General features: G+C 77.5%; 44 protein-coding genes, 1 tRNA gene and 1 rRNA gene. 11 read left to right on the forward strand and 35 right to left on the reverse strand.

The features are described from left to right. Window positions 1-230: 230 nt before the first annotated feature. Both D0Z06_RS22295 and D0Z06_RS22300 read left to right on the forward strand, forming a co-directional pair. On the forward strand, window positions 231-926 hold the full coding sequence (locus D0Z06_RS22295; protein WP_117379747.1) for a hemerythrin domain-containing protein: 696 nt from the start codon (window positions 231-233) through the stop codon (window positions 924-926). Between the two features lies 1 nt (window position 927). Continuing rightward, window positions 928-1,338, forward strand: a complete 411-nt coding sequence (locus tag D0Z06_RS22300; RefSeq protein WP_117379748.1) for a DUF3291 domain-containing protein — start codon at window positions 928-930, stop codon at window positions 1,336-1,338. A gap of 190 nt (window positions 1,339-1,528) precedes the next feature. Here the strand turns inward: D0Z06_RS22300 and D0Z06_RS22305 are convergent, their stop codons facing one another. From D0Z06_RS22305 to D0Z06_RS22320, 3 genes are all read right to left on the reverse strand, one after another. Further along, window positions 1,529-4,063, reverse strand: coding sequence for an ATP-binding protein (locus D0Z06_RS22305; protein ID WP_158580060.1), 2,535 nt, complete (start codon window positions 4,061-4,063; stop codon window positions 1,529-1,531). A gap of 203 nt (window positions 4,064-4,266) precedes the next feature. Further along, window positions 4,267-5,103 (reverse strand): MBL fold metallo-hydrolase, encoded by an 837-nt coding sequence (locus D0Z06_RS22310; RefSeq protein WP_117379786.1) that lies wholly within the window; start codon window positions 5,101-5,103, stop codon window positions 4,267-4,269. Between the two features lie 280 nt (window positions 5,104-5,383). Continuing rightward, window positions 5,384-6,775 carry an MFS transporter gene (locus D0Z06_RS22320; protein WP_199522476.1) on the reverse strand — a complete coding sequence of 464 codons (1,392 nt, stop codon included), beginning with the start codon at window positions 6,773-6,775 and terminating at the stop codon, window positions 5,384-5,386. 169 nt (window positions 6,776-6,944) lie between these two features. Here D0Z06_RS22320 and D0Z06_RS22325 point away from each other — a divergent pair, with 169 nt between their 5' ends. Continuing rightward, on the forward strand, window positions 6,945-7,388 hold the full coding sequence (locus tag D0Z06_RS22325) for a winged helix-turn-helix transcriptional regulator (RefSeq protein WP_117379751.1): 444 nt from the start codon (window positions 6,945-6,947) through the stop codon (window positions 7,386-7,388). A gap of 246 nt (window positions 7,389-7,634) precedes the next feature. Further along, window positions 7,635-8,102: a nitroreductase family deazaflavin-dependent oxidoreductase gene (locus tag D0Z06_RS22330; RefSeq protein WP_117379752.1), complete on the forward strand. Its 468-nt coding sequence runs from the start codon at window positions 7,635-7,637 to the stop codon at window positions 8,100-8,102. A gap of 260 nt (window positions 8,103-8,362) precedes the next feature. On the opposite strand, the gene D0Z06_RS22335 is transcribed toward D0Z06_RS22330, so the two are convergent. Both D0Z06_RS22335 and D0Z06_RS22340 read right to left on the reverse strand, forming a co-directional pair. Further along, window positions 8,363-8,436: transfer RNA gene (locus D0Z06_RS22335), tRNA-Pro, on the reverse strand. Between the two features lie 168 nt (window positions 8,437-8,604). Further along, complete coding sequence (locus D0Z06_RS22340; protein ID WP_117379753.1) at window positions 8,605-9,144, reverse strand: cupin domain-containing protein; 540 nt, start codon at window positions 9,142-9,144, stop codon at window positions 8,605-8,607. 202 nt (window positions 9,145-9,346) lie between these two features. Between D0Z06_RS22340 and D0Z06_RS22345 the strand changes: the two genes are divergently transcribed. Continuing rightward, window positions 9,347-11,260: a winged helix-turn-helix domain-containing protein gene (locus D0Z06_RS22345; RefSeq protein WP_158580061.1), complete on the forward strand. Its 1,914-nt coding sequence runs from the start codon at window positions 9,347-9,349 to the stop codon at window positions 11,258-11,260. 3 nt (window positions 11,261-11,263) lie between these two features. On the opposite strand, the gene der is transcribed toward D0Z06_RS22345, so the two are convergent. The 5 genes from der to xylA form a co-directional block, all read right to left on the reverse strand. Further along, the gene (der, locus tag D0Z06_RS22350; protein WP_117379755.1) at window positions 11,264-12,610 is read right to left on the reverse strand and encodes a ribosome biogenesis GTPase Der; all 1,347 of its coding nucleotides are present in this window, start codon (window positions 12,608-12,610) and stop codon (window positions 11,264-11,266) included. Continuing rightward, window positions 12,607-13,305, reverse strand: coding sequence for a (d)CMP kinase (cmk, locus tag D0Z06_RS22355; protein WP_117379787.1), 699 nt, complete (start codon window positions 13,303-13,305; stop codon window positions 12,607-12,609). The genes der and cmk overlap by 4 nt, the downstream gene beginning before the upstream one ends. A 17-nt stretch (window positions 13,306-13,322) precedes the next feature. Beyond that, on the reverse strand, window positions 13,323-13,685 hold the full coding sequence (aroH, locus tag D0Z06_RS22360) for a chorismate mutase (protein WP_117379756.1): 363 nt from the start codon (window positions 13,683-13,685) through the stop codon (window positions 13,323-13,325). Window positions 13,686-13,798: 113 nt separating this feature from the next. Further along, on the reverse strand, window positions 13,799-15,196 hold the full coding sequence (gene xylB, locus D0Z06_RS22365) for a xylulokinase (protein WP_117379757.1): 1,398 nt from the start codon (window positions 15,194-15,196) through the stop codon (window positions 13,799-13,801). Further along, window positions 15,196-16,401 carry a xylose isomerase gene (xylA, locus tag D0Z06_RS22370; RefSeq protein ID WP_117379758.1) on the reverse strand — a complete coding sequence of 402 codons (1,206 nt, stop codon included), beginning with the start codon at window positions 16,399-16,401 and terminating at the stop codon, window positions 15,196-15,198. The genes xylB and xylA overlap by 1 nt, the downstream gene beginning before the upstream one ends. Before the next feature lie 91 nt (window positions 16,402-16,492). Here xylA and D0Z06_RS22375 point away from each other — a divergent pair, with 91 nt between their 5' ends. Beyond that, on the forward strand, window positions 16,493-17,797 hold the full coding sequence (locus tag D0Z06_RS22375; protein WP_117379759.1) for an ROK family protein: 1,305 nt from the start codon (window positions 16,493-16,495) through the stop codon (window positions 17,795-17,797). Here the strand turns inward: D0Z06_RS22375 and D0Z06_RS22380 are convergent. From D0Z06_RS22380 to ald, 7 genes are all read right to left on the reverse strand, one after another. Further along, complete coding sequence (locus D0Z06_RS22380; protein WP_117379760.1) at window positions 17,688-18,524, reverse strand: pseudouridine synthase; 837 nt, start codon at window positions 18,522-18,524, stop codon at window positions 17,688-17,690. The genes D0Z06_RS22375 and D0Z06_RS22380 overlap by 110 nt on opposite strands. A gap of 263 nt (window positions 18,525-18,787) precedes the next feature. Then, on the reverse strand, window positions 18,788-19,636 hold the full coding sequence (gene scpB / locus D0Z06_RS22385; RefSeq protein ID WP_117379761.1) for an SMC-Scp complex subunit ScpB: 849 nt from the start codon (window positions 19,634-19,636) through the stop codon (window positions 18,788-18,790). Continuing rightward, a complete protein-coding gene (locus tag D0Z06_RS22390; protein WP_117379762.1) occupies window positions 19,633-20,454 on the reverse strand; it encodes a segregation and condensation protein A in 822 nt (273 codons plus the stop codon). Before D0Z06_RS22390 ends, scpB begins: the two co-directional genes overlap by 4 nt. Before the next feature lie 22 nt (window positions 20,455-20,476). After that, window positions 20,477-20,971, reverse strand: coding sequence for a hypothetical protein (locus D0Z06_RS22395; RefSeq protein WP_117379763.1), 495 nt, complete (start codon window positions 20,969-20,971; stop codon window positions 20,477-20,479). Next, entirely contained in the window at window positions 20,968-21,879 is a 912-nt protein-coding gene (locus D0Z06_RS22400) for a ParA family protein (RefSeq protein WP_117379764.1), read from the reverse strand. Before D0Z06_RS22400 ends, D0Z06_RS22395 begins: the two co-directional genes overlap by 4 nt. 215 nt (window positions 21,880-22,094) lie before the next feature. After that, window positions 22,095-23,057, reverse strand: coding sequence for a site-specific tyrosine recombinase XerD (locus tag D0Z06_RS22405; RefSeq protein ID WP_117379765.1), 963 nt, complete (start codon window positions 23,055-23,057; stop codon window positions 22,095-22,097). A 77-nt stretch (window positions 23,058-23,134) separates the two neighbouring features. Then, window positions 23,135-24,250: an alanine dehydrogenase gene (gene ald / locus D0Z06_RS22410; RefSeq protein ID WP_117379766.1), complete on the reverse strand. Its 1,116-nt coding sequence runs from the start codon at window positions 24,248-24,250 to the stop codon at window positions 23,135-23,137. 215 nt (window positions 24,251-24,465) lie between these two features. Here ald and D0Z06_RS22415 point away from each other — a divergent pair, with 215 nt between their 5' ends. Continuing rightward, window positions 24,466-25,089 carry a hypothetical protein gene (locus D0Z06_RS22415; protein WP_117379767.1) on the forward strand — a complete coding sequence of 208 codons (624 nt, stop codon included), beginning with the start codon at window positions 24,466-24,468 and terminating at the stop codon, window positions 25,087-25,089. Between the two features lie 157 nt (window positions 25,090-25,246). Continuing rightward, a complete protein-coding gene (locus D0Z06_RS22420) occupies window positions 25,247-25,855 on the forward strand; it encodes a hypothetical protein (protein WP_117379768.1) in 609 nt (202 codons plus the stop codon). An 18-nt stretch (window positions 25,856-25,873) separates the two neighbouring features. On the opposite strand, the gene D0Z06_RS22425 is transcribed toward D0Z06_RS22420, so the two are convergent. From D0Z06_RS22425 to steA, 8 genes are read right to left on the reverse strand one after another with little or no spacing between them, the layout of a single operon-like run. Then, window positions 25,874-26,500 (reverse strand): NUDIX domain-containing protein, encoded by a 627-nt coding sequence (locus tag D0Z06_RS22425; RefSeq protein WP_233517895.1) that lies wholly within the window; start codon window positions 26,498-26,500, stop codon window positions 25,874-25,876. 2 nt (window positions 26,501-26,502) lie between these two features. Next, window positions 26,503-28,257, reverse strand: a complete 1,755-nt coding sequence (locus tag D0Z06_RS22430) for a CTP synthase (protein WP_255419373.1) — start codon at window positions 28,255-28,257, stop codon at window positions 26,503-26,505. Then, the gene (locus D0Z06_RS22435; protein WP_117379769.1) at window positions 28,232-30,739 is read right to left on the reverse strand and encodes a hypothetical protein; all 2,508 of its coding nucleotides are present in this window, start codon (window positions 30,737-30,739) and stop codon (window positions 28,232-28,234) included. The genes D0Z06_RS22430 and D0Z06_RS22435 overlap by 26 nt, the downstream gene beginning before the upstream one ends. Further along, on the reverse strand, window positions 30,736-31,890 hold the full coding sequence (locus D0Z06_RS22440) for a glycosyltransferase family 4 protein (protein WP_117379770.1): 1,155 nt from the start codon (window positions 31,888-31,890) through the stop codon (window positions 30,736-30,738). Before D0Z06_RS22440 ends, D0Z06_RS22435 begins: the two co-directional genes overlap by 4 nt. Window positions 31,891-31,933: 43 nt before the next feature. Then, window positions 31,934-33,526 carry a murein biosynthesis integral membrane protein MurJ gene (gene murJ, locus D0Z06_RS22445; protein WP_117379771.1) on the reverse strand — a complete coding sequence of 531 codons (1,593 nt, stop codon included), beginning with the start codon at window positions 33,524-33,526 and terminating at the stop codon, window positions 31,934-31,936. Further along, the gene (locus D0Z06_RS22450; RefSeq protein ID WP_233517896.1) at window positions 33,523-34,383 is read right to left on the reverse strand and encodes a hypothetical protein; all 861 of its coding nucleotides are present in this window, start codon (window positions 34,381-34,383) and stop codon (window positions 33,523-33,525) included. The genes murJ and D0Z06_RS22450 overlap by 4 nt, the downstream gene beginning before the upstream one ends. Further along, a complete protein-coding gene (locus D0Z06_RS22455; protein WP_117379773.1) occupies window positions 34,380-35,378 on the reverse strand; it encodes a copper transporter in 999 nt (332 codons plus the stop codon). The genes D0Z06_RS22450 and D0Z06_RS22455 overlap by 4 nt, the downstream gene beginning before the upstream one ends. Beyond that, window positions 35,375-36,499: a putative cytokinetic ring protein SteA gene (steA, locus tag D0Z06_RS22460; RefSeq protein ID WP_233517897.1), complete on the reverse strand. Its 1,125-nt coding sequence runs from the start codon at window positions 36,497-36,499 to the stop codon at window positions 35,375-35,377. The genes D0Z06_RS22455 and steA overlap by 4 nt, the downstream gene beginning before the upstream one ends. Window positions 36,500-36,725: 226 nt before the next feature. On the opposite strand from steA, the gene D0Z06_RS22465 reads away from it, so the two are divergent. Beyond that, window positions 36,726-37,661 (forward strand): TetR/AcrR family transcriptional regulator, encoded by a 936-nt coding sequence (locus D0Z06_RS22465; protein WP_117379775.1) that lies wholly within the window; start codon window positions 36,726-36,728, stop codon window positions 37,659-37,661. A 4-nt stretch (window positions 37,662-37,665) separates the two neighbouring features. Here the strand turns inward: D0Z06_RS22465 and D0Z06_RS22470 are convergent, their stop codons facing one another. The 5 genes from D0Z06_RS22470 to D0Z06_RS22490 all read right to left on the reverse strand — a co-directional run bounded on the left by D0Z06_RS22470 (window position 37,666) and on the right by D0Z06_RS22490 (window position 42,481). Next, on the reverse strand, window positions 37,666-38,379 hold the full coding sequence (locus D0Z06_RS22470) for a class I SAM-dependent methyltransferase (protein WP_117379776.1): 714 nt from the start codon (window positions 38,377-38,379) through the stop codon (window positions 37,666-37,668). Window positions 38,380-38,514: 135 nt separating this feature from the next. Next, on the reverse strand, window positions 38,515-40,389 hold the full coding sequence (gene recN / locus D0Z06_RS22475) for a DNA repair protein RecN (protein WP_233517898.1): 1,875 nt from the start codon (window positions 40,387-40,389) through the stop codon (window positions 38,515-38,517). Continuing rightward, a complete protein-coding gene (locus D0Z06_RS22480) occupies window positions 40,373-41,437 on the reverse strand; it encodes an NAD kinase (protein WP_117379777.1) in 1,065 nt (354 codons plus the stop codon). Before D0Z06_RS22480 ends, recN begins: the two co-directional genes overlap by 17 nt. Before the next feature lie 25 nt (window positions 41,438-41,462). Then, a complete protein-coding gene (locus D0Z06_RS22485; protein WP_117379778.1) occupies window positions 41,463-42,260 on the reverse strand; it encodes a TlyA family RNA methyltransferase in 798 nt (265 codons plus the stop codon). Further along, on the reverse strand, window positions 42,260-42,481 hold the full coding sequence (locus tag D0Z06_RS22490) for a hypothetical protein (RefSeq protein WP_117379779.1): 222 nt from the start codon (window positions 42,479-42,481) through the stop codon (window positions 42,260-42,262). The genes D0Z06_RS22485 and D0Z06_RS22490 overlap by 1 nt, the downstream gene beginning before the upstream one ends. Window positions 42,482-42,667: 186 nt before the next feature. Between D0Z06_RS22490 and D0Z06_RS22495 the strand changes: the two genes are divergently transcribed. After that, on the forward strand, window positions 42,668-43,006 hold the full coding sequence (locus D0Z06_RS22495) for an alkyl sulfatase C-terminal domain-containing protein (RefSeq protein WP_117379780.1): 339 nt from the start codon (window positions 42,668-42,670) through the stop codon (window positions 43,004-43,006). Window positions 43,007-43,028: 22 nt separating this feature from the next. Here the strand turns inward: D0Z06_RS22495 and D0Z06_RS22500 are convergent, their stop codons facing one another. Together D0Z06_RS22500 and D0Z06_RS22505 are read right to left on the reverse strand one after the other, a co-directional pair. After that, window positions 43,029-44,126, reverse strand: a complete 1,098-nt coding sequence (locus D0Z06_RS22500) for an HAD-IIA family hydrolase (RefSeq protein WP_117379781.1) — start codon at window positions 44,124-44,126, stop codon at window positions 43,029-43,031. Beyond that, a complete protein-coding gene (locus D0Z06_RS22505; RefSeq protein ID WP_233517899.1) occupies window positions 44,123-44,521 on the reverse strand; it encodes a tetratricopeptide repeat protein in 399 nt (132 codons plus the stop codon). The genes D0Z06_RS22500 and D0Z06_RS22505 overlap by 4 nt, the downstream gene beginning before the upstream one ends. 213 nt (window positions 44,522-44,734) lie before the next feature. On the opposite strand from D0Z06_RS22505, the gene D0Z06_RS22510 reads away from it, so the two are divergent. Further along, a complete protein-coding gene (locus D0Z06_RS22510; protein ID WP_233517900.1) occupies window positions 44,735-45,925 on the forward strand; it encodes a DUF1015 domain-containing protein in 1,191 nt (396 codons plus the stop codon). Between the two features lie 52 nt (window positions 45,926-45,977). Here the strand turns inward: D0Z06_RS22510 and D0Z06_RS22515 are convergent, their stop codons facing one another. The 3 genes from D0Z06_RS22515 to rrf form a co-directional block, all read right to left on the reverse strand. Beyond that, complete coding sequence (locus tag D0Z06_RS22515) at window positions 45,978-46,319, reverse strand: single-stranded DNA-binding protein (protein ID WP_117379784.1); 342 nt, start codon at window positions 46,317-46,319, stop codon at window positions 45,978-45,980. A gap of 167 nt (window positions 46,320-46,486) precedes the next feature. After that, the gene (locus tag D0Z06_RS22520) at window positions 46,487-47,332 is read right to left on the reverse strand and encodes a tetratricopeptide repeat protein (RefSeq protein WP_117379785.1); all 846 of its coding nucleotides are present in this window, start codon (window positions 47,330-47,332) and stop codon (window positions 46,487-46,489) included. Window positions 47,333-48,332: 1,000 nt separating this feature from the next. Then, window positions 48,333-48,449, reverse strand: a 5S ribosomal RNA gene (rrf, locus tag D0Z06_RS22525). Window positions 48,450-48,451: the final 2 nt, after the last annotated feature.

Raw genomic sequence — 48,451 nt, forward strand, 5'->3', positions numbered from 1 at the left:
CCGGGCCCGACGGAGACCGACAGTGGAAGAGCCGGACAGACCGGCGGCTCACCCACGGCCACGCCAGCCAACCAAGATCAGATCAGGCGCTCGCGGACTCCACCAAGATCGACGGTGGATCGAGGCTGAGGTCGCGCCCGGCGACGGATCCCGGCATTTTCGCCGGTGCGTCCCCGCACCCCTCGGCCCTAGCGTCGATCCACCCGACGGAGCCGCTGCAAGGGGGCGCGATGACCACCCAGCTCGAACCCGACCTGCGCCCCAGCTACCTGGAGCACCGCGCCATGCGGGCCGACGCCGAGCGCCTGGGCCGGTTGGTCGCGGCCGCCCAGCCGTCCGACGGCGAGCGGCTGGAGGCGGTGGCCGCCTGGTACGCCCGCTACGAGGGCGCGATCCACGACCACCACACCGCGGAGGAGGCGGTGGTCTACCCGGCGCTGCTGGAACGGGACCCGTCCTTCGCCCGGGCCGACGGAGAGCTGGAGGGGCAGCACCGGATCCTGGCCGACCGCCTCACCGTCGCGCGGGAGAGCCTCGGTGGGCTGGCGTCGGCGGCCGGCGGTCCGTCCTGGGAGCGGGAGGCTGCCGAGGCCGTCCTCGCGGCCGCGGCGCTGCGGGAGATCATCGACACGCACACCCGCCACGAGGAGGACGTCGCGTTCTCCCGCTACCGGCGCGCCTTCACCGCGGAGGAGTTCACCGAGTTGGGCAGGGCGGCCTGGAAGGTGGTGGGCGCCCGCGCCGTGGTGTTCGCCGGCCCGTGGGTCCTCGACCACGCCACCCCCCAGGAGCGCGCCCGCCTGCTGGCCGCGCAACCACTCCTGCTGCGGCTGCTCCACCACCTGTGGCTCCGCCCGCGTTACCGGCGGATCTCCCGACCGCTCCAGCTCCCGTCTCCCCCCGCAGCACCTCGACCGGAGGCCTGACATGCCCACCATCCCGTGGCGCAGCGCCGCCACCCCGGAGCCCGCGACCGACTACGTCGTCCTGGCCAGCCGCCTGCCCCTGCGCTCGATCACGCGGGTCCCGTGGTTCATGGGACTGACCGTCTCGGTCGTCCGTCAGCTGGAGCGGACCGCCGGCCTGATGGGCTACAGCCTGCGCGCACAGCCGCTGGCCAAGACCTTCTGGACGCTGTCGGCCTGGGCGGACCACGACGCGCTGGGCGCCTTCGTCCGGGCGATGCCGCACCGGGCGGTGATGGGCAAGCTCCGTCCGCACATGGGCGCCACGCGCTTCGTGAGCTGGACGGTGCCCGGCAGCCAGCTGCCGATCTCGTGGGACGACGCCACCGCCCGCCTGGCCAGCGCGGCTGCGACCGGCCCGCGGAGGCGGTGAGACCGCGGGACGCGGCTGAGGACCGTCGCCGGCTCCCGGCCCCGGCTCCGGACCCGTGCCGCACCAGGCCCACGCCGACGGTCGGCACGCCGGCCACCAGGAGGACGGATCCGTACCGGCGGAACTGCCTGGCTGGTGCGGAGCGGGCGGGTGGCCCGCTCCGCTCGCTCCCACCGGTCGGTGGTCGCCGTCACCGGTCGGCGGAGAGCAGCTCCGCCACGGGGCGGCCGGCTTCCACCTCGATGCGGGCGGCAGCGCCCGCCTCGCCCCACCTGTTCTCGAGGGCGGCTCGTGTACGCGCCCAGACCGACCGGTCGGTGGGGAAGACGGCGGCCGCGATCGACCGGCGGATGCCTTCCGCAGCACCGGCGAGACGCGCAGCACCGTCCAGGTCCTCCGAGGCCACGGCGACGCTCGCCAGTCCCTCGAGCGCCCTGGCTGCGGTCTCCCGGCTGCCCACGCCGCGGCCGTGCCCGAACGCCTCGCGGAGGACCCGGGCTGCGCCGTCGAGATCCCCGCGCTCGGTGAGGGCGAGGCCGAGGTTGACCAGGGCATTGCCGAGGAAGACCTCCGTCCCGGTCCTCCGGGCCAGGGCGACGCTCTCCTCGAGCAGCGGCACCGCCTCCTCCGGCTCGTCCCGGAACAGCTTGGCCCCGCCGAGCGAGAGCAGGGCGAAGGCCAGCCCCCACGGCTCGTCGAGCTGCCGGAAGGCGGCGACGGCCGACGCGAGCAGCTCCTGACCGGCACCGGGGTCGGTGCCCGCCACCAGGAGACCCAGGGGGATCTGCGCGAGAGCAGAGGAGTGACGGTCGCCGAGGCCGCGGTACAGCTCGACCGCCGTCCGCAATGCCGGCAGCGCGCGACCACCGTCACCCAGACCGAAGGTCAGCATCCCGAGCACCAGCGATGCGTCGGCCTGCACGGGGGCCGCCAGCTCCGACCCGCGCGCCGACAACTCGTCCATCCAGCCGATGCCCCGGCGGAAGAGGCCGTGCAGCCACCAGAACTGCCACAGGCTCCGGCCGAGTGCGGCCGCCGCTGCCCGGTCCCGATCCAGCAGGGTGCGCATGGCCGCGTCGAAGTTCGCGGCGTCTGCCACGAAGTCCCCTGCTGTCGACGCGTGCAGGGACTCCCGTTCCCGGGACCTGATCCGGGACGCGAGGGCGCGGAAGAACTCGGCGTGCGCCGCGCGCACCCGCTCGGCCTCACCGCTGGCCACCAGCCGCTCCGAGGCGAACTCGCGAACGGTGTCCAGCAGCGCCAACCGTGGTTCTCCGGAGGCGGGGTGTTCGAGGCGGACGAGGCTCTTGTCGACGAGAGACCCCACCGTGTCGACCGGGTCGGGTACCCGCCGGTCCCCGCACACCGACTCCGCCGCCGACAAGGAGAAGCTCCCGGCGAAGACGGCCAGCCGGGCGAACAACACCTTCTCACCGTCGCCGAGCAGGTCGTGGCTCCACTCCAGCGTCCGGCGCATCGTGCGGTGGCGCTCCGGGAGGTCACGGGCCCCTCCGGTCAGGACGGCGAGGCGGGAGTCCAACCGCCGCAGCATCTCCGCCGGCTCCAGCAGCCGCACCCGCGCTGCTGCCAGCTCGATCGCCAGCGGCAACCCGTCGAGTCGTCGGCAGATGTCGACCACGGCCTGCAGCTGCGGCCCGTCCAGGTCCAGGTCGGCGCGGGCGGCCCGCGCCCGATCCAGGAACAGCCGCACGGCCTCACTCGCGACGGCCGCCTGGAGCGGTGCACCGGGATCGGCCGTCTGCAGCGCAGGCACGAGCACCACGCGCTCACCCGTGAGGTGGAGGACCTCTCGGCTGGTGGCCAGCACGGTGAGCCGCCCGGCTGCCGACAGGAGCTCCGTGATCAGTGGTGCCGCCCCGACGACCTGTTCCAGGTTGTCGAGCACCAGGAGCACGCGCCGCGGTCCGAGGAACACCGTCAGGGCTCGTTGCGGGGACGGCCCGCCCCCGTCCGCCAGGCCGAGTGCCGTCGCCACCGCGCCGGCCACGCGGTCCGGTGATCGCACGGCGTCGAGGGGTACGGCCGCGACCCCGTCGGGGAAGGCGCTCCGGACCTCCCCGGCGACGCGCAGCGCGAGCCGCGTCTTGCCGATGCCGCCCGGCCCGACGAGCGTCACCAGCCGGGTGGTCGGCCCGGTCAGCAGCTCGCGGAGCCGGGCGACCTCGTGCTCCCGGCCGATCAGCGAACTGACCGGAGCGGGTAGCTGCCAGTTGACGGCGGGCTCGCCGTCCGCGGGGGGTTCCGGGGCGTCGAACCGCTCGCTGAGCAGGACGGCGAGATCGTCGGCCACCAGCGCGGCGAGTTCGTCCGCCGTCGCGAAGCTGCGGTAGGACAGGCCGTCCGACCGGATCCGGTCGATCATCGCGGACAGTCGCGGATCCCGGTCGGGGGCCGGCGTCTTCAGGTAGACCAGCTTCGGCTTGCCCCCCGCCGCCAGGTACTCGTCCTCCAGACCGGAGAGCGCCTGACCTGGCGCCACCCACCCGTACTGCTGCCAGTAGACGGCGACGAACACGTGGCTCTGCTCCAGGTACGCGAGGTAGAGCTCACGCGGGGGATGCGGCCGCGCCCCCAGCTCGAAGAGCACCGGGGTCAGCCGCAGTCGCTCGACTGCAGCGCGCACGGCCACCCGTTCGGCGGCCAACTCCTGCATCGTCGAGCTGACGAAGACCCGGAGTCGCTGGTCCGGGGTCCGGATGGACACGGCAGTCCTCGCAACACGGCCCAACGGGGGGACTCGGCTCTGGCGAGCCCACGCTAGCGGCCGCGGCCACCCCCGCGGTCGCGCTCGGTCCTCCCCCCGGGGCTCGATGCCGATGCCGACGCTGCGCGGCGCCGCCGCCTCCCCGGCGGCGGCGCGGGCACACCCAGGCCGCGGCCCGGACCCTCCTCGGCGCCGGCCGATCGCTACCCCGGGATCCCGTCCTGCGCCCGCCGCCGGGCGAGGCTCCGGACCTGCCCGGCGTGCACGTCGCGCACCCATTCCCAACCGGGCTCGACGGAGGGACCGATCCGCGGGTCGTCGGGAGCCCGGCCGTCGCGCAGGGCACGCACGTACGCGCGGTCCTGCTCGATCCGGGCGCGTACCCGGGCCCCCCGGCCGACGGACCCGTGACCGGGGACGACGACGTCGACGTCGTCCGCCACGCCCTCGAGCACCTGCAGCCCGACGAGGTAGTCCTCGACCGGGTAACCGGTGTCGCCCGGGTCGTCGAGCATCGGGACCAGGACGTCGGAGAGCATGTCGCCGGCCACGAGGACGCCTCGTTCCTCGACCAGGAGGGCGGCGTGCCCCGGGGCATGGGCCGGGTGCTCGACGATCCGGACCCGGGGGCCGTCCCAGGGGACCCGCGCGGTTCCGGCGGGCAGACCGGTGACCAGGCCGAACAGGTCCAGCGGTACCTCCTCGGCGATCTCCGGCGGCAACCCCTCGGCGACGCGGGCCCGCCAGTCCGGGTCCGACCGCAGGTCGCGCAGGTACGCCGCGCAGCGGGCGGTGCCGTAGCGGGGCGCGTCACCGAGGTCGGCGTGCCAGAGCACGTGATCCCAGTCGGGGTGCGTCGCGAAGCCCGCCACGACGGGCCGGCCCAGCTCGGACAGGTCCCGTGCCAGGCAGGCCATCTCCTCGCCCCGGATCCCCGGGTCGACGAGCAGCACGCCGGCCCGCCCCTGCACGACGACGGCGTTGTTCCGGAGCAGCTCGCTCCGGTGGACCAGGACGCCCTCCGCCACCTGCATCAGCATGGGAACTCCTCCCGTTGGTGGTGTTCGACCGCTCGGTGGGACCGGCCGCCGACGTGCGACGCGGGACCGGGCAGGCCACCGGCGTGGGCGAGAGCCGCCGAGCGCGCCGGCAGGATGCCCGCCGATCGGTGCGGGGGGCAGCCGTCCGTCGATCATCGCCCGCAGGCAGTCGCGGCCGCTGAGACCGCGCATCGCCCGGGCGCCGACCACCGGGTCCCACCAGGTGACGGTCCGCGACCGCGGATCGTCCCAGGCGTCGGGTGTGGGCCTTCACCCGGTCTCAGGCCATCTCCTCCGGTCGGGGGTGGGACGCCGCAGCGGCCACCGCGGCCGGCCGGCCGCGCCGGGCCAGGACGGCGAGGCATACGGCCCCCGCCGCGACGAAGAAAGCGATGGTCAGGGAGATGCCGTGCCGGAACGCGGTGAGCGGATCGGGAGCGGGAACCTCGAGCGCCGCGACGAGCGCAGCCACGCCCAGCACCGTGCCGACCTGCCGAGCCATGTTCAGGATCCCGCTCCCGGTGCCCAGGTGCGCCGCGGGCAGTCCGGCGCTCCCGGCTCCCAGCAGCGAGGGGATGGCCAGCCCGACCCCGGCCCCCCCGAGCAACTGCGCCGGCAGCAGGTGCGTCGCGTAGGCCGGCTCGCTCTGGAGGAGCACCAGCCACAGCCCCTGCGCGGCCGCGCCCACCACGCAGCCCAGGGCGGCGACCCGCCCGACCCCGCCCAGCAGCGGGATGAGCCGGGGCGCGACCAGCCGTGCGAACGGCAGCACCATGAGCGGCCCCGGGGCGATGGCCAGGCCCGCCTCCAACGGCGTGTAGCGCCAGACCGAGGTGAGGAACTCGACGGTGTTGAGGAGGAAGGCACCGAAGGCCGCGTAGTACAGCACCGACGCCGCTCCGGCCCCGGAGAACGTGCGGGACCGGAACAGGCCCGGCTCCAACACCGGCGCCGGATGGCGCAGCGAGCGCACCACGACCGCTCCGGCGCACGAGGCCGCCGCCAGCAGCAGGCCCAGGACGCCGGCCGATGCCCAGCCCCGGTCCGCCGCCTCGACCAGCGCCCCGGCGACCAGGCCGACGGCCAGCGCGAGGAACAGCGCGCCGAGCAGGTCGGGGCGGCTACCCCGCGCCTCGTCCCGGCTCTCGGGCACCAGGCGCAGGGCGAGCAGCATCGCGACGACCCCCACCGGCAGGTTCACCCAGAAGACCCAGCGCCAGCCGATCTCGACCAGGCCACCACCGATCACCGGCCCCAGGGCCGCGCCCAGGGCGCCCATCGCCGACCAGGACCCGAGCGCGCGGGCGCGCTGCTGGTGCGGGATGACGGCCAGCAGCAGCGACAGCGATGCCGGCACCATCACACCGGCCCCCACCGCCTGCACCGTCCTGGCCGCCACCAGCCAGCCCACCCCCGGGGCCAGGCCGCACAGCAACGACCCGGTGGTGAACACGGCCAGGCCCGCGACCAGGGCGCGCCTGCGCCCGCCCCGGTCGGCCCAACGCCCGGCGGGGACCAGCACTGCCGCGAACACGATCGTGTAGGCGTTGAGGACCCACGACAGCGAGCCCAGCTCCGCCCCCGGGTACTCCCGTCCGATCGAGGGGAACGCCAGGTTGACGATGAACAGGTCCAGGCTGGACATGAACACCGCGATGGCCAGCACCGCCACGACCCCCGCCGTCCCACCGCTCGACCGGGGTTCGGGTGCAGCGGATGAGGACGACCTCGTGCCAAGCCTCATGGAGGGCCCCTCCGGGTCGGTCCGAATTCTGGACGCACGCTAGCCCGACCGGAGGGAGTCCGTCCAGATGTCAGACTTCACGCGATAGCCTTGCAGGATGGCGGCACCCGCGGACCCGCGCGTCTGCTCCATCGCTCGCGCGCTCGAGGTGGTGGGCGAGAAGTGGGCACTGCTGGCCGTGCGCGAGGTCTTCCTGGGCAACCGCCGCTTCGACGAGATGATCCGGCGCACCGGTGCACCGCGGGACACGCTGACAGCCCGGCTCCGCACACTGGTCGCGGCCGGCATCCTGCAGCGTCACCGGTACAGCGACCACCCGCAGCGCTTCGAGTACCACCTCACGACCGCCGGGAGGGACCTCTACCCGGTCATCCTGACCCTGCTGCGCTGGGGCGACGAGCACCTGGCCGGCCCGGAGGGTCCCCCGCTGGTGCTCGAGCACACCTGCGGGCACCTCCTGGTCCCGGAGGTCACCTGCCAGGCCTGCGGGGAGGTCGTCGATCCCGCGGAGACGACGAGGCGGTCCCCCACCGGCTCCTGATCCCACGGGTGCGCGCCGCTCCCGTCCTCCCCATGGGACGCGGAGGTTGCCATGACGCACCGGAGACGACTGGGAGCGACGGTGGCCCAGGCGGCGGGCACCGCGGCGGCGGCCGGCCTGGCGGCGCTGGCCGGACGGTATGCACGAGCGCGGGCCGCAGCCGACCGCGACCGGACCCGTCCGCTGGAGGCGAGGCTGACGTCGAGGGCAGAAGGACGTACTGGTGGCCGAGTTCCGGGCGGCGGGATGACGCAGCAGGTCGCCGCCCGGGTGGCCGGCCGGCTCCTGCGCACCCGCCGGCTGGTGCGCGCGCCGATCCTCCTGTACCGGCTGCGCCTGGGGTGGCTGCTCGGCCCCCGGTTCCTGCTGCTGGAGCACGTCGGCCGGACGTCCGGCCGCAGGCGGCACGTCCTCGTGGAGGTCCTGTCCCGCCCGGACGCCGACCACGTCGTCGTGGCCTCCGGCTTCGGCCGGCGAGCACAGTGGTACTGCAACCTGGAGGCGAACCCGGCCGTCCGGGTCAGCACCGGCCGGATCCGCGACCGGCCCGCCCGGGCGGAGCTGCTCGGCGAGGAGGATGCCGCCTCGCTCCTGCGCGACTACGCCCGCGAGCACGGCAGGGCCCTGCGCCGGCTCACCGACGCCCTGGCCACCGCAGCCCCTGGCGGTGAGGTGGACATCCGCCTGGTCCGCCTGCGGCTACTGCCGGGCTGACGTCTGATGACCGGTGCCGCTGCCCGCGCCGACGCCCGGTCCGATGCCGGGCGGCCAGCCGGTCGCAGCGCGGCGGCCGGAGGGGTGCCCCGGCCCGGAGCGGCACACGTGCTCCCCCACCCGCCGAGACCCGGATGGACGTCGTGCGCCCACTCATGCGTGACCTGGTGGTGGCCACACCGGTGGTCGACCTGCCTCGATAGCGGTCAGGGGCCGTCCCGGACATCTCCGGATACGACCCCTGACCTGCGGTTTCGCTGTCGGGCTGACAGGATTTGAACCTGCGACCCCTTGACCCCCAGTCAAGTGCGCTACCAAGCTGCGCTACAGCCCGAGCGCGGCGCGGTGTCACCGTGCGCGCTGCCTGAGCAGACTACCGCACCGCCGGGGGCCGGCCGGACCCCGGCCCACGGTCCGCATCCCCGCGCGGGCGCCGGCTCACGGCCGTCCCCCCTGAGCGGGCCGGGAGGCAGCCTGCCCCCCGGCCCGCCGGCGTGCGGCCTCAGCAGCCGTGCGGCGGGTCGGCCGGGATCGGCGCCGGGCTCGCCCCCTCGGGGACGAAGTAGACGATGGAGAAGACCAGCGGCTCCGGGCCGTCGTTGGCGAAGGTGTGCGTGCTCGACGGGTGGGCGAACGCGGTCCCCGACGCGAAGGTCTCCTCGGAGCAGCCGTGCCCGTCCCCGTGCTGGGGGGCGACCATGCGCAGCGTGCCGCTGTTCACCACCACCACCGACGGCCCGGCGTGCCGGTGCCAGCCGGTGGAGCTCTCCGGCGGCAGCGTGGCCCGGACCAGCACCACGTCCGTCGGTTCGGTCGCCGCCACGCGGACCCCCGTCTCCCGGTCCTGGATGGCGAACTCGCCCGCGGCCCCCCGGGCCAGCGGCTCGGAGGCCACCGCCGCGACCGGCGGGATGGGCGCGGGCCGCATCCAGTCGCTGTGGTCGGGATCGGCGTGGGCGGTGCCCGGCACCAGGGCGCAGGTGAGCACCGCGCCGGCACCGACGGCGACGACCCTCGGCCGCACCGCGTTCCCGTGTCCCATCTCAGCCTCCCTGGTGCTCGAGGTCCCCGCGGCGGGCGGGCACGGGCGACGCTAGGGCGGCGCCGGGCGGGACCGATGACCGGTCGATGAGAGGTCGATGAGATCCGCGGTAGCGCCCCGGGGCGCCCGGGGCGCCCGGGGCGTCGGCCGGACAGGGACCTCCGGATCTTGCCGTCCCCGCGCCCGGTGGCAGGCTGCGCGCATGGGGACGGCCCTGCGGTCCCGCACCGGTCCCGTCGTCGTCGGACGGGAGCGTGAGCTCGCGCTGGTCACCAAGGCGGTGCGGGCCGGCGGGACGACGTATGTCCACGGCCTGCCCGGGGTGGGCAAGTCCGCGCTGCTGACCGCCGTGGCCCAGGACGCCCGGGCCCGCGGGATGCACGTGGTCGCCCTCGACTGCCGCGCCGTCGAGCCGACCGAGCGGGGCTTCCTGCGGGCAGCCGGCGGGGGCACGGGGATCGACGCGCTCCTGGCGCACCTGCGGGCCCGCGCCCCGGCGGTCCTCGTCCTGGACCAGTACGAGAACTTCCGGCTGATGGACACCTGGCTCCGGCACGTGCTCGTCCCGGCGCTCCCCGACGGTGTCGCGCTGGTGGTCGGCTGCCGGGAACGTCCCCTGGCCGCCTGGCTCGGCGTCCCGGACTTCTCCTCCCTCCCGCTCGGCCCGCTGGACGAGACCGACGCGCTCGCGCTGCTGGCACGGCAGGGGGTCCCGGCGTCCGAGGCGGCCCGGCTGAACCGGATCGCCCGGGGGCATCCGCTGGCGCTCGTGCTGGCCTCGGCCGGTGCCGTCGAGAACCCCCGGCTCGCGCTGGAGGAGGCGGCCCTGAGCCGGGTGGTCGAGGAGCTGACCCGGCTGTACTTCGAGGACGTCGAGGACCCGCTCACCCGGCGCGCGCTCGAGGCCGCCTCGGTCGTGCGCCGGGCCACCGGGTCGCTGCTCGACGCGATGCTGGACGGGGAGGGCGCCCTCGCCCTGCAGCGGCTGCTCGGCCTGCCGTTCGTCGTCCCCGCCCGGGACGGCACGCTCGTGCACGAGGCCGTCCGCGACGCCGTGGCGGGGCACCTGCGCAGCACCGACCCGGTCCGGTACCGGGAGTACCGGCGTGCCGCCTGGCGACGGCTGCGCTCCGAGATGCGGGCGGCCGCTCCCGCGGAGCTGTGGAGCTACACCGCCGACATCCTGTACCTCCTCGACAACCCCGTCGTCCGCGAGGCCTTCTTCCCCAGCGACGCCCAGACCTTCGCGGTGGAGCCCGCGACCGCCCTCGACGGCCCGGCGGTCGAGACCATCGCGCGTCGGCACGACGGGGTGCGGTCGGCGCGGATCCTGACCCGGTGGTGGACGGTGGCACCGGATGCCTTCTCCGTCTGCCGCGACCGGGACGGGAGCAGCGCGGGCTTCTTCCTCCTGCTCCGCAGCGCCCAGCTGCAGCGACCGCCCGTGGGCGACGACCCGGTCGTCGAGTCGTGGGCGCGGCACCTGCGCAGCCACCCCCTCGGCCGCGGCGAGCTCGCCCTGGGGCTGCGCCGCTGGCTCGACCGGGAGCGCGGCGAGGCGCCCGGCCCCATGCAGGCCGCCTGCTGGCTGGACGTCAAGCGGACGTACCTGGCCCTGCGCCCCGTGCTCCGCCGGATGTACGTCGTGGTGCACGACGTGCCGTCCTTCTGGCCGGTCGTCCGGGAGCTGGGCTTCCGACCGCTGCCCGCGGCCCCGGTGGCCCTGGACGGCGTCGAGTACACCTCCGTCGTGCTGGACTTCGGCGAGCGCTCGGTCGACGGGTGGCTGCTCGACCTGCTGGGGCGGGAGCTCGGGGTCGCCGAGGAGCCGGCTCTCGACGCCGAGAGCCGGGCACTGACCGTGGGCGGCGTCCCGGTCGCCCTGACGCCGCTGGAGTTCGGGCTGTTCGAGCACCTCCGGCAGCGGGAGGGGCACACGGTGACCCGGGCCGAGCTGCTGCGCGAGGTGTGGGGCACCGAGTACGCCGGGGGCAGCAACGTGGTGGACGCGGTCGTCCACACGCTGCGCGGCAAGCTGGGCCCGGTGGCCCCCGCCGTCGAGGCGGTCCGGGGGCGCGGCTACCGGCTGCGGGAGGACTGGCGCTCCCGGCTGTGAGGCTCAGCCGCGCCGGTCGGTGCCCCGCCCCTCGCGAACCTTCACCGAGATGTCGATCGGCGTGCCGTGGAAGCCGAACCGCTCGCGCAGCTTGCGCTCCAGGAAGCGCCGGTACCCGGCCTCGAGGAACCCGGTGGAGAAGACCACGAACCGCGGCGGGCGGACGTCGGCCTGGGTCACGTACTTGATCTTCGGCGCGCGGCCGCCCCGGGCCGGCGGCGGGGTCTCCTGCACCAGGGCCCGCACGAACGTGTTCAGCTCCGCGGTCGGCACGCGGGTCTCCCAGGACGCCAGCGCGTCGCGCAGGTGCTGGGCGAGCTTGCCCACCCCGCGCCCGGTGGTGGCGGAGATGTTCACCCGCGAGGCCCACCGCACCCGGGCGAGGTCGCGCTCGATCTCCCGCTCGAGCTGGGCGTGCCGGTCCTCGTCGAGGGTGTCCCACTTGTTCACCGCCAGCACCAGTGCCCGGCCGGCCTCCACCACCTGGCTGATCACCCGCTGGTCCTGCTCGCTGATCACCTCGTCGGCGGCGAGCAGGACGACGGCGACCTCGGCGGCCTGGATGGCGGCCTCGGTGCGCAGGCTGGCGTAGTACTCGGTGCCGCTGGCGGTGTGCACCTTGCGCCGCAGCCCCGCGGTGTCGACGAACCGCCACTCCTCGCCGCCGAGGGTGACGATGGAGTCCACCGGGTCGACCGTGGTGCCGGCGACCGCGTCGACGACCGACCGCTCGTCCTTCGCCAGCCGGTTGAGCAGGCTGGACTTGCCGACGTTCGGCCGCCCGACCAGGGCCACCCGGCGGGGGCCGCCCGCCTCGGGCTGCTCGCGCGGCGCCTCGGGCAGCGCGTCGAGCACCAGGTCGAGCAGGTCGCCGCTGCCCCGGCCGTGCAGGGCGCTGACCGGCTGCGGCTCGCCCAGGCCCAGCGACCACAGCTCGGCGGCGTTGGCCTCGCTGCGCTCGTCGTCCACCTTGTTCGCCACCACGAGGACCGGCCGGTCGCTGCGCCGCAGGACGCGGGCGGCGGCCAGGTCGGTGTCGGTGGCGCCCACCGAGCTGTCGACGACGAGGACGACGACGTCGGCGGTCCGCATCGCGTGCTCGGCCTGGCGGGTGATCGAGGCACCGAGGCCGGCGGCGCGAGGGTCCCAGCCGCCGGTGTCGACGACGGTGAACCGCTTGCCGTTCCACAGCGCCTCGTAGGCGATGCGGTCGCGGGTCACCCCCGGCACGTCCTGCACGACGGCGGCCCGCCGGCCGAGGAAGCGGTTGACCAGGGTCGACTTGCCCACGTTGGGCCGGCCGACGACCGCCACCACCGGCAGCGGCCCGCCGCTGCCCTCGACGCTCACGACCGCGCCCCGACCGCCGAGGTGGCCAGCTCGACCACCCGGTCGACGACGCCCTCGCGGGAGAGGTCGGTGCTGTCGACGACCACCGCGTCGGCGGCCGGCCGCAGCGGGCTGTCGGCGCGGCTGCTGTCGTACTCGTCGCGGCGGCGCAGGTCGGCGGCCAGCGCGCGCACCTCCCGGGGGTCGGTGATGCCCAGCTGGGCGGCCCGCCGCTCGGCCCGGGCCTCGGGGGCGGCGGTGAGGTAGACCTTCAGCGTCGCGCCGGGGAGGACGACGGTGCCGATGTCGCGGCCCTCGACCACCACGGCGTCCGCCTCGGCCACCAGGGTCCGCTGCTGGTCCACCAGCTGCCGGCGGACGGCGGGCACCGCCGACACCGCCGACACCGCCCGGGTCACCTCGGCCCCGCGGATGCGCGCCGCCACGTCCACGCCGTCGACCTGCACCAGCTCGGTGTCGGCCGCCGTCCCGACCTCGATGCGCGCCCGGCCGACCACCGCGGCCACGGCCGCGGGGTCCTCCGGGTCGACGCCGGCGTCGAGCACCGCGACGGTCGCCGCCCGGTACATCGCCCCGGTGTCGAGGTAGGCCGCGCCCAGCCGGGCGGCCACCGCCCGCGCCACGCTGGACTTGCCGGTGCCCGACGGCCCGTCGAGGGTCACCTGCCCGCGGAACCCGACCCGCACAGCGCTCATCCGCTCGCTCCGCTCGCTCACTGTGCGATGTCCCTCCGCAGCGCCACGGCCCCCCGCAGGTACACGTGCTGCACCTGCGCCCGCGGCCGCGGGGTCTCCACGTGCGCCATCAGCCGGAGCACCCGCGGCAGCGCGTGCGGCACGTCGATCTCGGTCGCGCACATCAGCGGGACGTCCCCGAGCCCCAGCTCCCGCGCCGCCAGCGCCGGGAACTCGGCGACGAGGTCCGGGGTGGCGGTGAACAGGATGCTGATCAGGTCCTCGGAGGTCAGGCCGTTGCGCTCGATCACGGTCCTCACGAGCTCGCGGGTGGCCGCGAGGATCTCCTCGCGGTCGTCGGCGTCCACCTGCGTGGCGCCCCGGATGGCGCGGACGGCCACAGCACTCCCCTCGATCGGCGAGGGGCACGCGTCCGGCGTGCCCCTCGGTCGAGTCTAGGGAGCGCCCGCCACCGGCTCCCCGGCGCCGCCGGTCACCCGACCGCCACGGGCGCTCAGGCGCGCCCGGCGGTCAGGTCGCGCACCTCGGCGTACCGCTCGCGGACGGCGGCGGTCGGGTCGGCCTCGTGCACCTCGGTGCCGGGGCGGGGCCACTCCGGCGGGCGGTCGCCACCGGACAGCACCCAGGCGGCCTGGCGGGCGGCGCCGTCGGCCACGTACTCCCCCGGCGGCGGCACGAGCACCGGCACGCCGAGGACGGCGGGGGCGATCCGGCGGACCGCCTCGGAGCGGGCCCCGCCGCCGACCAGCAGCACCCGGCGCACCTGCGCCCCGGTGGCCCGGACGGCGTCGAGGCCGTCGGCCAGGCCGCACAGCAGCCCCTCGACGGCGGCGCGGGCCAGGTGCGCCGGGGTGGCGGTCGCCAGCGTCAGGCCGTGCAGCGCGCCGGTCGAGTCGGGGCGGTCCGGCGTCCGCTCGCCCTCGAGGTAGGGCACGAGGACCAGGCCACCGGCACCGGGCGGGGCCGACAGCGCCAGCCGGGAGAGCTCGTCGTGGTCGACCCCGAGCAGCCGCGCGGTGGCGTCGAGCACCCGGGCGGCGTTGAGCGTGGCCACCAGCGGCAGGTAGTTGCCGGTGGCGTCGGCGAACCCGGCCACGGCCCCGCTGGCGTCGGCGGCCGGTGTCGTCGAGACGATCGACACGACGCCGGAGGTGCCGATCGAGCACACGACGTCGCCGGGCCCGGCGGCCAGCCCGAGCGCGGCGGCGGCGTTGTCGCCGGTGCCCGGGCCCAGGACCGCACCGGTGGTGGACGTCCCGGCGGCCTCGGCCGGGCCGAGCACCCGCGGCACCACCGGGGTGCTGCCGAGCGCACGCTGCAGCAGGTCGGGGCGGTACTCCCCCGTCGCCGCCGACCAGTAGCCGGTGCCGCTGGCGTCGCCGCGGTCGGTCACCAGGGCGTCCAGGTCCGGCCTCCCCGCCAGCACCCAGGTCAGCCAGTCGTGCGGCAGGCAGACCGCGGCCGTGCGCCGGGCGCTGGGCGGCTCGTGCTCGGCCAGCCAGCGCAGCTTGGTGACGGTGAACGACGCCACCGGCACGAGGCCGACGGCGTCGGCCCAGGCCTGCGGGCCGCCGAGCTCGCGGGTGAGGTCGGCGGCCGCCCCGGCGGAGCGGGTGTCGTTCCAGAGCAGGGCGTCGCGCACGACCCGGCCGTCCTCGTCGAGGCAGACCATGCCGTGCTGCTGCCCACCGACGGCGACCGCGGCGACGTCGTCGAGACCGCCGGCCTGCGCCACCGCCCGCTCCAGCGCCGCCGCCCAGGCCGCGGGGGCCACCTCGGTGCCGTCGGGGTGCGGTGCCCGCCCCTCGCGCACGAGGGCACCGGACGCCGCGTCCCGGACCACGACCTTGCAGGCCTGGGTCGAGCTGTCGACCCCCGCGACCAGGGCCATCAGCGAGCGCCGAGCAGGTGCTCGAGGGCCAGCTGGGACAGCCGCACCTGGCCGCCGCGGCGGGCGCCGGCGGCCGCGGCGTCGAAGTCCTCGAACGCCGAGCGGTCGGCCAGCAGCTGCTCGTGGGTCTCGCCGTCGCCGAGGGTGGGCTGCGCGAGCTCGGGCACCGCGGCGTCGGCGAGCGCCTCCTGCACCTCCGGGTCGGCGCGGAACGCGGCGGCCCGCTCCTTGAGCAGCAGGTAGGTGCGCATGTTCGCCGCCGCCGACTCCCAGACGCCCGCGACGTCCTCGGTGCGCAGCGGCTTGTAGTCGAAGTGCCGCGGGCCCTCGTAGCGCGGGCCGCCGGAGGGGAACCCGTTCTCCAGCAGGTCGACGGTGGCGAAGGCCGACAGCAGGTCGCCGTGGCCGAAGACGAAGTCCTGGTCGTAGCGCGGGCCCTTCTGGCCGTTGAGGTCCAGGTGGAAGAGCTTGCCCTGCCACAGCGCCTGGGCGATGCCGTGCGTGTAGTTGAGGCCGGCCATCTGCTCGTGCCCGACCTCGGGGTTCACGCCCACCAGGTCGGCGTGCTCGAGGGTGGCGATGAAGGCGATCGCGTGCCCGATGGTCGGCAGGAAGATGTCGCCGCGCGGCTCGTTGGGCTTGGGCTCCAGGGCGAAGCGCAGGCCGTAGCCGCGGTCCTCCGAGTACCGGGCCAGGGTGTCGATGCCCTCGCGGTAGCGATCCAGCGCGGCCCGGAGGTCCTTGGCGCTGTCGACCTCGGCGCCCTCGCGCCCGCCCCACAGCACGTAGGTCTGCGCGCCGAGCTCGGCGGCGAGGTCCATGTTGCGCATGACCTTGCGCAGCGCGAAGCGGCGCACGCCGCGGTCGTTGGCGGTGAGCGCGCCCTCCTTGAACACCGGGTGCGTGAACAGGTTGGTGGTCACCATCGGCACGACCAGCCCGGTGTCGGCCAACGCCTTCTTGAAGGCCTCGATCCGCCGGGTGCGGGCGGTGTCGTCGCTGCCGAACGGGACGAGGTCGTCGTCGTGGAAGGTCACGCCCCAGGCCCCGAGCTCGGCCAGCCGGTGCACCGACGCGACCGGGTCGAGGTCGGGGCGGGTGGCGTCGCCGAACGGGTCGCGGGCCGGCCAGCCGACGGTCCACAGGCCGAAGGAGAACCGGTCGTCGGCGGTGGGCTGGGGTGTGGTCGTCGCTGGCGTCGTCATCTCGTTCCTCCGGGGGTTGCGGGTCGACCCGATGGGGGCCGGACTTTGTATTAGTGTGGAACATAATCCGCGTCACAGCTAGCCTCGCAGCGTGCCCGATCCCGGGGGAGCCGTCCCCGCGCCGTCGCTGCGCCCGGCCAACCTGGCCCGCGTCCTGCGCACGGTCTGCGGCTGGGACGGCACCCCGTCCCGGGCCGACGTGGCCGGCGCGACCGGCACCACCCGGGCCACGGCCTCCCGGCTGGTCGACGACCTGGTCGCCGGCGGCCTGCTCGACGAGGTGGAGCGCCCGGCCCCGGCCCGACGCGGGCGCCCGGCCACCCCGCTGGCGCCCGGCGCCGGCGTCGCCGCGCTCGGCCTGCAGGTGGACGCCGGGCTGCTGGCCGCCCGGGTGCTCGACCTGCGCGGCCGGGTGCGCGCGGAGCGCGTCGTGGAGGATGACCTCGTCGGCAGCGCGCCCGGCCCGACGCTGACCCGGCTGGCCCGGCTGGCCGGCGAGGTGCTGGCCGCCCTGCCGGGCGGGGTGCGCGTGGTGGGCGCGGGCCTGGCCCTGCCCGGCATCGTCGACCCCGGCAGCGGGGTGCTGCTGCGGGCGCCGAACCTCGGCTGGTCCGCCGTCCGGCCCGCCGAGACCCTCGCCGGGCTGCTGCCGCCGGGGCTGGTCCCGGTTCCGGGCAACGAGGCCGACCTGGCCGCGCGCACCGTCGCCGAGGCCGCCCCGGCCCGGCCCGGGGGTCACCGGGACCTGCTCTACCTCTCGGGCCAGATCGGGGTGGGCGGGGCGGTCGTCCTGGGCGGGGCGACCCTGGCCGGCAGCGCGGGCTGGGCCGGGGAGATCGGGCACGTGTGCGTCGACCCCGGCGGGCCGACCTGCCGGTGCGGCTCGACCGGCTGCCTGGAGCAGTACGCCGGCCGGCACGCCCTGATGGCCGCCGCCGGGCTGCCGCGGGACACCACCCCGCGCGAGCTGGCCGACCGCGTCGAGGCCGGCGACGCCGCCGCGGGGGCGGCCCTGGAGCGGGCCGCGTGGGCGCTGGGCGTCGCGCTGGCCGGCGTGCTCAACGTGGTCGACGTCCCCGTGGTCGTGCTGGGCGGCCAGCTCGGCGAGCTCGGCGGGCCGCTGGCCCCGCGGGTCGAGGAGCACCTGGCGCGGCGCGTCCTGTCGGCCCGCTGGCGCCGCCCGCGGGTCGAGGCCGCCGTCGCCGCGCCCGCCGCCGGAGCGACCGGGGCGGCGCTGCGGGTCCTCGCCGAGGTGGTGGCCGACCCGGCCCGCTGGCTCTCCGCCCCTACAGCCCCACGAGCTCCTGCAGCGAGCCGACCTCGGCACGCGAGAGCCGCCGGATCGAGCCGGAGCGCATCCGCTGCAGCTGCACCGGGCCGACGGCGGTCCGGGTGAGCCGGGAGACCGGCAGACCGACGTGGGCGAGCAGCCGCCGGACGACGTGCTTGCGCCCCTCGTGCAGCACCACCTCGACCACCGACTGGCCGGCGTGGGTGTCGACCACCGCGAACGAGTCGACCCGCACCGGGCCGTCCTCCAGCTCCACCCCGGCGCGCAGCCGGCGCGCGAGGTCCCGGCGCACCGACCCGGAGACCTGCGCCAGGTAGGTCTTGGGCACCTCGTAGGAGGGGTGAGCGAGCCGGTGGGCCAGCTCCCCGTCGTTGGTGACGAGGAGCAGCCCCTCGGTGTCCTGGTCGAGCCGCCCGACGTGGACCAGGCCGGGCGCGAGGTCGCCGACCATGTCCCCCACGGTCGGGCGGGCCCGGTCGTCGCTCATCGCGGTGATGACGCCGGCGGGCTTGTTCAGGGCGTAGGTGACCCGGTCGTCCCGCAGCTCGAGCCGGGCGCCGTCGACGGAGATGCGGTCCCGCCGCGGGTCGACCCGCATGCCCTGCACGGTGACGCGGCGGCCGTTCACGGCGATCCGCCCGGCCTCGATCATGTCCTCGCAGACCCGGCGGGAACCCACGCCGGCGCGGGCCAGGACCTTCTGCAGCCGCTCGCCCTGCGGGTCCCCCTCGGGCTCCGCGGCGCGGTCGGCCGGGTGCGGCGGGGCCAGCTCCACGCCGTCGGGCCACCCGGGGCCGGTGGGGGTGCTGTCGTCCTGCGGGGCGGTGTCCATCGCCGACCAGTCTCCCACCCGCGCGGCGGCGCGCGGCGCGCCGGCCGTCCGGTGCCCGCCCCGGGCTTGCCCGCCCCGGGCCGGGCACCGCCCGGCACGGCACCGGTCCGGGAACCTACGTCTCTGCGTGCACCTGCACTCACTGCCGTAGGAACCCGGACGGGACACCCGGAGCGCCTGCGGCCGGGCGGACCGGTGCGCGGCCGGCAGCGCACTCAGCCGTCCGGGCGCTCAGCCGTCGGGGCGCTCAGGCGTCGGGGTGCTCAGACGTCGGGGTGCTCGTCGACCAGCGCCGCGGGGTCGGGCAGCAGCGGGCCGAGCTCGGGGAGCTCGTCCAGGCCGCTCAGCCCGAGCCGCTCGAGGAACAGCGGCGTCGTGGCGTACAGGCCGCCGCCGCTGTCGGGGTCGCTGCCGACCTCCTGCACCAGGCCGCGGGCGAGCAGGGTGCGCATGACCCCGTCCACCCCGACGCCGCGGATCGCCGCCACCCGCGCCCGGGTCACCGGCTGCCGGTAGGCGATGACCGCGAGGGTCTCCAGCGCCGCCTGCGTCAGCCGGCTGCGCTGCCCGCCGACGAGGTGCCGCTCGACCACCTCGGCGTGCTCCTCCCGGGTGTAGAGCCGCCAGCCCCCGCCCACCCGGCGCAGCGTGATCCCCGCGCCGCGGGCGTCGTAGCCGGCGGCCAGCTCGGCCAGGGCCGCCCGGACCCGCGGCAGCGAGCAGCGCAGCGCGTCCGCCAGCGCGGCCTCCTCGGCGGGGCCGTCGACGACGAACAGCAGGGCCTCCAGCCCGCCGAGCAGCGCCGCCGGGTCCGGTTCGGGGTCCGGTTCCGGCTCGGGTCCGGGTCCGGGTCCGGGTCCGGGTTCGGGCTCCGCCGCCGGTCCGGACGCCGGCGGTGCCGACGGCGGCGGCAGCGCGGGCGGCTCGGCGACCGGGTCGGCCGGCGGCGCGGGCCGCGCGGGCGGGCGCTCGGCCACGCGGGCGGCCAGCTCGGCGGCCACGGCGTCCCACGTCGCCGGGTCGGCGCCGTGGTCCTCCGCCTCCTCGCGGGTGGCGGCCAGCTCCGCGGCCAGGGCCTCCCAGGAGACGGGCGGGCGCTCCTCCCCGCTCACGGGACCTCCTCCACGGCACGGGGCGGCACGGGGTCCGGTGCCACGGCGTCCGGCTCCTCTCCCCCGGTCCAGCGCACGTGCAGCTCACCGAGCGGGGTCAGCTGCTCGAACACCACCCGCTGCTGGCGGTACAGCTCCAGCAGGGCGAGGAACCGGGCCACCACCTCGAGCGTGCGGGTGCAGTCGGCGGTGAGCGCACGGAAGCTCGCCGTCCCCGCGGTCATGAGCCGGTTGCGCACCAGGAGCAGCTGCTCGGGGACGCTGACCGGCGGGGCGTGCAGGTGCGCGGTGCTCACCGTGGCCGGGGAGCGCGGGGTGAGCGCGCGGGCGGCCAGCTCGGCCAGCCGCTGCGGGGTCACTCCCAGCAGCACCTCGGGCACCAGGTCGGCGAACCGCGGCTCCAGCGCGACGTCCCGGGCGTACCGGCGGACGGCGACGGCCTCCCGCTCCCGCAGGAACCCCGCCGCCTGCTTGTAGGCCCGGTACTGCAGCAACCGGGCGAAGAGCAGGTCGCGGGCCTCGAGCAGCTCGAGGTCCTCGTCGTCCTCCACGTCGGCGGCCGGCAGCAGGCGGGCGGCCTTGAGGTCGAGGAGGGTGGCGGCGACGACGAGGAACTCGCTGGCCTGGTCGAGGTCGAGCTCGTCGCCCAGCGCCCGCAGGTGGGCGATGAACTCGTCGGTGACCCGCGACAGGGCGATCTCGGTGACGTCGAGCTTGTGCCGCCCGATGAGCTGCAGGAGCAGGTCGAAGGGGCCCTCGAAGTTGGTGAGCCGCACGGTGAAGCGGGGCGCCGCCTCCGCCGCCGGGTCTGCGCTCACACCACCGACGGTAGCCCGGGGCTCACCGCCCCGTGAGCCGCCGCACGAGCACCGAGTCGGCGCCGGAGTCGGCGAGGTCGGCCAGCAGCACCGCGATCGCCTCCCGCACGATCCGCCCCCGGTCGGCCGCCACGCCGTGCTCCGCGCGCAGCGACAGCCGCGCGCTCTCCAGCGCCAGCAGCTCCTCGGCCGAGAGGTAGACGGTGATCTTCTCGTCGTGCCGGGTGCGCTCGGTGCGCTGCGCCCGGCCGCGGGTCGGGCGCGCCGGCGGCGCGGGCGCCGGGGCGCGGTAGGCGGCCAGCGGGTCGTCCTGCGCGCCGCCGGGGACCAGGGTGAGCGGGGTGGCCTCGCCCCCGGCCGGGGCGGCGGGCGAGGCCACCCGGGCCCCGCCCCCGCGCAGCGCCGGGGAGCTCACCGTGGCGCTGATGCTCGGCAGCTCGGTGACCTCGGGCGTCTCGGGTGCGTCCGTGCGCCGGAACAGCTCCGCCGCCCCGGGGAGGACGGGACGCCGCGTCACAGCGCCAGCACCTCCTTGGCCAGGTCGCGGTAGGCCGACGCGCCCGACGAGGTCGGCGCCCACGTGGTGATCGGCTGCCCGGCGACCGTGGTCTCCGGGAAGCGCACGGTGCGCTGGATGACGGTCTGGAACACCGTGTCGCCGAAGGCCTCGACCACCCGGCTGAACACCTCGCGGCAGTGCACGGTGCGCGTGTCGTACATCGTGGCCAGGATCCCGGAGATCTCCAGGTCGGGGTTGAGCCGCTCCTTGACCTTCTCGATGGTGTCGACGAGCAGCGCCACCCCGCGCAGCGAGAAGAACTCGCACTCCAGCGGGATGATCACGCCCTGGGCTGCGGTGAGCGCGTTGACCGTCAGCAGCCCGAGCGAGGGCTGGCAGTCGATGAGGACGTAGTCGTAGTCCGCCCGCACGTCGGCCAGCACCCGCAGCAGGGTCTGCTCGCGGGCGACCTCGCTGACCAGCTGCACCTCGGCGGCGGAGAGGTCGATGTTGCTGGGGATGAGGTCCAGACCCGGGACGTCGGTGTGCACCAGAACGTCCTTCAGCGAGGTCCGCCGCTCCATCAGCGCGTTGTAGATGGTGCGGTCCAGGTTCTGCGCCGGCACGCCCAGGCCGACCGACAGCGCGCCCTGCGGGTCGAGGTCGACCAGCAGCACCTTCCGGCCGTACTCCACCAGCGAGGCGCCCAGGTTGATGGTGGAGGTCGTCTTGCCGACGCCGCCCTTCTGGTTGCACAGGGCGACGACCCGGGCGGGGCCGTGCTGGGTGAGCGGCCGCGGCTCGGGCAGCGGGCGCACCCGCGCGCGGGCCGGGTCCAGCCCGCGCGAGGCGGCGGCGCCCATCTCGGGTCCGGTGTCGGTCGGGAGCGCGACGGCCGGGCCGGCCGCGTCCCCTCGCATCGCCATCGGTCTGTTGCCTCCACCTCGTGCCCGTCCCGGCCGGTCACCGGGCCCCGGGCGGCCGTTCCGCCCGCCGGGTGCCCCCGACGCTAGGGAGGACGACAGCGTTCACCGAGGAGGCACGCCGCGCGCCGTGTCGACTTGGCGACGGTTGCCTACGGGCACCCCACCCCGAGCCGTTCCAGACGGCAAGACCTGCCGTCGACCTGCGGGCGTGGCTGTCAGCTTACCGCCCGCGGGTGGCTGGTCGCCCAGACCTCGCGGAGCCGGTCGACGGTGACCAGCGTGTACACCTGGGTCGTGGTCACCGAGGCGTGCCCGAGCAGCTCCTGCACCACCCGGACGTCGGCGCCCCCGTCGAGCAGGTGCGTGGCGAAGGAGTGCCGCAGCGTGTGCGGGGAGACGCGCCGGGCCAGCTCGCCGTCCGGGCCGCCGGCCCGCTCGGCCGCCGTCCGCAGGATCGCCCAGGCGCTCTGCCGGGACAGCGGGCCGCCGCGCGCGTTGAGGAAGAGTGCCCCGCCGCGCACGCCGCCCCGGCCCGCCGCGGCCAGGGCCGGCCGGGCCCGCACGAGGTAGTCCTCCACGGCGCGCAGCGCGTAGGAGCCGACCGGCACCACCCGCTGCTTGCCGCCCTTGCCGGCCAGCCGCACCACGGCCTGCCCCCGGTCGAGGTCGTCCACGGCCAGCCCGACCGCCTCGGAGATCCGCGCCCCGGTGCCGTAGAGCAGCTCCAGCAGCGCCCGGTCGCGCAGCCCGCGCGGGCCCTCCACCGACCCGGCGGCCTCGATCAGCGCCACCACCGACTCCACCGGGATGGCCTTGGGCAGCCGGCGGGCGGGGGCCGGCGGGCGCACCTCGTGCGCGACGTCGCTGGGCACCAGCCCGTCCAGCAGCGCGAAGCGGTGCAGCCCGCGCACGGCGACCACGGCGCGCGCCGCGGACGTCGAGGACAGCGGCGGGTGCTCGTCGTCCCCCTGGCGCAGGGCGGCCAGGAACGCCGCCACGTCGGCCTCGGCGACCTCGCCCAGCCCGCGGACGCCGGCCGCCCCGAGGAACGCGGTGTAGCGGCGCAGGTCGCGGCGGTAGGAGGCGATCGTGTTCGCCGCCAGGCCGCGCTCGACGGCGAGGTGGTCCAGGTAGCCGGTGACGACGCGGGCGACATCGCCCGCGGTGGCCGGGCCCACGGGTGCCGGGCCCGCGGTGGCCGGGCCCGCGGTGGCCGGGCTCGCGGTGGCCGGGCCCGCGGTGGCGGGGGCGGTCGTCAGGTCAGCACCTCCTCCAGCGGGGCGGCGGCCATGCCGTGGGCCTCGGCGACCTCGGCGAGCACGACCTGGCCGGAGACCACGTTGACGCCGCGCGCCAGCGCCGGGTCGGCCTGCACCGCGGCGACGTTGCCCTCGTTGGCCAGGGCCATGACGTAGGGCAGCGTGACGTTGGTCAGCGCGTGGGTCGAGGTGTTGGGCACGGCGCCGGGCATGTTCGCCACGCAGTAGAAGACCGAGTCGTGCACCCGGAACGTCGGGTCGTCGTGCGTGGTCGGCCGGGTGTCCTCGAAGCACCCGCCCTGGTCGACGGCGATGTCGACCAGCACCGAACCGGGCTTCATCCGGCTGACCAGCTCGTTGCTGACCAGGGTCGGGGCCTTGGCGCCGGGCACCAGCACCGCACCGATGACCAGGTCGGCGTCGAGGACCGCGCGCTCGACCTCGTAGGCGTTGGAGGCCACGGTCTGCATGTGCCCCTGGTAGATGCGGTCGGCGGCGCGCAGCTTGTCGATGTCCCTGTCCATGACCACGACCTCGGCCTGCATGCCCAGGGCGATCGCGGCGGCGTTCATGCCGGAGACGCCGGCGCCGATGACGACCACCTTGGCGGCGTAGACCCCCGACACCCCGCCGAGGAGCACCCCGCGGCCGCCGTGGGCCCGCTCGAGGGTGTGCGCGCCCACCTGCGGGGCCATCCGCCCGGCCACCTCCGACATCGGGGCGAGCAGCGGCAGCGCGCCGCCGGCGGTCTGGACCGTCTCGTAGGCGATGGCGGTGGTGCCGGAGGCGACCAGCGCGTCGGTGCAGGCCTTGGACGCGGCCAGGTGCAGGTAGGTGAACAGCGTCTGCCCGGCGCGCAGGCGGCCGTACTCCTCCTCGATCGGCTCCTTGACCTTGAGCAGCAGGTCCGCGTCGGCCCAGACGTCGTCGGCCGTGTCGAGGATGGTCGCGCCGGCGGCGGTGTAGTCGGCGTCGGGGATCGACGAGCCCTCCCCCGCCCCGCGCTCGACCAGCACGGTGTGCCCGGCGCGGACCAGCTCGGTCACCCCGGCGGGGGTGAGCGCGACCCGGTACTCGCGGTTCTTGACCTCTCGGGGGACCCCGACCCTCATGCGCTCTCCTCGGTAGGGGCGGGAGTCGGACCCCGGGGTGACGGGGGCGGCACCCACCACGCTGTGGGCGGCCCGGTCGGGGCCTGCCTCGGCGGAGTCTAGGGGCCGGGGCGGCCGCACCGGGCCGGGGCGGGCAGCCGGCCACCCGGAGGGGTGCCCCCGGCGGTGCGCCGGGTAGGGGTCACCGGCCGCCCGCCGCTCCCCGGAGGACCCGCATGCCCCTCTACGCGCCCCGCCCGGGTCTGCGCGCCCGCCAGGTGGCCGCCGACCTCGGCCTGCTGGCCTGGACCGCGGCCTGGGTGCTGGCCGCCCGCGCCGCGCACCGCGCCGTGCTCGTGCTCGCCGAGCCCGGCGACGCCGTGGCCGAGCTGGGCGGCTCGGTCGCCGGGAGCATGGCCCGCGCCGCCGAGGCGGCCGGGGGCGTCCCGGTGGTGGGCGACGACCTGGCCGCGCCGCTGGAGGGCCTCGGCCTGGCCGGCGCCTCGGTCAGCGGGGCGGGTACCGGGGCCGCCGACGCGGTGGCGACCCTGGCCGCCGTCCTCGCCGCCGCCCTCGTCGTCCTCCCGGTCGCCGGCTACCTGCTGCGCTGGCTGCCGTGGCGGCTGGGCTGGGTGCGGGCGGCCGGCGCGGCCGGCCGCCTGGCCGCGGCCGACCCGGCCGTGCTCGCCGTCCGTGCCGTGGCCACGGCGCCGCTGGACCGGCTGGCCGCCCTCCCGCCGGGCACGGTCGCGGCCTGGCGGGCCGGGGACGCCGGCGCCGAGCGGGCCCTCGCCGCCCTCGAGCTCGACCGCCTGGGGCTGGCGCCCGAACCGGGGCCGCAGCTGCCGGCTTCGCGTTGAGGCCGGCCGCCCCGCTGCCGAAGAAGCTGCCGTGGCGGCGGCACGGGGACGGCGACGGGCAGCACGACCGGCACCGGGCACCGCGGCCCGGCGGGGCCGGGCGCGGACCGGGCGTGACCGTCGGCGCGGCGGGGCCCCGGGGGTCGCGCTCGGCGGCGTGGCCGCCCTCGCCCTCGGGCTGCTCGTGCTCAGCGCGCCGGCCGGCGACCTGGCCGCCGCGCTCACGGCCACCTCCTCGCCCGCGCCCGCTCCGGTCGCCGCGCCGCGCGCCGTCGCCCTCCCCGCCCCGGCGGCGGTGGTGACCCGCCCCGCCCCGGTCGAGCCGCCGGTGGTCGCCACCGGGCCGGCGCCGGTGGGCGGCCTGCGGGTCGAGGTCCCGCAGCCGATGGTCCCGGTGGGCGTCGTCCCCGAGCTCGATCCGCGCCCGGACGACCCCTGCAGCGCGTACGGCAGCCCGACCCGCATCGTGCCCGCGGTGGAGCCGGCCGGGCCCGGCGCGGTGCGGCTGTCCTGGCGCGCGGACTCGGCACCCGAGGTGCGGGGCTACCGGGTGCAGGCGGTGGAGCAGTCGGCGCTGCCCGGCCGCCGGGCCGCGCCGCCGCAGGTGGTGGTCGGCCAGCCCGGCGGCTGCGCGGTGGTCGGCGCGACGGTCGCCGGGCTGACCCCGGGGGCCCGGTACGTGTTCTGGCTCGAGGAGGAGGTCACCGACAGCCTCTCGGCGCGCTGGGTGCAGGTGGGCACGTCCGAGCCGGTCACCGTCGGCTGAACGCCGCCGCCGGCCGTCTCAGGTGGCCTCGACCGGGCGCAGCCGGGCGCCGGTGGCCCGCGCCTGCGCGGCGGCGAGCAGGCCGATGACCGCGGCGGCGTTGCGGATGTCGCCGTCGAGCACCCGCTGCACGGCCTCGGCGAGCGGTACCCGCTCCACCTGCATGTCCAGCTCCTCGTGCTCGAGGGTGAACCCCTCCGGCACCTCGGTGTCCGAGAGGCCCTCGGCCAGGTAGACCAGCACGAGCTCGTCGCAGAAGCCGGGCGTGCTGTAGGTGGTGGTCAGCAGCGACCAGCGCTCGGCGGCCAGCCGCACCTCCTCGGCCAGCTCCCGGCGGGCGGTCTGCGCCGGCGGCTCGCCGTCGGTGTCGCGGAGCCCCGCCGGCAGCTCCCACAGGTAGCCACCCACCGGGTGCCGGTACTGCCGCAGCAGGACGACGCGGTCCTGCTCGTCGAGGGCCACGACGGCGACCGCGCCCGGGTGGTGGACGACCTCCCGGACGCTGTCCCCGCCCCCGGGCATGGCCACGGTGTCGCGGACCAGCTCGATGACCCGGCCCTGGTAGACCTGCTCCCGGCCGACGACCCGGTACTCGTGCGGGGCGGCACCGTCGCGGGGAGCACCGTCGCGGGGCCCGCCGGCCACGGTCAGATCCCCACCTTCTCGGCCTCGTCCACGGGCACCGGCAGCCGGGCGGACTCCGAGCGGTCGATGGCCGCCTTCACGAACGCGGCGAACAGCGGGTGCGGCCGGGTCGGGCGGCTCTTGAGCTCCGGGTGCGCCTGGGTGCCGACGAAGAACGGGTGCACGTCGGCCGGGTACTCGACGAACTCCACGAGCGTGCCGTCGGGCGAGGTGCCGGAGAACACCAGCCCCGCCTCGGCGAGCCGGTCCCGGTAGGCGTTGGCCACCTCGTAGCGGTGCCGGTGCCGCTCGGTGATCTCGGTACCGCCGTAGGCCGCCGCCGTCACCGAGCCCCGCTGCAGGCTGGCCGGGTAGCTGCCCAGCCGCATGGTCCCGCCCATGTCGCCGCGCCCGGCCACGACCTCCACCTGGTCGGCCATCGTGGCGATCACCGGGTCGGGGGTGTCGGGGTCGAACTCCGCGGAGTTGGCCTTCGCCAGCCCGGCCAGGTTGCGCGCGGCCTCGATGACCATGCACTGCAAACCCAGGCACAGCCCCAGGGTCGGGATGCCGTCGACCCGGGCGTGGGTGATCGCGCCCAGCTTGCCCTCGATGCCGCGCACCCCGAAACCGCCGGGGATGCACACCCCGTCGACGCCGGCGAGCGCCTGGCGCGCCCCCTCGGGGGTCTGGCAGTCGTCGGAGGGCACCCAGCGGACCTCCACCCGGCTGCGGTGGGCGAACCCGCCGGCGCGCAGCGCCTCGGTGACCGACAGGTAGGCGTCGGGCAGGTCGATGTACTTGCCGACCAGCGCGATGGTGACGGTCTGCTTCGGCGCGTGCACCCGGTCGAGCAGGTCGCCCCAGACGGTCCAGTCGACGTCCCGGAAGGGCAGCCCCAGCCGCCGGACGACGTAGGCGTCCAGGCCCTCGCGGTGCAGCACCTTGGGGATGTCGTAGATCGACGGCGCGTCGGCGCAGGAGATGACGCCCTCGGCGTCGACGTCGCACATCAGGCTGATCTTGCGCTTGAGCCCGGTGCCGATCTCCCGGTCGGCGCGGCAGACCAGCGCGTCCGGCTGGATGCCGATGTTGCGCAGCGCCGCCACCGAGTGCTGGGTCGGCTTGGTCTTCAGCTCCCCGGACGGGGCGATGTAGGGCACCAGCGAGATGTGCAGGAAGAAGCAGTTGTCCCGGCCGATCTCGTGGCGCACCTGCCGGGCGGCCTCCAGGAACGGCAGCGACTCGATGTCGCCGACGGTGCCGCCGATCTCGGTGATGACCACGTCGACGCGGCGGCCGTCCTCGCCGGTCGGCACGTCCGCGCCGGCCAGGATCCGCGCCTTGATCTCGTTGGTGATGTGCGGGATGACCTGGACGGTGTCGCCGAGGTACTCCCCGCGCCGCTCCTTGGCGATCACGTCGGAGTACACCTGGCCGGTGGTGACGTTGGCCCGGCCGTCGAGGTCGGTGTCGAGGAAGCGCTCGTAGTGGCCGATGTCGAGGTCGGTCTCGGCGCCGTCCTCGGTCACGAAGACCTCGCCGTGCTGGAACGGGTTCATCGTCCCGGGGTCGACGTTGAGGTACGGGTCCAGCTTCTGCATGGTCACCCGCAGCCCGCGGCTGGACAGCAGCGCGCCCAGCGAGCTGGCCGTCAGGCCCTTGCCCAGGGAGGAGACAACGCCGCCGGTGACGAAGACGAACTTCGTCGGCTGGGAGTTGTGGAGGATTACCGGTGGTGCGTAGGACGCGTCAGGCCTGCCATGCGGTCGATCCACGGGAGACGACCGTAACACGGTCGGGGTCCTCCCCCGGCTCCGGACGCGGGGTGCCGTCCGACACCCCCGCGGCGTCCGGGCCGCCGCCGCGCGGCGCCGCGGCGAGCTCCACCAGCAGCGGCACCAGGAGGGTGGCCGCGGTGGCCGGCAGGGCCACGCCGGAGTCGTTGACCAGCGCCCCGAGGGTCAGGCTCAGGGCGCCGGCGAGCAGCCCGGCGCGCAGGACGGCCAGGTCGCGGGCCGGCAGCAGGTCGGTGCGGCCGCGCAGCAGCCCGGGCCCGCGCAGCGGCCCCGGCAGCAGCCCGCCGGGGCGGACCAGCCAGACGGCGGCGACCAGCGCCACCGCCAGCGCCCACGCCAGGGGGCTGCCGAGCAGGATGCCGAGGTTGGCCTCGGCCTTGCGGCTGACCACCGTCCACGCCTGACCGGTGAGCAGCTGGTCGACGAAGCGGCCCAGGTGGCTGCGCTCGGCCGGGGGCCGCAGCCAGTCCAGCCAGGCGAGGGTGCCCACGGCGGCCACGGCCAGGCCCAGCACCCCGGCCATCCGGGTCGCCGTGACCCGCGTCCCGGTGAGCAGCATCGCCAGCAGCAGGAAGCCGGGCAGCACGGCGAGGACGCCGCCGAAGTCGCGGCCCAGCGACGGGGCCCCCACGACGACGACGGCGAGCGCGCCGGCGGCCAGGACGACGCCGGCGGTCACCGCGCGGGCGCGCCGCTGCGGGGCCCGCCGCCCGACCGCCGTCGCCGCGGCCGCGGTGAGCAGCAGCGCGCTGACCGACAGCAGGCCGAAGGTGAGGTTCCCGTAGCCGGTGAACCGCCCGGCCACGATCGCGTCGTAGCCGAGCAGGCCGTTGAGCTCGAGGGTGGAGCCGGTGAGGACGTCCCCGACCAGGGTGGCGAGGGTGACGGCGAGGACGGCGACCGGCGGGCCCAGCCGGTGCCTCCGCCACGGGCCCAGCGCGGCGACCGCGAGCACGACCGCGGTGGCCAGCAGCACCGCCCCCGCGTGGGCCAGGCGCGGCGACCCCGCCCGCTCCCACGGCAGCAGCCCGGCCAGGTAGGTCCCCGCCGGGAGGGCCGCGGCCGCCAGCGCGACCGGGCGGACCGCCCCGCGCAGCCGCTCCCCCGCCGGGCGCGGGGCCGCCCCCCGGCGGCGGCCGCCGGCCGCCAGCAGCCCGAGGGCCACGACCGCGGCGTCGAGCAGCACCACCGCCCAGAAGAACGTGCTGGTGCTGCGGTAGTGCGCGGAGGCGGCGGTGCTCGTCCGGTCCAGCGCGGCGACCGCCTCGGCCAGCGGCGGCCGCGCGCCGTCGACCCGCAGCGGCTGGCCGTTCATCGAGGCCGGCCGGTCCAGGCCCAGCGCGTCCAGGACGGTGGGCGCGACGTCGATGAGCTGGGTGTAGGGCGCCCGCCCGGTGCTGGCCGAGGTCAGCCACCGCTGCCCGTCGAAGCCGGCGCCGGAGGCGATGCCGACGTGCAGCTGGGGGCGGCCGTCGTTGACCTCGGAGATGCCCTGCAGCAGGAGCAGGGTCTCGCCGGGCGCGGCCTCGGCCGCCCGGGCCAGCCGGCCGACCGCGTCGTCGATCGCGGCCAGCGCCTCGGCCCGCGGGAGGGGGTCGGTGCCGGTGTCGCTGCCGTCGAGGTCGGGCTCCCCGGCGTCGACGAGCGCGTCGAGGGAGACCAGTGCCAGGGGGCAGCCGGTCAGCAGCCCGGCCGGGTCGGCCGGCAGCCGCTCCCGCTGGTCGAGGTCGACCCCGGGCGCGGCGGCGGCCAGGGCGGGCGCGCGGCCGACGACGGTGGCGCAGCCGACCGCGGCGCCGAGCGCGGCCGGCTCGGCGCCGAACCGGGCGGTGCCGGCGTCCCCGGCGACGGCGGCCACCGCCGACCGCGGGTCGGCCAGCCCGGCGGCGGCCAGCCGCTCCTGCAGGCCGCAGTGCGACAGCGCGGGGGTGGCCGGGGGCACCGGGACGGCCTGGTCCGGGGGTGCGCCGTCGCCGTCCGCGCCGTCGCCGTCCGCGCCGTCCCCGGCCGGGCCCTCCCCCGTGCCCGGCACCTCGCCGGGCAGGGGAACCGTCGGCAGCGGCACCGGGGGGATCGACTCGTCCGGCGCCGGGAAGCGGGCCCGGTTCCCGGCGCCGAGCGTGGCCCACCCGTCGAGCAGGCAGCTGGTGGCGCGGGCCGCGCGCACCGACACCGCGCTCACCGGCGCCTCCCCGGCCAGCGCCCACAGCTCGGGGGTGGCCTGCGGGTCGAGGTCGTCCCACACCAGGCCGGGCACGCCGACGACCACCACCCGGTCGGCGGTGGCGCCGTCGGTGTCGGCGGTCGGCGCCCCGTCGGTGCCGGCGGGCACCGCGTCCTCCTCGGCCGGGGCCGCGGCGGCGGGCCCGGCCAGCACCACCAGCGCGGCGAGCACGGCCGCGACGACGGCGGCGAGGGCGGCGGTGAGGACGGCGGGCGGGCGCGCCGCGGCCCGGGTCACGGCGCCGTGCCCCCGACCGGGACCGGCGGCGGGCCGAGCAGCTCGCGGTAGACGGCGACCAGGTGGCGGGCGGTGGCCGCCTCGTCGGGCCAGGTGCGCGCCCGCGCGGTCCCGGCCCCGGCCAGCCGGCGGGCCCGCGCCGGGTCGGCCAGCAGCCCGCTCACCGCGGCGGCCAGCGCGTCGGCGTCCCCCACGGGCACGAGCTCGGCGGCGTCCCCGAGGAGCTCGGGCAGGCCGCCGGTGCGGGTGGCCACCAGCGGGGTGCCGCTGCGCAGCGCCTCCTGCGCGGTCAGCGAGCGGGCCTCCCAGACCGACGGCAGCACGGCCAGGTCGGCGGCGGCCAGCAGGTCGGCGACGTCGGCGCGGCGGCCCAGCAGCCGGACCGGCAGCCCCTCCCCGGCGATGCGGCCGGCGAGCGCGTCGTGCAGCGGGCCGTCGCCGGCGACGGCCACCAGGGGCGCGACCGGCTCCCGGGCCCACCGCGCGGCCGCGTCGAGCAGCACGTCGTAGCCCTTCTGCGGGTGCAGCCGGCCCACCGCGACGACCAGCGGGCGCCCGTCGGGCAGGCCCAGCTCCGCGCGCACGGCGGCCCGGTCGCGGGTGGGCGGCGGCAGCGGCGGCGCCGAGACCGGGGCGACCCGGACGTCGCGGGCGCCGAGCCGGCGGGCGTTGGCGGCCAGGTCGCCGGAGGCCGCCAGCACCAGGTCGGCGGCGCGCACGGTGGCCCGCTCGGCCCGGGCGAGGACCCGGCGCACCGCGCCGCCGCGCTCGGGCAGGGCGTTGTGCAGGGTCAGCACCAGCGGCCGCGCCCGGGGGCCGCCCAGCCGGCGGGCCGCGGCGGCGACCAGGCCGGCCCGCAGCCCGTGGGCGTGCACCAGGTCGGCGTCCGCGGTGACCCGGCGCAGCCGCGCCACGGCCCGCGCGTCGGCGGCCGGGGAGAGCCCCGCGGCGATCTCCACGGCGGCGAACCGCGCCCCGGTCGCGGTGAAGCCGAACAGCTCCTCGGTGGCCGCCGGGCCGCACACCCCGGGGTCGGCACCGGCGTCCCGCAGCGCGGGCAGCACCGAGCGCACGTGCGTGCCCACCCCGCCGGTGCTCGTGGCGAGCACCTCGGCCACGCGGCGTCCCCGCAGGGGCAGCGCATCGGCCACCGTGCACCTCCTGCCGTCCCGGTCGTCCAGCCGTCCCCCGCCGTCACAGCCCGCGCACGGCCGCTCGCAGCGGTCGCCAGGCCGTCCCCATCATGACCGCACCGGCGACGGCGAGCGCAGCCGCCGCGGCCAGCACGCCGGCGCCGACCACCGACACCAGGCTCCCGCGCGGCACCGGGTCGGCGCCGAGCGCGCCGGCGACCGCCAGCCCGGCGGCCGCGGCCAGCCCGGCGGCCACCAGCGCGGGCCCGCCCACCCGCGCCACGCCGGCCAGCCCCGCCGGGCCGGTCACCCGCAGCACCACGACGAGCAGCGCCACCCCGGCGACGGTCACCCCGGCGCTGTGCCCCGCCCCCAGGGCGGTGGCCCGGTCGGCGGCGGGGAGGACCGCGGCCAGGACCACGTCGGCGGTGACGGCGACCAGCCAGCCCGCCACGACGCAGGCGGTCGGCGCCCGCCACAGCCCGCGGGCGTAGAGGGCGCGGGTCAGCACCGCCACCAGCCCGTAGCCGGCCAGCCCGGGCGCGAACGCGACGATGGTGTCCCGCAGGGCGGCCACGGCCTCCGGCGGGCCGGCGGCCAGGAAGACCCGCGCCATCGGGCCGGAGACGGCGACCAGCACCGCGGCCGCCACCAGGGACGCGGTCACGACGAGGACCGTGACCGGCGCCAGCACCGCCCGGTAGCCGCTCTCATCGCCGGCGTCGGCGCGCTCGGACAGCCCCGGGTAGGCCGAGGTGGCCAGGGGCACCGCCAGCGCGGCCCACGGCACGAGGAAGAGCGTCAGCCCCGCGACGTAGACCACCTGGGTGCCGTCGGGGGCGCCGGTGTTGGCCAGCCGGATCGCGACCGCCGCGAGCAGCTGCTGCCCGGCCAGGGTCAGCACGCCCGCGACGGCCAGCCGGCGCACGCGCGGCGCGGCGCCCACCGGGAAGCGCAGCGACGGCCGCAGGCCCAGCCCGAGCCGCCGCATCGGCACGAGCAGGCTGAGCGACAGCGCCGCCACGCCGAGCGTCGTCCCCACCGAGAGGACCAGCTCGGCGGGCGTGGACAGGTCGGCCGCCGAGCGGCTGCCACCGAGCGCGGCGAAGACGAGGTAGGCCCCGGCGACCACCAGGCTGGACAGCAGGGGGGCCAGCGCGGGCATCGCGAAGCGGCGGTGCGCCTGCAGCACGCCGGTGAGCACGATGCCGATGCCGTACAGCAGGACCTGCGGGGCGAAGACGACGAGGAAGCGGGCGGCGAGGTCGACCTGGGCGTCGTCGGCCGACCCGAGCAGCAGCCGGGCGATGGGCCCGGCGAGCACCGCGACGAGCACCGCCAGCGGGGTGAGCACGAGCAGGCTCCAGCCCAGCAGCGCCGAGGCGGTGCGGCGGACCTGCTCGTGGTCCCCGGCGGCGATCCCGCCGGCCAGCATCGGCACGACCAGGCTGGCCAGCGCCCCGCCGGCGACCACCTCGAAGACGATGTTGGGCACGGTGTTCGCGGCCAGGTAGGTGTCGCCGGTGCTGCCCGCGCCCACGGCGTTGGTGAAGACCAGCGTCCGGCCGAAGCCGGCCAGCCGGGCCAGGACCGTGAGGACGGCGATCAGCGCCGCGGCACCGGCGACCCCCTGCAGCGCCTGCCGGCGGCTCATGCCGGGCGGCGGCCGAGCCGGTCCAGTTCCCGCAGGCCGGGGGTGGCCTCGATGACGCGGGTGAAGCTGACCCGCTCGCTGGCCAGCGTGAGCGCCACGACGCCCCCGAGCAGCCCGGCCCGCAGACCGCGGCCGCGCAGGGCCGCCAGGCGCAGGCCGAGGAGGGCACCCAGGGCGTTGGCGCCGCTGTCGCCCAGCATCACCCGCTCCCCGAGGTCGGCCGGCAGCACGGCGAGCGCCGCCCCCAGCGGGCCGGCGACCAGCGGGCCGGCGGGGCCGCCCGAGGTGGCCGCGGCGAGCAGCGCCCCGGCCTTGGCCGCCCGGCCGGGGCGCAGGTCCAGCAGGTTGACCAGGTTGGCGGTGCCGGCGACCAGGCCGGTGGTGAGCAGCGCGTCGGGGACCGCCCCGGCGCCGCGGCCACGGCCGGTGACCCGGCCGGTGAGCAGCGCCGCCACGGCCGCGGCGGCACCGATACCGGCCACCTTCACCGCGCCGGCCGAGACCCGCCCGGCCCGCAGCGCCGCGAGGTGCCCGGCCAGCCCCTTGTCCCGGGCCTGCTCGGGGCGGGCGCCGGCCAGGTCGTCGTAGCCCCCCACCAGCCCGGAGACCGAGCCGGCCACCAGGGCCGCGCCCCGCCACCCGGCGGGCGCGCCGGCGACGGCGCCGCCGGTGGCGGCGACGGCGAGCGCCGGGCCGCCGAGCAGGGTCACCGGGCGCCCGGCGTAGTTCGTCCGCCGCCACGGGGCGCCCGCCGGTCGGGCGGTGAGCGCGGCGGCGGCCGCCAGCCCGGCCCGGGCCGCGACCGCGGCGCCGAGCGCGAGCCCCACCTTCCTGCGCGCCGCGCCGTCCGGCGTCACGGGGCGGCGGCCGGGACCGGCGGCACCGGCTGGGTGTCCTCGCCGGTGCCGTACTTGCCGGAGGTGCCCTCGCTCTCCTGGCCGAGGGCCAGGACCGTGCTGACCCGGCCGGTGGCCGACCCGACGTTGTCGACGGTGGAGACGGCCGCCGACAGCGAGGGGTCGGCGCGGATGACGCCGATGACACCGGTCTCGCCGGCCGTCGCGCCGTCGCCGGCCACGACGGCGCCCGAGCCGGCGGCGTCCAGCGCCGACACCAGGTCGACCAGGGCGTCGGAGCGGTCCGCGGCGTCGTCGCCCTCCGGGGCGCCGGCGGTGAGCAGGACGGCGTGGTCGGCCGGGGTGACCGACGCGGACTCCTGGGTCAGGACGTCGAGGGCCGAGAGGCCGGCCAGCACGGAGGACAGGGCGGCGGTGTCCGGCGCCGCCGGGCCGGCCGGGGTCGACCCGGGTGCGGCGTCGTCCGGTGCCGCCGCACCCCCGGACGCCGGCACCATCAGCGTCTGCGCCAGCAGCGCGGCGACCAGCTGCCCGGTGTCGTCGGTCTCCGGAAGCGTCACGCCGGTGGGCAGGCCGGGGCCGGTCACGTAGCTCTGCAGCTGCGAGGCCGTCGCGGGGTCGCTGTACTCCGGCTGCAGCGTGACCTGCCCGGTGACCTCCGCGCCGGCCTCCTCCAGCAGCGCGGTGACCTCGTCCACCGTCTCGGTGGGCACGTCGTCGCCGGTGGTGAGCAGCACCACCCCCTGGCCGGCCAGGGTGCCCTCGACGAGGGCGGGGGCGACCGCCTCGGCGAAGGAGCCGGCGTCGTCCAGCTCGGCCTGCAGCTGCTGCGTGGTGTTCTCCAACTCGCGCTTGTCCTGCTCCAGCGCGCTGACCTGGTTGCGGATGTCCTCGAGGATCGGCTGGTTGAGCTGGGTCGTGCCGATCACGATGCCCAGGGCGACGGCCAGGAAGACCGCGATCAGCGAGACCAGGTGGTAGCGGAAGTCGATCACGAGAAGAGGTTCTCCAGCCAGAACACGAAGCTGTTCCATTGGTCGAGCAGCAGGTCGAGGTAGACCCGGCCGGCCGCCGAGACCGCGAGCGTCGAGCCGATCGCCACGAAGGCGGCCAGCACCAGGACGACGAGGGCGGTGGTCGAGATGCGGCTGCGGTAGAGCCGGCTGACGCCCTTGGCGTCGACCAGCTTGCCGCCCAGGCGCAGCCGCGTGAGGAAGGTCGAGGCCATGCCCCCGCGGCCCTTGTCGAGGAACTCGACCAGCGTGGCGTGGGTGCCGACGGCGACGATGAGCTTGGCGCCCTTCTCGTCGGCCAGGAGCATCGCGATGTCCTCGCTGGTGGCCGCGGCCGGGAAGGTGATGGCGTCGACCCCGAGGTCCTGCACGCGGGCCAGGCCGGGGGCGCGGCCGTCGGCGTAGGCGTGCACCACGACCTCCGCGCCCGAGCGCAGCACGTCGTCGCTCACCGAGTCCATGTCCCCGATGATCATGTCCGGCTGGTAGCCGGCCTCCTTGAGCGCGTCGGCGCCGCCGTCGACGCCGATGAGCACCGGCCGGTAGTCGCGGATGTAGGAACGCAGCGCCTGCAGGTCCTCCTTGTAGTCGTACCCGCGGACGACGACGAGGACGTGCCGGCCCTCGATCCTGGTCTCCACGTCGGGCACGCCGACCCCGTCGAGCAGCAGCGCGCGCTCGCGCTTCATGTACTCCATCGTGTTGGTGGCGAAGGCCTCCAACTGGGTGGAGAGCCCGGCCCGCGCCTCGGCCATGGCCTCGGCGATGGTCTCCGGCGTCTGCTGGGTGCCCGTGGCCAGGACGGTGCCGTCCTCGAGCAGCAGCGTGTCGCCGTCCAGCCGGACCCGGCTGCCCTCCTTGACCGCGGAGAGCACCTCCTTGCCGGCGTTGTCCACCAGGGGGATGCCGGCGGCGGTGAGGATCTCCGGGCCCAGGTTCGGGTAGCGGCCGGAGATGCTGGCCGAGGCGTTGACGACGGCGGCCACCTTGCACGCGACGAGCGAGTCGGCGCTCACCCGGTCGATGTCGGTGTGGTCGATGACGGCGATGTCGCCGGGTCGCAGGCGCTTGGTCAGGTTCTTCGTGCGGCGGTCCAGGCGCACGGTGCCGGCCACTCCGGGCGCGGACTCGGGTGCGCGGCCGCGACGGAGGGAGCCGAGGCGCATTAGGCCATGCTCCCACGGGGCCTCCGCACCGCTGCCCCCGACGCGCGACGGCCACCGCGTGCTCACTCACAGTGCGCGACACCACGACAGCACCCACCCGCCCGGCCCCCGGCGTGCGCTCCCCCTGCCGGACCACCCGTACCCGGTGTCTAGCGTTACGCGCGTGACGGAAGGGGCGCCCGCGGTCGGCGGCACGCAGGCCGGTGACGACGTCCGGCCCGGGACGGCCGACGCGGCGGTCCGCGCGCTGCGCCGCGACAACGTCGCCGTCGACCGCGCCCCGACCGACCCCGACCCCGCCCCTGCCGACCACACCCCCGCCGACCACGCCCCGGCCGGCCCCGGCGGCCCGGACGGCGGGCCGGCCCCGGCGGTGCCGCCCGTGCCCGGGGCGGGAGCGCCGCCCGCCCCCGCGGCCGATGGCGGCGAGGAGGGCGCTCGCGGCCGGCGCAGCCGCCGCGGGCTGCGCGGCCCGGGGATCCGTGAGCGCCGGCGCCAGCAGACCCGGGCCCGCATCGTCGACGCCGCCGCCGAGCTGTTCGCCGAGCGCGGCTTCGACGCGGTGAGCGTCGTGGAGATCGCCCAGCGGGCCGGGGTGGTCGAGAAGACGGTGTTCAACCACTTCCCGGTCAAGGAGGGGCTGGTCTTCGACGCCGACCCGCCCATCCGCGCCGCGCTGCTGCACGCCGTGGCCACCCGGCCGCGGGGCGAATCCGTGACCGCCGCCGCCGGCACGTTCGTGGTGCGCGCGATGAGCATGCTCGGCGCCCCGGAGGCCGCCGACGGGGTGGCCGGGATGGCGCGCGTCATCCGCGGCAGCCACACGCTGCAGCTGCGCGAGCGGGAGATCCTCGGCGAGCTGACCACGGCGCTGGCCGACCAGATCGCCACGGAGACGCGGGCCGAGCCGGGTGACCCGGCGCCGTGGCTGGCCGCGCACGCGGTGCTCGGCCTCTACGCCGCGCTGCTCGACCTCGCCCGCGACCGCGTGCTCGCCGGGGTCACCGGCCCCCGCCTGTCGGCCGAGCTGCGCGCCCGCGGCGACCGCGGGCTGGCTCTGCTGCAGTTCGGGCTGGCCGGCTACGCCAAGCGGCGGTGACGGCTCAGGCGACCTGGAGGGCGCGGAGGAGCTGGGCGGCGCGGTCGCCGGGGATGTCCGGGTCGGCGGTGAACAGCGCGACGGCGACCATGTACCCGTCCTCGCCGGCCCAGGCGCGCCCCTCGGCGCACATCCGCCGGACGTGCTCGCGCACCTTCGGCTCCGCGCTGTAGGGGCCGAAGTCCAGCGCCATGGCGAGGAAGTTGACCACCCGGTAGCCGAGGTCCCCGGCGGTCGTCACCGTGGCCACGGGGTCGGAGTAGCTGGGGACGGCGGTGAGGACGTCGGTGTACCCGGCCTTGAGCAACTGCAGCACCAGGTCGTTGCCGTACACCCCGCCCCACAGCTCGGGCATCAGGATGTCCCGGTCCGGCGCGGGGATGTAGGGCGGGTTGGCGATGACCGTGCGCACCCGCGGGTGGTCACCGGAGTCCGCGCGGTCGAAGAAGTCGCCGAGCTCGACGGTGTAGCGGTCGGCCACCCCGCGCGCGGCGATGTTGGCGCGGGCGGCCTCCACCGACGGCGCGCTGATGTCGCAGCTGCGCACCCGCAGCCCGGGCAGGCCGGCGACGACGTCGGCGATGGCGGTGGCGTCCCCGGTGCCCAGCTCGTCGACCCCCTGCCCCGCCCAGCCGAGCTCGTCCCGGTACTGCTGCAGCAGCATGCAGACGCTGAAGCCGTAGTGCGCCGACTCGTCCGCGGAGGAGAAGCAGCTCACCGGGCGGGGCCCTCGATCGCGCCGGCGGCCGGCCGGGGGTCCACGGTGGGCTCTTCTCGGTTGCACACGACCGGCCCCTACCCCGGGGCCCGCGCGCCCACGCGTCGTCCCCCGTCCCGGTGACGCAGCGCCCGGTCAGGCCGCCGCGCGGGCCTCCGCCGCGACGGCGAGCAGCTCGCGGGCGTGCGCGTGGCCGGTGTCGCTGTCGGCCAGGCCGGAGAGCATGCGGGCCAGCTCGCGCACGCGGTCCTCGCCGTCGACGGCGCGGATGTCGGTCGCGGTGACGCCCGCCCCGGCGTCCGGGGCCTTGTCGACGACCAGGTGGGTGTCGGCGAAGGCGGCGACCTGCGCCAGGTGGGTGACGACGACGACCTGGTGCCGGCGGGCCAGCCGGGCCAGCCGGCGGCCGATCTCCCCCGCGGCCTGCCCGCCCACCCCGGCGTCCACCTCGTCGAACACCATGACCGGCACCGGGTCGGCCCCGGCGAAGACCACCTCGATGGCGAGCATCACCCGGGAGAGCTCACCGCCGGAGGCGCCCTTGTGCACCGGGCGCGGCGGGGCGCCGGGGTGGGCGGACATCAGCAGTGCCACCTCGTCGACGCCCTCCGGGCCCGGGGCGGCCGGGTCGCTCTCGACCGAGAAGGAGACCTGCGCGCTCTTCATCGCCAGCCCGGCCAGCTCCCGGCCGACCTCCGCGGCGAAGCCGTCGGCCGCGGCCCGACGACCGGCCGAGACGCGGGCCCCGAGGTCGTCGACCTCGGCGCGGGCGGCTTCGCGCGCTCGCTCCAGGGCCTCGAGCGCCTCGTCGGAGACGTCGAGCTCCGCCAGCCGGCCCCGCGCGTCCTCGGCCCAGGCCAGCACCCCGGCCACCCCGTCGCCGGGGTCGGCGTACTTGCGCACCAGGGCGGTCAGCGCCGCCCGGCGGTCGAGCACCTCGGCCAGCCGCGCGGGGTCGGCGTCGAGGTCGGCGACGTAGCCGGCCAGCTGGGTGGCGACGTCGGAGACGACGGCCACCGCGTCGGCGAGGTCCTTGGCCAGCAGCACCAGGGCGGGGTCGTCGGAGCCGGCCAGCGCCCGCTCGGCGACGGCGAGAGCGGCACCGGCGTCCTGCGGGACCCCCTCGCCGCCCAGGTCGCCGGTGACGTCGCCGACCAGGGCCAGCCGGGCCTCGTCGGCGGCGGCCCGCAGGGCGTCGGCGTCGCCGAGCCGGCGGGCCTGGGCGTCGAGCTCGTCGTCCTCGCCCGGCTGCGGGGCGACCGCCTCGATCTCGGCCAGCCCGCTGCGCAGCACGTCGGCGGCCTGCGCCAGCTCCCGGGCCTGCCCCCGGCGGCGCTCGAGGTCGGCGCTGCGCTCCCGCCAGCGGGCGTGGGCCGTGCGGTAGGCCTCGAGCAGCGCCAGGTGCTCCGCCCCGGCGTAGCGGTCCAGCGCCCGCCGCTGCTCGGCGGGCCGGGACAGCCGCAGCTGGTCGCTCTGGCCGTGCACCGCCAGCAGGCCCTCGGCGAGCTCGGCCACCACGCCGACGGGCACGCTGCGGCCGCCGAGGTGGGCGCGGGAGCGGCCCTCGGCGCTGACCGTGCGGGCCAGGATGAGGCTGCCGTCGTCGTCGGGGTCGGCGCCGGCGTCGGCGGCCCGCTCCCAGACCGGGGAGTCGGCGGGCAGGGCGAGGCGGCCCTCGACGCCGGCGCGGCCGTTGGCGCGCACCCGCCCGGGGTCGGCCCGGCCGCCGAAGAGCAGGGTCAGGCCGGTCACGACCATGGTCTTGCCGGCCCCGGTCTCCCCGGTGACGACGGTGAGCCCGTCGCCGAGCTCCAGGGTGACGTCGTCGATGGCCCCCAGCCCGCGGATGCGCAGCTCGGTCAGCCGGCCCCGCTCCTCCCCGGGCACCGCCGGCGGCGGCCGCTGCCCGGCCGGGACCAGCCCCCCCGACCCGGCGTCGGGGGCCGAGGCCTCCGGCGCCCGGCGGCCCGGCGCCCGGGTCCGCCCGGTCCGCTCACGCGTCGCCGCCACCGGCACCTCCCGTCCGCCCGTCGTGCGGGCTCCCCTCGCCCCGGGCGCCGCCGACGAGGGGGTCGATGCTGACCTCGTCCCGCATGAGCACGTTGCGGCTCGTCGACAGCTCGCGCCCGGGGTCGTGCGAGCGCTCGCGGAACCCGCGCACCGGCAGGCCGAACTTGGCCACCAGCCGGTCGCCGAACGTGGCCTGGTGGACGCGGGCGATGCGCACCGGGCGGCCGGCCCGCCGCACGTCGACCCGGCCGCCCTCCGGCACGTCGAGCGCCCGCCGCCCGTCGGCCGACACCCGCGCGCGGTTGCCGTCGGCGGGGATGCCGACGCTGAGCACGGAGTCCGGCGAGGTCACCAGCGGCCGGGAGAACAGGGCGTGGGCGTTGGAGGGCACCATGAGCAGCGCCTCGACGTCGGGCCAGACCACCGGCCCGCCGGCGGAGAAGGCGTAGGCGGTCGAGCCAGTGGGGGTCGAGAACAGCACCCCGTCGCAGCCGAAGCTGGTCAGCGGCCGGCCGTCGATCGCGATGACGACGTCCAGGACCCGGGAGCGCTGGGACTTCTCCACCGAGACCTCGTTGAGCGCCCAGGTGCCGCCGACGACCGCGCCGGTCCGGTCGAGCACGTCGACCTCGATCGCCAGCCGCTTCTCCACGGCGTACTCGCACTGCTCGATCGCGGTCAGCGTCTCCTCCACCGCCTCGGGCTCGGTCTCGGCGAGGAAGCCGACCCGGCCGAGGTTGACGCCCATCAGCGCGGCGTTGCTGTACCGCGCCAGCTCCGCGGCCCGCAGGAAGGTGCCGTCGCCGCCGAAGACCATGACGATCTCGGCGCCGCGGGCGGCCTCGGAATCGGCCGCGACCACCTCCGCACCCTCGATCCCCAGCTCGGGGGCCTCGTCGTCCAGGAGCCGGACGGTGATGCCGGCCCGCGCCAGCCGGGCGGCCGAGCTGCGGGCGAGCGCGACGATGTCGGCGCGGCCGGTGTGGACGGCGAGCAGGACGTGCCTGCTGCCGCTGGGCGGCCACACGCCGGGACCGGGTTGGCTCACGGTGCCTCCTCGGGGCGGGGCGGGGTCACGACGGCCCCTCGGTGACGGCTCGGTGCACGTCCTCCGGGCGCGGCGGGCCGGCGTCCCGGCGCAGCCACAGGAAGTACTCGACGTTGCCGGCCGGCCCGGGCAGCGGGCTGGCGACCACGCCGGCGGTCCCCCAGCCCAGCCCCGCGGCGGCCCGGGCGACCTCGAGGACGGCGGCCTCGCGCGCGCCCGGGTCGCGGACGACCCCGCCGGAGCCCAGCCGGTCGCGGCCGACCTCGAACTGCGGCTTGACCATCGGCAGCAGGTCGGCGCCCTCGGTGGCGCAGCCGGTCAGGGCGGGGAGCACCAGCTCCAGCGAGATGAACGACAGGTCGGCGACGACGAGGTCGACCGGGCCCCCGGCCTGCTCGGGGGTGAGCGACCGGACGTTGGTCCGCTCCAGCACGCGCACCCGGTCGTCGGTGCGCAGCGACCAGGCCAGCTCGCCGTACCCGACGTCGACGGCCACGACCTCGCGGGCCCCCCGGCGCAGCAGCACCTCGGTGAACCCGCCGGTGGACGCCCCCGCGTCGAGCGCCCGCCGGCCCGCCACCTCGACGGGCAGGGCCGCCAGCGCGCCGAGCAGCTTGTGGGCCCCCCGCGACACCCAGGTGGGCTCGTCCGGGTCGGTGCGGACGACGACCGGCGTGCCGGCGTCGACCCCGGTCGCGGGCTTGGTCGCGGCCCGCCCGGAGACCGCGACGCGGCCCTCGGCGATGAGGCTCACCGCGTGCTCGCGCGACCGGGCCAGGCCGCGGCGCACCAGCTCGGCGTCCAGGCGGCTGCGACGGACCATCAGAGCTGGTCGATCGAGGCGAGCTCGCGCTGCAGCCGGGCGTGCTCGGCCTCGAGGACGGCGACGTGCTCGGCGACCGGCAGGTCCCCGAGGCCGGCGAGGGCCGGCGACGGCACCGTGCTGCCCGGCACCGTGCTGCCCGGCACCGTGCCGCCCGGTGCCGGGCCGCGCGGGGCCACCGGCGGGCCCGGGACCGGGCGGGGCCGGCTGGGCTCGGTCATGGGGCTGGCCTCTCACGAAAGGGTTCCGGCGGGGCTGGGGCGACGGCGGGGGGACGGTGGCGGACGCGCCGGGCACCGCACCCCCGGCTCGCGAGGGTACCGGCCGGGGACGACGGCCACGGGCCGCCGAGGCGGGGGCTACGGTTCCCCCGCCGGTGCACCGACGAACGAGGAGGTCTGCGGGCCGTGGCGACGACCGACGAGTGCCGGACCGCGCTGGAGTCGGTCCTGGGTGACCTGGCCGCCAAGCCGGCGGCGCGGGGACTGGACCGCAGCCTGTCCTGCCACCTGCCCGACCTGGGCGAGGTGTTCCGGGCCCGGCTGTCGCGCGGGGCCGTGCGCGACCTGCGCGCCGAGCCGGCGGCGGAGTCGCTGCAGAAGGCCGACATCCGGCTGACCATGGACAGCGACGACCTCGTCGCGCTGACCCGGGGCGAGCTGTCCTTCGGGCCGGCGTGGGCCTCGGGCCGGGTCAAGCTCGAGGCCGGGCTCCGCGACCTGCTGCGGCTGCGCGCCCTGCTCTGAGCCGAGCCCGGGACCGGCCGGCTCACCGCCCCTCCAGCCCCCACCGGGCGAGGGCCGCGGCGGCCGCGGGACCGGCGGCCCGCGGGTGCGGCGCCGGGTCGCCCGGCGCGCGGTCCACCGCGAACCAGTGGGCGACGCAGAGGGCGCGCAACCCGTCGAGCCCGTCGTCCGGGGCCTCCCGGGGGGCCGCCGCCGGGTCGCCCTCCCCCGCCACCAGTTCCACCGCGCCGCCGGCGGCGCGCGCCGTCCACCGCCCGCACCGGTGGGCGCCGCCCTCGGCGGTCACCACGGCGGGGTGCGCCGCCAGCAGGCCCGCCGCGTCACCCGCCAGGAGGTCCGGCCGCTGGTGCGGGGGCGCGGCGAGCAGCCGGCGGGCGTCGGTGACACCGCTGAGCACGAGCAGGCTCGCCGCGCCGGCCCGCCGGGCCCCCTCGACGTCGGTGTCCAGGCGGTCGCCCACCACCAGCGGGAGGCGGGCACCGGTGCGCCGGACGCACTCGGCGTGCATCGCGGGGTCCGGCTTGCCCGTGACCAGCGGCGCGCGCCCGGTCACCGCGCTGACGACGTCGACGAGGGCCCCGTTGCCCGGCAGCGGGCCGCGCGGCGAGGGGATGGTGGCGTCGGCGTTGGTGGCGACGTGCTCCGCGCCGTTCCGGACGGCCACCACCGCCTCGGCCAGCTCCGCCCAGCCGACGTCACGGCCGTAGCCCTGGACCACGGCCTCCGGCCGGTCGCCGGCGTCCCCGACGACGGTGAGCCCGGCCGCGGTCAGGGCGGCTGCCACGCCGGGCCCGCCGACGGCGAGCACCCGTGCCCCGCGTCCCAGCCGGTCGGCCACCACGGTCGCCGCCGCCTGGGAGCTGGTGATGACGTCGCCGGCGGACGCGGCCACCCCGAGCTCGCGCAGGTGGGCGGCCACCTCCTCGGGGGTCCGGGAGGCGTTGTTGGTGACGAAGCCCAGCCGCATGCCCGCCGCCGCGACCCGGGCCAGGGCGGCCGGCACCCCCGGGACGGCGTCCGGGCCCACGTAGACCACGCCGTCGAGGTCGAGCAGGGCGACGTCGAAGACGGCCGCCGGGGGGTGCGCGCAGCCCCCGGTCAGGGGCACGGGAGGGGTCACGCCGACCCCGAGGAGCGGCGCGCGCGGACCCGGCGCAGCGCGCGTGCGTAGTCCCCCACGTCGGGGCGCATGGCCACCGCCAGGGCCAGGTGCTCGGCGGCGAGGTCGAGGTCCCCGGCCCGGCTGGCGGCCAGCCCCAGCCCGAACTGGGCGTAGTCGTCGGCGGGGTTGCCGCGGATCAGCCGGCTGAACGAGCCGATGGCCTCGTCGTAGCGGCCGGCGTCGAACTGCGCCCGGGCCAGCGCCTCCAGCAGGCTGCGCGAGCCGGGTTCCGCGGCGACGGCCCGGGACAGCAGGGTGGCGGCTGCGGCCGGGTCCCCGCCGGCCAGCAGCCGGAGGCCGCGCTGGTACCACTCGTAGACGTCCCCCTCCGGGGCACCCTCCTCGTCGGCCACTCCCGCCCCCTCCGGTCCCGTGGTCGGCGCTCGCGTCACCGCCCCGGGTGTCCGGCGCCCCCCGCCCGCGGCGGGGGTCGCCCGGACGCTCCTACGATCGCCCTCGTGTCCTCGTCGCCGGTGGGTCCCCCGCATCCCGCCCGGGACGGCCTGGAGGTGCGCCCCTTCCGGGCCCTGACCTACCGCCGACGCGACCCCGGGCACCTCGCCCGGGTGAGTTCGCCAGCCTACGACCTGGTCACCCCGGAGGGCCGGGAGCGGCTGGTCGCCGCCGACCCGCACAACGTCGTGCGCCTCATCCTGCCCCTCGTGCCGCCCGTCCCCGGCTACGAGGCCGGCGCCGGAGGTGGGGTGGAGCAGGCAGCGGCCACGCTGCGGGCCTGGACCGCGGAGGAGGTCCTCGAGCGGGACCACGAGCCCGCGCTGTGGCTCTACGAGATGGCCCCCCCGGACGGGGCACCGGCGACGCTGGGCTGGCTGGGCGCGGTGGCGCTGCCCGAGGCGGGCTCGACGGCGGTGCTCCCGCACGAGGACACCTTCCCCCTGGCGGTCGAGGGCCGCCGGGCGCTGCTGGCCGCCACCCGCACCGACCTGGAGCCGATCGTGCTGGCCCACGACCCGGAGGAGCAGGTCGAGGCCCTCGGCCGGAACGTCCGCAGCGCCGAGCCCGTCCTGCAGGTGGACGACGCCGACGGGGTCCGGCACCGGCTGTGGCGCGTCGTCGACCCCGCGGTCCTCGCCGCCGTGTCGGGCGGGCTGGCGCGCACGGCAGCCGTCATCGCCGACGGTCACCACCGCTTCGCCGCGGCCTGCGCGTACGCCCGCGAGGGCGACGCCGGCCCGGAGCCGGCCGTGCTGGCGCTGCTCACACCCATGGGCCCGGGCGGGCTGCGGGTCGAGGGGATCCACCGCGTGGTCCCCGGGCTCGGCTTCGATGCGGCGGTGTCGGCGGCGGCGGCCGGCTTCGCGGTCACCGAGCTGCCGGTGGCGGACGTCGCCACCGCGGCCGCGCGGGAGCTCGCCGACCCCGGAGCACCGGGCCTGCTGGTGACCGACGGGACCCGGCTGGCCCGCCTGCACCACCCGGCACCCGACGTGCGGGACGCGGTGCCCGCGGAGGCACCGGTGGCCTGGCGCGGGCTCGACGTGGTGCTCGCCCACCACGGGCTGCTGCGGCGGCTGTGGGGCCGGGGGGACGCCCCCGGGGAGCTGGTGATCGCCCACGACCTGCCCACCGCCCTCGCCGAGGCGCGGGCGCGGCGGGGGGTGGCCGTGCTGCTGCGCGGCCCCTCGCCCGCGGCGGTGGCCGCCGTGGCGCGTGCCGGAGCGCGGATGCCCCGCAAGTCGACGCTGTTCGTCCCCAAGCCCCGGACCGGCCTGGTGCTGCGCCCGCACGACGACTGACGGCGCCGCCGGCCCGGTGCCGGGCAGGGGTGCCGGCGTGGTGCCGCGGCCCTCACCCCGCGCTCGCCCGCAGCACCTTGCGTCCCCGGAGGCAGTTGACCTCGCACACGGACGCGGTTCCCGAGGGCGTCCGCCAGAAGCGCCGCTGCAGGGCGCCCTGCACCTCCACGACGTCCCCGGCGACCCAGGCGGCGGCCCGGCGCTGCAGCGCCCGGTCGTAGGAGATGCACGTGAGGACGTCGACCGACTGGCCCCGGACACGCGGTTCCGGCCGGCGGACCACCAGCCGGAAGGTCACCAGCGCGTCCCCGCTGGGCAGGCTGCGGACCTCTGCCGGTGCGGACAGCCGGCCGCGGAGCACCACGTCGTTGCGGTCGATCACTGCGACGGTCATGCCCGAGAGCCTCGCCGCCGGGAGCCGCCCGCCCGGAGCGCGGCGCCCGCCTGTGGAACCGGCCGCTGCGTGTGGACACCGCGGCCGGTTCCGTCCCAGGTCAGTGCAGCGTGCTGTCGGGGTCGTCCCCGGGCCGGTCGACCTGCGGTTCCGCGTCGGAGCCGTCCTCACCGAGCAGCTCGGCCACCTCGGCCCCGACCTCCTCGTCGAACGTCGGCCGGTGACCCGGCCCGGCCCCCGGTGTCCCGGCCGGCGGCGGGGTCGAGTCCGGGCGCCGCGCCGGGAGGCGCCTCGAGCGCGGCGCCGTCCTCCGGCGCGGGGGCTCCGTCCGCGGCCGTGGCCCCGCCCTCGTCGGCCGTCTCCTCGATCTCGGTGACCTCGACGTCGTCGTCGGGCGCGTGCTCCGCGACGGCCTCCTGCCACGGTCGTGCGGCCGCCTCGTCCCCGGCCGCGGCGAGCAGGTCGGCGTAGGCGGAGGCGAGCCGCGCGGTGCCGGGGTCGTCCCAGTCGAGGGCCTCCGGGCTCGGCCGGCCACCGAGCGCGCCCTCGAGGACCAGCCGGGCGGCCGCGACCTCCCCGAGGTCCTGCCTGGCTCCGGCCTCGACCAGCCGCAGCTCCACGGTCTCCGCGGCGTCGGGCGAGCCCTCCAGCGCCTCGCGCACGAGCCGCAGTGCCACCTCGGGGCGCCCCATGGCGCGCTCGCAGTCGGCCAGCACGGCCCGGTAGCCCGGGTCGCCGCTCATGCGCCGGTAGGCGCGCAGCTCTCGCGCGGCCTCGGCGTAGTCACCGGCGTGGTAGGCCGCCACCCCCACCGCCTCCCGCACCGCGGCGATGCGGGAGGCGCGGTCGCGCGCCGCCCGGGCGTGCGCGAGCGCCTCCGCCGGGTCCTCGTCGACCAGGGAACCGGCGGCGACCAGGTGCCCGGCGACGCGGGTGGCGTTGCGCGCCTCCAGCCCGCGCAGGGCCCGGCGCACCTCGGGGTCGAGGTCACGGGGATCGGCCCAGTCGGGCACGTCGGGCCCGGACGGGGCCGGCGGGGTGCGGTCGCGCCGACCGGCGACCGGACCGCTGCGGTCGGCGACCGGACCGCTGCGGTCGGCGGGCCGGCGGTCCCGCCAGTTGCCCGCAGGGGTCCCCGACCGGGACGGCCGCCCGCGCTCGCGGGCAGCGCCGGCCGCCCCCCGCTGGGGTCGGCGTTCCCGCCAGTCGCTGCCGCCGGCGCCCCGCTGCGGACGCCGGTCCTGCCACGACCCCGTGTCGCCGGACCCCTCGGGACGCCAACCCGGGCGTCCCCCGCCGCCCTCCGATGCACGCCGGGGGCGCCGTTCCTGCCATCGCCCGCCCTCACCCGGCCGCTGGGGACGCCGGTCCTGCCACGAACCGCCTTCACCCGCCGCCTGGGGACGCCGCTCGGCCCGGTCACCCGTGCCCCGCTGGGGACGCCGCTCGCGCCAGTCCGCCGACGATGAACCGCCCGGCCGACCGCTCGGGCTGCGCTCGCCCCGCGGTCGCTCCTGCCAGGTGCGACCGCGCTCACCGCCCCCCGGTCCGTCACCGCGGTAGGGCCGGTCCTCCCGGCGGTCCCGCCGGCCGGGTCGGTCCTGACCACCAGCGGACCGCTCGCCGGGGCCGTCGGAACGCCGACCCCGGGCCTGCTCCCCTGGACGCCCACCGCCGGCCTGGGGGCGGCGCTCGCGCCAGTCGGACGGCCTGCCCGCGCCGCGCCGGCCCTCCCCGTCCGGTCGTCCGCCGCCACCGCCCCGCGGCGCGCCGCCGCGGGCGCCGGAACCCCGGGCCCCTCCGCCGCCCTGGGGGCGCCCGGTCCCGGCGGCTCGTCCGCCGCGCGGGGCGCCGCCCCGGGGGGTCCGGTCGTCGCGGTGGCCCTCGCCTCGTGCGGGTGGAGTCATGGCTCTTCGCTACCTCGTCGCGGGGGTCGGCACGCGCGGTGCTGACAGTGGGCATGCGAAACGGGGGTCGGAGCGGAATGCTCCGACCCCCGTTCCGGGAATGGTTGTCCGGCGGTGTCCTACTCTCCCACCCCGTCTCCGGGGCAGTACCATCGGCGCTGAGAGGCTTAGCTTCCGGGTTCGGAATGGGACCGGGCGTTTCCCTCTCGCCATGACCGCCGTAAC

The organism is Geodermatophilus marinus (assembly GCF_003428645.1).
Classification (GTDB): Bacteria; Actinomycetota; Actinomycetes; order Mycobacteriales; family Geodermatophilaceae; genus Geodermatophilus.

Bases quoted from the DNA above. Each gene is read 5' to 3' on its own strand.
- D0Z06_RS22300 (WP_117379748.1), top strand. From the start codon at position 928: ATGCCCACCATCCCGTGGCGCAGCGCCGCCACCCCGGAGCCCGCGACC.
- D0Z06_RS22400 (WP_117379764.1), bottom strand. From the start codon at position 21,879: ATGGCGATGCGAGGGGACGCGGCCGGCCCGGCCGTCGCGCTCCCGACC.
- D0Z06_RS22325 (WP_117379751.1), top strand. From the start codon at position 6,945: ATGGCGGCACCCGCGGACCCGCGCGTCTGCTCCATCGCTCGCGCGCTC.
- D0Z06_RS22515 (WP_117379784.1), bottom strand. From the start codon at position 46,319: ATGACCGTCGCAGTGATCGACCGCAACGACGTGGTGCTCCGCGGCCGG.
- D0Z06_RS22340 (WP_117379753.1), bottom strand. From the start codon at position 9,144: ATGGGACACGGGAACGCGGTGCGGCCGAGGGTCGTCGCCGTCGGTGCC.
- D0Z06_RS22345 (WP_158580061.1), top strand. From the start codon at position 9,347: ATGGGGACGGCCCTGCGGTCCCGCACCGGTCCCGTCGTCGTCGGACGG.
- xylB (WP_117379757.1), bottom strand. From the start codon at position 15,196: ATGGCCCTGGTCGCGGGGGTCGACAGCTCGACCCAGGCCTGCAAGGTC.
- cmk (WP_117379787.1), bottom strand. From the start codon at position 13,305: ATGAGCGCTGTGCGGGTCGGGTTCCGCGGGCAGGTGACCCTCGACGGG.
- D0Z06_RS22485 (WP_117379778.1), bottom strand. From the start codon at position 42,260: ATGGTCCGTCGCAGCCGCCTGGACGCCGAGCTGGTGCGCCGCGGCCTG.
- D0Z06_RS22310 (WP_117379786.1), bottom strand. From the start codon at position 5,103: ATGCTGATGCAGGTGGCGGAGGGCGTCCTGGTCCACCGGAGCGAGCTG.
- xylA (WP_117379758.1), bottom strand. From the start codon at position 16,401: ATGACGACGCCAGCGACGACCACACCCCAGCCCACCGCCGACGACCGG.
- D0Z06_RS22415 (WP_117379767.1), top strand. From the start codon at position 24,466: ATGCCCCTCTACGCGCCCCGCCCGGGTCTGCGCGCCCGCCAGGTGGCC.
- D0Z06_RS22490 (WP_117379779.1), bottom strand. From the start codon at position 42,481: ATGACCGAGCCCAGCCGGCCCCGCCCGGTCCCGGGCCCGCCGGTGGCC.
- murJ (WP_117379771.1), bottom strand. From the start codon at position 33,526: ATGAGCCGCCGGCAGGCGCTGCAGGGGGTCGCCGGTGCCGCGGCGCTG.
- D0Z06_RS22295 (WP_117379747.1), top strand. From the start codon at position 231: ATGACCACCCAGCTCGAACCCGACCTGCGCCCCAGCTACCTGGAGCAC.
- ald (WP_117379766.1), bottom strand. From the start codon at position 24,250: ATGAGGGTCGGGGTCCCCCGAGAGGTCAAGAACCGCGAGTACCGGGTC.
- D0Z06_RS22330 (WP_117379752.1), top strand. From the start codon at position 7,635: ATGACGCAGCAGGTCGCCGCCCGGGTGGCCGGCCGGCTCCTGCGCACC.
- D0Z06_RS22380 (WP_117379760.1), bottom strand. From the start codon at position 18,524: ATGGACACCGCCCCGCAGGACGACAGCACCCCCACCGGCCCCGGGTGG.